Raw genomic sequence first — 55,894 nt, 5'->3', positions numbered from 1 at the left:
CCTGCTCGGCGACCTCGGGTTCGTCGTGGTCGTCGCTGACGTGGCTGATCGCGACGACGCTGCCGGGCGCGAGGGCCGCGCGGTAGTGGTCGAGCGCCTCGCGGGCGGCCGGGTCGGCGACGAAGTGCAGCACCGCGATCATGAGGAGGGCGACGGGACGGTCGAGATCGAGCAGGTCCGCGACGCCGGGCGCGCCGAGGACCGACGCCGGGTCGCGCAGGTCCGCGCGGGTGATCGTGACGGTGCGGTGCCCGGCGAGGATCTGCTCGGCGTGCGCGACCGCGACCGGCTCGAAGTCGACGTAGGCCACCCGCGCGGTCGGTTCCGAGTCGAGGGCGATCTCGTGGACGTTGCCGACGGTCGGGACCCCGGAGCCGCGATGTCCGGGGCCGCACGCGATCCTGGAGAGCACGATGTAACCCCGGGCGAAGATCCCGCGATGAGTCGTCGACACCCACGAGGGGTCACGACGAGTCGGGGGACACGATGAGCGAGCACGTGGGGCTGACCTGCCCGAACTGCGGCGGAGGGCTGCCGATCGCGGGCGTGCCGTGCCAGCGGTGCCGGGCCGCCGGGCGCCCCGTCCAGTACCCGAGCGGGCCCCAGCAGGTCCCGCCGTACTCCGCCTCCTTCGCGACGACGCCCCCTCCGGCCCCGTACGCGCCCGTGCCATACCCGACCTACGGTGCGCCCGTCGCGGCGTACGTGCCGGTCGCGTATCCGGTCCGGCCGGCGAAGTCGGCGGGCGTGGCGGTGCTGCTGTCGTTCCTGTGGCTCGGGGCCGGCCACCTCTACCTCGACCGCATCGGCACCGGGCTGACGCTCATGGCCGCGCACTTCTTCGTCGGCTTCCTGCTGTTCTTCCTCTTCTTCCCGCTCGGCTTCCTCGCCTGGCTGGCCGGGTTCATCACCTGCGCGATCGTCTGCTCGAACCTCGCCAACCAGATCAACGCCGGGACGGTGCCACCGCGCGTGACCTGGTGAGGTCGCGTGGCGGCTCGCGCGGGCGTTGCGGGACGCACACGGCGGGAGGATTTCGTCCTGGCCGACGCGGGCGTTGCGCGACGCACACAGCGGGCTGAGTTCGTCCCTGCCGATACGGGCGTTGCGTGGCGCAACGCGGAAGCGGGAGGAGACCACGTCGGCCGACCGTGTGCGGGACGCAACGCGACGGCCGAAGTAAGTCGCTCCTGCCGGCCGTGTGCGGGACGCAACGCGTGCACGCGAGCAGGTCGCTCCGGCCAGCCGTGTGCGGGACGCAACGCCCTGACCCCACCTCTCCGCACCTGGTGGATGGCGCCGGGACGGGCGTCCGGGTCACCCTGAGGTGCATGGCACACGCGGAGATCCGTCGGGAAGGCCCGGAGAGCATCGGCGACCTGGAGGCGCTGGCCGGACGCACGGTCGGGGTGCTCGGGTTCGGCAACCAGGGCGCGGCGCAGGCCGCGAACCTGCGCGACTCGGGCGTGACACCCGTCGTCGGGAACCGGGTCGACGAGTACGCGACCGCGGCCGACGAGGCCGGCTTTGCGCCCCGGTCGATCGCCGAGGCGGCCGCCGGGTCCGACGTCGTCCTGCTGCTGGTGCCCGACGAGGTGCAGCCGGAGCTGGTGCGCGACGAGGTCGCGCCGGGCCTGCGGGCCGGGGACACGCTCGTCGTCGCGAGCGGCTACAACTGGCACTTCGGGCTGCTGGAGGTGCCGGACGGGGTCGACGTCGTCATGGTCGCCCCGCGCATGATCGGCGCGGCCGTCCGCGACCGGTACGTCTCGCGGGCCGGGTTCCCGTGCCTCGTCTCGGTCGAGCGGGACGCGTCGGGGTCCGCGTGGGACACGGCGCTGGCGGTCACACGCGGGATCGGCGGCACGCTCGGCGGGGCGGTGATGTCGTCGGCGCGCGAGGAGGCGGCGCTGGACCTGTTCAGCGAGCAGGCGGTGTGGCCCATGGTGCTCGGGATGCTGCGGACCGCCCACGCCGTGCTCACCGAGGCCGGGTTCAGCGAGGAGGCGGTGCTCTCCGAGCTGTACCTCTCCGGCGAGCCCGCCGAGGTGTTCGACCACATCGCCCGGGACGGCCTGTTCGGTCAGCTCGGGCTGCACTCGCGGACCTCGCAGTACGGGCAGCTGCGGGCGCTGGCCGCCGCTGACGTCACCGCGACGTACGAACGGTTCTCCTCCGTCCTGCACGACGACATCCTCTCCGGCGCCTTCGCCCGCGAGTGGAGCCGCCCGGAGGCGGGGGAGCGGCTCGACGAGCTGCGCCGCGAGGCCGACACGTCGACGCTCGCGCACGCCGAGGCGGAGGTGCGGCAGCGCCTGCGGCACTGAGCGGGGTCAGGGCGCGCCGAGGAGGTTGGTGCGCACGTCGACCAGGTGGGCCCGCATGTGGTCGCGCGCGGCCTCGGCGTCGCGCTCCACCAGCGCCTCCACGATCTCGCCGTGGCTGCACTCGTAGCCCCGGCGCCGCTCAGGCGTGGCGGACCGGCGCTTGATGCTGCCCCAGACCGGGAGCTCGCGGGCGGCGTTCATGGTGTCGAAGAGCCGGAGCAGCAGTCCGTTGTGGGCGGCCGTCGCGATGGCCCGGTGCAGCGCGGAGTCCCACGCCTCGAACTCCTCGTAGGTGCTCGTGGCGTTCCCGCGCCGCAGGCAGTGCTGCACGTGGTCGACGTCCGCCGGCGTGGCGTGCCGGGCGGCCAGCGCCGCGACCTCCGGTTCGAGGACGAGGCGGGTCGCCATGATCTCGGCGGGGCTCGTCTGCACCGGCGACCGCGCGACGGCGGGGAGCTCCGGCCCACCCTCGAGCTCGGCCAGGAACGTGCCGCGGCCGACGTGTCGGGTGATCCGGCCCTCGCGCTCGAGCTCCGCGAGCGCCGAGCGCACGGCCGTCCGCGACGCCTGCAGCACCTCCTGCAGCGCCCGCTCGGTCGGGATCTTCGCGCCGGTGCCGAGCGTCCCCTCGGCCACGGACTCGTCGAGCAGCGCCCGCAGGCGCGTCACCACCGGGGTCATCGACTCCAACCAATACAGGACCAATGCGCGGCTTCACAAGCTGCATAACACCGTCGTACGGTCGACTGACCGCGACCACGGCGACCATATCAGCAGATTGGTCACGATTGGTCCGGCGACGGGGAGGAGCGCGCCGTGAAGCTCGTGACGTTCACCGCCGATGGCCGGGAGGGCGTCGGCCGGGTCGACGACGACGGCTCGACCGTCCTCGACCTCACGCCGGTGACGGGGGAGCGCGACCTCGTCGCGGTCATCGACCAGTGGGACGCGCTGGCGTCGCGGATCACCTCCGCCACCGGTCTGCAGGCGGTCGACGACCCCGTCCTCCGCGCGCCGATCGCCCACCCGCGACGGGACCTGTTCGCCGTCGGGAAGAACTACCGCGAGCACGTCGCCGAGTTCGGGCGCTCCGGCTACGACACCCCGCAGCGCTCCGAGGACCTCCCCGAGAAGCCGATCGTCTTCTCCAAGGCGACGACGGCGGTCACGGGTCCCTACGACGACGTCGAGGCCCACGCCGGCATCACCGGCGAGCTCGACTACGAGGCCGAGCTCGCCGTCATCGTCGGCCGGGGCGGGCGCGGCATCGCCCGCGAGGACGCCCTGGACCACGTCTGGGGCTACACGATCGTCAACGACGTCACCGCCCGGGACGTCCAGCGCGACCACAAGCAGTGGCTGCTGGGCAAGTCGCTCGACACCCACGCGCCGATGGGGCCCTGGGCGGTCAGCGCGGACGAGGTCGGCGACCTCGGCGCACTGGAGGTCTCGTCGACGGTGAACGGCGAGCCCCGGCAGAAGGCGCCCGTCGCCGACCTGATCTTCGACGTCCCCGAGCTGATCCGCGTGATCTCCGCGGGGATCACGCTGCTGCCCGGCGACGTCATCGCCACCGGCACCCCCGCCGGCGTCGGCATCGGCTTCGACCCACCCCGCTTCCTGACGGCGGGTGACGTCGTCGAGTGCGCGATCACCGGCCTCGGATCGCTCCGCAACACCATCCGCTGACGATCATCCGCTGAAGGAGGACGACCACGTGCAGGTGAACGGCAAGGAGCTGGCGGTCGAGATCACCGGGGACGGCCCGGTGGTGCTGCTGGTGCACGGTCTCGGCGGGACGTCGAACTTCTTCCAGCCGCAGGTCGCCGCGCTGGCCGAGCGCTTCGCCGTCGTGCGGCCGGACATGGAGGGCTCGGGGCGCTCGCCGGTCGCGGGCACGCTGTCGATCCAGGGCTTCGCCAACGACCTCGCCGACCTCCTGACCCGCCTCGACGCCGGGCCCGCCCGCGTGGTCGGCCACTCGATGGCCACGATCACCGTCCGCCTGCTCGCCGCGACCCGCCCGGACGCCGTGTCGCACCTGGCCCTGCTCGGCGCCGTCCCCGCGCCGCTGCCCGAGGCGGGGCAGCAGGGCCAGCACGACCGGGCGGCGAAGGCCCGCGCCGGCGAGATGCCGGCGATCGCCGACGCCGTCATGGGCAACGCGACCTCCGAGGCCACCCGCCGCGACCACCCGGGGACCGCCGCCGCCGTCCGCGAGCTCGTGCTGCGGCAGGACCCGGAGGGCTACGCCCGCTCCTGCGAGGCGCTCGCCGGCGCCCCCGACCCCGGGCCGGTCAGCCCCGACCTGCCGTTGCTCCTGCTGACCGGTGCCGACGACGGCGTCGGGAGGCCCGAGGTCAGCCAGGCCCTCGCCGAGGCGCACGGCGCGGCGACGCTCGACGTCCTCCCCGCCTGCGGCCACTGGACCGCCCTCGAGCGCCCGAACGACGTCACCGAGCACCTCCTCAAGTTCTTCTGAGAGTTCCACCGACCCCACCACCGACCCTCGACGCCGAGGAGCCCGCCATGAGCAAGGTCCTGTTCCGCAACGTCTCGATCCTCGACTCCACCGGGGCGCTGCCCTACCCCGGCGACGTGCTCGTCGAGGACGACCGCATCGCCGCCGTCGGCACCGTCGACGGCGCCCGCACCGAGGGCGCGCAGGTGGTCGAGGGCCGGGGCCGCACGCTCATGTCCGGGCTCTGCGACGCGCACACGCACTTCTCGTGGAACAACTCGGCGGACCTCGACGGGCTCGGGATGATGCCGGTCGAGGAGCACCTGCTGTTCTCCGTCGAGTCGGCCAAGAAGTACATCGACTCCGGCTACACGATGTGCCTCGGCGCGGCGTCCGCGAAGGAGCGCCTCGACGTCGTCTGCCGCGACGCGATCAACGCCGGCCGCATCCCCGGCCCGCGCTACCTCGCCAACGGCCCCGAGATCGCCGTGACCGGCGGCGCGCTGATCAAGTCGATCACGAAGTTCGCCGACGGCCCGGAGGGCATGCGCAAGGCCGTCCGCGAGCTCATCGACCTCGGTGTCGACCAGATCAAGCTCTCGATGACCGGCGAGGAGATCACCGGCACCCAGCGCGCCGAGGACACCTACTTCTCCGACGAGGAGGTCGCGGCCGCCGTCACCGAGGCACACCGCCGCGGCAAGCGCGTCTGTGCCCACGCGCGCTCCGCGGAGAGCGTGAAGATGTGCGTGCGGAACCGGGTCGACGTGATCTACCACGCCAGCTTCACCGACGCCGAGGGCATGGACATGCTCGAGGCCAACAAGGACTGGGTGTTCGTCGCGCCCGGCATCAACTGGCTGATCGCCACGCTCTACGAGGCCGAGGCGTTCGGGTTCCCGCAGGAGGCCGCGGAGGCGGTCGGCTACAAGAAGGAACTCGAGATGGCCACCGAGGGCCTGCGCGAGATGCACCGCCGCGGGATCAAGCTGCTGCCCGGCGGCGACTACGGCTTCGCCTGGACCCCGCACGGCACCTACGCCCGCGACCTCGAGCACTTCGTCGAGCGCCTCGGCTTCACGCCCATGGAGGCGATCGTCTCGGCCACCGCGTGGGGCGGCGAGATCATGCTGCGCCCCGACGAGCTCGGGAAGGTCCAGCCCGGCTACCTCGCCGACCTGATCCTGGTCGACGGCGACCCGCTCGACGACATCACCGTCCTCCAGGACCACGACAAGCTGCACGCGATCATGAAGGACGGCCGCTTCCACAAGGAGGACGCACCGCTCGTCACGCACAGCGGACTCGACGACCCGGCCGGCGGGATCAGCGACGCCACCGCCGAGTACGTCGCGGCCCGCCCCTGACGTGCCGCTGCTCGTCTGCCGGACCTGCCCCCGCGACCGCGCGGACACCGGCTCCTTCGGCGTCGCGCTCGACCGGCTCCTGACCGGTGCGGCCGAGCGCGGCGTCCGGGTCCGCCACGTGCCCTGCCTCGGCGGCTGCCCGAACGACGGCAACGTCGCCGTCGACGGCCCCGGCAAGCCCCGCGTCCGGTTCTCCCACCTCTCCGCCGATGACGCACCGTGGTTGCTCGACGCGGCCGCCGCCTTCGACGCGAGCGAGAGCGGCGTTCCCGACGGCGGGTGGGAGGTTCCGTCGGCGCTGCGAGATCGGCTCACCGCGGTGACCCCGAAGCGCGTGCTCTGAGGAGCCGCGTCACCGCGTTGCGTCGCGCACCTGGCCAGCGGAGGTCGCGTCCCGCCGTGCGGGCGTTGCGTCGCGCACACGGCCGGCGGAGGTCGTCTGTCCCCGCGTCGGCGTTGCGTGGCGCATACGGCTGGCGGAGGTCGCCTGCTCCGGCACCGGCATTGCGTCGCGCAACGCGTCTCCAGAGGTCGGAATCGTTCGGTCGTGTGCGTGGCGCAACGCCGACGCAGGGTGGGGCGGCGTCCCCTGGCCGTATGCGTGCCGCAACGCGGCGCACGGGTGGGGCCGCATCTGTTGGCCGTGTGCGTGCCGCAATGCCGACGGGCGGAGGGGCCGGACCCCGTTCGGCGCTTCCCCGACCTACACCCCGAGCTGACCGTAGGCGTTGTAGCCGCGGGCGAGGACCCGGCCGTCCGCGGTGAGCACGAGCTGGTGCTGCTGGCCGTGGGCGACCATCGCGGCGCCGGCGAACTCGGGCGCCGGCACCCAGCTCGAGGGCGGCGGACCGGTCACCCCGGCCGAGACGCCCTCGCGGTCGCGGACCAGCACCGTGCCGTCGGCGGTCCGGACGCGCAGCCCGCTCGTCCCCGTCGTCGCCATCGCGGAGCCGGGGCCGAGCTCGCGGACCGGGGTGAGCGTGCACTGCCGGCCGCAGTCGCCGTCGGGGAGGCCCGTCAGCTGCCCGGTCACCCACACCGAGCCGTCGCGGCCGACGATCGCGGTGCCGTCGCGCCCGGTGGCGACGCCGGCCACGGTGTCGGGCCCGGGGATGCGGGTCGGGGTCGCCGTCCGGCCGAGCTGGGTGGACGTGCCGGGTGCCCAGCTCCACAGGCCGCCCTCGGTGTCGATCGCCAGCGAGATCGTCCCGTGGGTGACGACGGACGTGACGGCCGGGAGTCCCGGGACGACGACGGGATCCGGGGAGCACGGGTAGTCCCGCCCGTAGGAGGGCTCGCCGGAGCAGGTCGTCGTCGACCAGGGCGCCGGCACCTCGCCCCACTGCCACACCCGTCCGTCCCGGTCGACGGCGAGCAGGTGCGACGTCCCGGCGCTCATGCCCGTCACCGGCGGGAGACCGGGGACGCGGATCGGGGCGACGTGGCAGGGCACGTCGCCCCGGCAGCGCTCCGGCGACGTGGCGTGCCGCGGGTCGTGGTCCGAGCCCCACGTCCACACCGCGCCGTCGGCGGTGAGCGCGGCCTGGTGGTCGTCGGCGGAGGAGATCGCGACGGCGGGTCCGGGCAGGGGTACGACGGCGGGGATCGGCCGGCACGGGGTGCTGCTCTCGGGGGTGCGGTCGGCGCAGTCGTCGACCGGAGCCGGTCCGCCCAGCCCGCCCTCGGTGTCACCCCAGGAGAACACCCGGCCGTCGGCGGCGAGGGCGAGCGAGTGCTGGCCCTCCGCGTCGATCGCGACGATCGGTGGCAGGCCCGGCACGACGTCGAGCGCGTCGCGCGACCTCAGGCCGCCGCTGCATCCCGCCAGCGTCAGGACGAGGCCCACGACGACGGCGAGCAGGGTCTGGATCCGCATGCGCGCCACCCTGGTCGCGCCGGCGTCGACGGTCTGCACCGTGCACGACCGTCCGTGTGTCGCCGCCACGACAGAGGGCGCTGCGACCTACCGCTCCCACCCTCCGGTGAACCGCGGCTCCCGCTTCTCCCGGAACGCCTCGAAGGCCGCGCGGGCGTCGTCGCCGGCGAGGTTCACCGACTGCGCGCGGGCCTCGTTCGCCAGCGCCTCCCGCAGCGTCGACGAGACCGCGGAGTGCAGCAGCTCCTTCGTCTGCGCCAGCGCCACCGGTGGTCCGGTGGCCAGCCGTCCCGCGAGGTCGGCGACCACGCCGTCGACCTCGTCCGGCTCCACGAGGTAGGTCACCAGCCCGAGCCGGTGCGCCTCCGTGCCGTCGACCATCTCGCCCAGCAGCGCGAGCCGCTTCGCCTGCTGCATCCCGACGATCCGGGGGAGCAGCCACGACCCGCCGAGGTCCAGCGACAGCCCCCGGCGGGCGAAGATCTGGGAGAACCGTGAACGCGGGGTCGCGACGACGAGGTCGCAGCCCAGCGCCAGGTTCCACCCCGCACCCACCGCCACGCCGTCGACCACCGCGATCGACGGCACCGCCAGCTCGTGCAGGGCGATCGGCACCTCGTTGATGCGGCGCATCCGCGGGAGCGGGTGGTCGGAGTCGTCGGCGTCGTCGGAGCCCTCGGAGTCACCCGACAGGTCCGCGCCCGCACACAGGTCCCCGCCGGTCCCACGCAGGACGAGCGCTCGGGTCCCGTCCTCCGCCGCCGACCGCAACGACGAGGCCAGCTCGGCCCAGCCGTCCACGGTCAGCGCGTTCTTCCGCCGCGGCCGGTCGATCGTCAGGGTGGTGACCCCGTCGTCCGACCGGTCGCGGAGGACGGGCTCCGGCGTGGGGCTCACACCAACGTCCTACCGGTGGTGGCCTGCACGTGCATGTCCTCGAAGGGTGCCTCGGTCGGCGGGCGGGGGCCGCTGAACCGGGTCCCGAGATAGCACCCGAGGAAGCCCAGCGGCACCGAGACCAACGTCGGGTAGGACAGCGGGAAGAGCGCCGCGTCCCCCATCACGCCCGGCCCGACCAGCACCAGGACGACCGAGCTGACCAGCCCGGCGGTGATGCCGGTGATCGCGCCCCGGGTCGTCAGGCGCGGCCAGAACAGCAGCAGCACCAGGACCGGCACGTTCGCGCTCGCCGCCACGACGACGGCCATCAGCGCCAGCAGCGCGATGTTCGTGTTCTGGGCCCCTAGGGCCAGCACGATGGACACGAGCGCAATGCCGATCGCGGCGATCCGCCCCGCGCGCACCTGCTCGGCGTCGGTGGCGCGGCCCTTGCGCCACAGCGAGCTGTAGAGGTCGTGGGCGACCGCCCCGGAACCCGCGATGACGAGGCCCGCGACCACCGCCAGGATCGTCGCGAACGCCACCGCGGCGATGACGGCGAACAGCACCGGCCCGCCGAGCAGCTCCGCGAGCTGTGGTGCGGCCAGGTTGCCGGCCGAGTTCGCGGCGCGGACCTGCACCTGCCCGACCAGCGCCGCGGCGCCGTACCCGATGAACGGCATCGCGAGGAACGCCAGCCCCAGGACCCACAGCGCGACGCTCATCGACTTCCGCGCGACCTGCGCGTCCGGCACCGTGAAGAAGCGGATGAGGATGTGCGGCAGCGCGGCGGTGCCGAGCACCTGGGCGACCGCGACCGACACCAGCTCAAGGCCCGGCAGGAGGCCGCTGGCCCGGGAGAAGAGGTCGTTCGCCGCGCTCGCCTCGACGGCGCTGAACATGGCGACCACGTCGAAGTCGAACCGGGCGAGCGTGAGCACGACGAGGAACGCCATGGCGGCGAGGAGCATGACGGCCTTGACGATCTGGATCCAGGTCGTCGCGAGCATGCCGCCGACGGTGATGTAGACGGCCATGAGCACGCCGACGACCGAGACCGCGGTCCAGTACGGGATGCCGACGAGCAGGCTGATCAGCACGCCCGCCCCGACGAGCTGCGCGATCATGTAGAAGATCGTCACGATCAGCGTGTTGACCGCCATGACCGCCCGGACCCCGCGGGAGCGGAAGCGGCTGGACAGGACGTCGGCGACGGTGAAGCGGCCCAGGTTGCGCAGGGGCTCGGCGACCAGCAGGAGCACGAGCAGGAACGCGACCAGCCCGCCCGCGAGCAGGTAGAAGCCGTACACGCCCTGGAGGGCGAGCAGGCCGGCCACGCCGAGGAAGGTCGACGCCGAGAGCAGGTCCCCGACGATCGCGAGGCCGTTCTGCCACCCGGTGATCTGCCCGCCGGCGACGTAGTGCGACGACGCCGTCCGGTTGCGGCGGCCGGCCCAGGCGGTGATCCCCAGGGTCAGGGCGATCACGGCGACGAAGATCGCGATGGTGATCGGGTCGGCGTTCACCGACGGACCTCCGGGGTCTCGCCGACGGCCTCGACCAGCGCCCGCTCGGCGAGGCGGTCCCACGTCGCGGCGCGGCGCACGTAGAGCCCGCACAGCAGCCAGACGAGCGGGAAGATCAGGGCGGTCAGGACGAAGGTCCAGCTCGCGAACCCGAAGAACGGGGCGCGCAGCGCCTCGGTGAAGCCGGAGACGACGATCAGCAGCAGGTAGGCGCCGAAGCCCACCGCGGTGGCGGTCAGCGCGAAGGACCGGCGGCCGCGGACGAGCTCGCCGAACGCCGGGGTGGCGATGACGGCGGCGGCGGACGGCGGCGGGGCATCAGGGGGAGTGGCCACGAGGTTCTCCTCGACGAGGGCGGGGCGGGGGAGGTCAGAGGAAGCCGAAGAGCTGGCCGGCGACGCGACGGATCTGCACCTCCTCCGCGCCCTCGGTGATCCGGTAGCGGCGGTGGTGCCGGTAGATGTGCTCGAACGGTTCGTGCCGCGAGTAGCCGAGCCCGCCGAACACCTGCATCGCGCGGTCGGCGGCGTCGCACACCAGCCGGTTCGCGCGGTAATTGCACATCGAGACGTGGTGGCCCACCGACACCTCGGGGCGCCCCTCGCGGTGGCACTCGTCGAGCTCGGCGGCCGTCTCGCGGACGAGGGCGCGCAGCATCGCCGCCTCGGTGTGCAGCTCCACCAGCGGCCACTGGATCGCCTGCCGGGTCGAGAGCGCCCGGCCGAAGGTCTCCCGCTCGCGGGCGTGCGCCACGGCCCGGTCGATGCAGTACTGCGCGGCGCCGAGGCTCGAGGCGGCCTGCCGGATGCGGTTGGAGTGCACGAACGTCTGGGCCACGTCCAGGGCGCGCCCCTCCTCGCCGAACAGGGCCGAGGAGGGCACGCGGACGTCGCGTAGCACGACCTCGCCGTGATCCGTCGGCATGTTCAGCGTCCACCAGTAGAACGGCACCTCGAAGCCGGGCGCATCGGTGGGCACGAGGAACGCCGACAGGCCGCGCGCACTGCCGGGCTCACCGGACGTCCGCGCGAAGACCATCTCGTGGCTCGCCCGGTGCACGCCGGTGCTCCAGCGCTTGGCGCCCTCGATCACCCAGTCGTCGCCGTCGCGCCGCGCGGTCGTCTCCATCCAGGTCGCGTCGCTGCCGTGCTCGGGCTCGGTCAGGCCGAAGGCGAGCCCGCGGCGGCCGGTGATGACGTCCTCGACGAACTCCTCGCGCTGCTCGGGCGTCCCGTAGAGGTGCAGCAGGTGCGCGAAGACGAGGTTCCCGACGACCGAGTGCTCGTTCTGCAGGTCGTTGTGCAGCCCGAGCCCGCGGTGGGCCAGGTGCTCGCGGATCGCGGCCATGGCGGATTCGCTGCCGGCCTGCCCGCCGAGCTCCGTCGGCAGGGAGTACCGGTAGAAGCCGGCGGCATCGGCACGGCGGGACGCCTCGGCGAGCAGGTCCTCCCACTCCCGGCGCGGCAGCCCGCCCGCCTCGACGTCGGTGCGGGCGAACTCGCGGCGGTGGTCGAAGAACCGCTCGTTGTCGTCCTGGGCCTGCAGCGGGACGATCTCCGCGTCGATGAACGCGTCGAGGTCCCGGAGCAGCCCGGCGATGTGGGGGTCGATCGAGCTCATCGGAACATCTCCCGCAGGACGTGCTTCTGGATCTTCCCGACGGCGGTCCGCGGGAACTGGTCGAGGAAGTGCACCCGGCGCGGGGTGTTGTAGCCGGCGAGGTGGGTCTTGACGAAGCGGGCGAGCTCGTCGGCGAGCTCGTCCGACCCGCCGTCGCGAGCCACCACGACCGCGACGACCTGCTCCTCGTACACCGGGTCGGGCGCGCCGATCACGGCCACGTCCACGACGGCGGGGTGCCGGGCCAGGCAGTCCTCGACCTCCTTGGACCACACGTTCTGCCCGCCGGAGCGGATCATGTCCTTGGTGCGGTCGACGATCGTCAGGAAGCCGTCGGCGTCGGCCACCGCCACGTCCCCGGTGTGCAGCCAGCCGCCCGCGAGCGCCGTCGCGGTCGCCTCGGGGTTGCGCCAGTAGCCGGTCATGCGGGGTCCGCGCACGCAGATCTCGCCGGGCTCGCCCGGGGCGACCTCCTCGCCGTCGGGATCGAGCAGGGCCACGTCGACGCCGGGCATCGGGCGCCCTACCGATCCCCACCGGTCGAACACGTCCTCCGGCGGGCACCACGTGACGAACGGCCCGGCCTCGGTCAGCCCGTAGGTGTGGGCGAACGCCACGCGGCCCTCGCGGGCGCCGAGGGCCTCGGCGGTGCGGTCCATGATCCCGCTGGGGTCGTAGGCGCCGTAGTAGAGGAGCCGGATGGACGACGTGTCCGTCGTCGGGAACCGCTCGTGCGTGATGAGCGCGTGCAGCATCGTCGGGACCCCGAGCACGACCGACACGCGATGGCGGGGCAGCAGGGTCAGCACGACGTCCGGGTCGAACTCGCGCAGCAGGATCACGGTGCCGCCCATCAGCAGGAACGGCTTCATGTGGTCCCAGTTCCCGACGTGGAACGGCGGGAAGTAGTTCATGAACACGTCGCGGTCGTGCGCGCGGAGCACGGTGGCCATCGCGAGGGCGTCGTCGACGGTGCGACGGTGGGAGAGGATCGCGCCCTTCGGCCGGCCCGTGGTGCCGGAGGTGTAGAGGATCATGTGCGCGTCGTCGTCGGTGACCACGGCCGGCGGCACGTCCACTGCGGCGGCGAGGAACGCGTCCCAGTCGGCGCGGTCGCCTTCCGGGCCCGGAATGCGCAGGACAGGAAGCTCCGGGTGCGCGGCGCGGGCCTCGCCCGTGACGTCGTCGTACCCGGCCTCGACGAACCACAGCGACGGCTCGGCGTCGGCGATCGTGTAGGCGTGCTCGCCGGCCCGGTGCCAGAAGTTGAGCGGGACGAGGATCGCGCCCAGGGCCGCCGTCGCGAAGTAGAGCTGGACGTACTCGAGCGAGTTCTTCGCCAGCACCGCGACGCGGTCGCCGTGGCCGATGCCGCGGGCGGCGAGCGCGCCGGCGGTGCGGTCGACGAGCTCCTGCAGCTCCCGGTAGGTGTACCGCTCCTCGCCGACGACCAGCGCGACGGCGGCGCCCCGGGCCCGGGCGTGGTGGCGGACGATGTCGTGGACCAGCATCAGGCCCTCCCGAGCAGACGGGCGGCGTTGCCGCCGAGCCAGCGGTCGATCACGGCGTCGTCGAGGGGGAGCGCGCGGACCTCCTCGATGAGGCGGGCCGGCGGCACGCCGAGCAGGGTCCACGTGGAGGCGAACAGCACGCGGTCGGCGAGCTGCCGGTTGCCCAGGCGCAGGAGCGGTCCCCACCCGGAGTCGGGGCGGGTGAAGGTGCGCGGGCGGTGCGCGGAGAGGTCGACGTACACGTGCCGGTGCCGCCAGGCGACCATCAGCATGTCCTCGACCCACGGCCACCCGGCGTGCAGCGCGACGAGCTTGAGGTCGGGGAACGCCCGCGCGACCGCATCGACGTGACGCGGATGCCCGACGTCGTAGGCGGCGTCCAGCGACCAGTTGATCCCGGTGTGCAGCAGGACCGGCACGCCGAGCGCCTCGCAGCGCCCGTAGATCCGGGTCATCCGCGGGTCCTCAGGCAGCAGCTGCTGCTTGAACGGCGAGAGGACGACCCCGGACAGCCCGCTCTCCACGGCCTCGTCCACGAGTCGCGGCGCGTCGGGCTCCCAGGGGTCGATCCCCGCGAAGCCGACGACCCGCGACGGGTGCCGGGCGACGAAGTCCGCGACCAGCCCGTTGCCGGCGGTCGGCACGCCGAGCCGGGAGCCGAACGCCTCCGTGTACACCCCGGCGAGGTCGATCCCGCCGTCGTCGAGCATCGCCAGGAACTCGGCCTCGGACGGGGCGCGCTCGACGGCGGCCTTCTTCGCGTCCGCCCAGCGGGCCGTGACCTCGTCGTGCGTGCGGGCGGGCTCGAGGTCGCCGCCGAAGTGCTCCGCGTAACCCCGCAGGCGGCCGAGGGTGACGGCCTCGGAGAGCGCGAAGGCCTCGTCGTCGGGAACCGCTCCTGCCAGCAGGTCGACGATCATGACGCGGGCCGCTGCGAGGTGAAGACCGCGCGTCGCCCTTCGAGGGCGGCCGCGGCGCCCTCGGCGAAGTCGGGGCCGCGGAAGGTCGCGAAGGCGGCGTCCTGCTCGGCGTGATCGAACCGGCGCTCGTCCGCGCCGTAGCAGCGGTGGATGCCCTGCTTGGTGAACCCGACCGCGAACGGCGGGTAGGCCGCGTACTTCGTGGCGGCCTTCGCGGCCTCGCTCTCGAGGTCGTCGGTGACGGTCGTGACGAGGCCGAGGTCGAGCGCGTCGGACGCGGCGAGCAGCTTCCCGCCGTAGAGCAGTTCCTTGGCCCGGCCGATCCCGACGAAGGCTGTGAGCCGCTGGGCGGGCGCGACGAAGCCGACGCGCATCTCCGGCAGGCCGATCCGGGCGTCGGTCGAGCAGATCCGGAAGTCGCAGGCCAGGGCGAGCTCGGTGGCGTTGCCGACGCACGGCCCGGCGATGACGGCGACCGTGATCAACGGCAGCGCCTCGACCTCGGCGAACAGCCGGTACTCGGTGGCGATGTAGTGGCGGTAGGCGTCGTCGTCGAGGGCGCCGAGGGAGGTGAGGTCGGCGCCGCCGGAGAAGACGGTCGGGGTGCCGGTGATCTCGAGGACGCGCACGGTCCGGTCGGCCTCGACCTCGCGGACCCGGGCGAGCATCGCCTCCAGGGTCTCGAGGTCCAGGACGTTCGGGTGGGGGCCGACGAAGCGCAGGGTCGCGACCCGCCCGTCGTCGGACCGGTCCAGGGAGACGGTCATCGGGTCCTCTCGTTCGTCGGGCCGTGGACGGCACCGGAGTCGAAGAGCGCGTCGACGGCGGCGTCGTCGAGGTGGAGGACGTCGTGCAGGACGGCGTCGGTGTCCGCGGCGATCGCGCCCGGCGGTGCGCCGGGCCGGACCTCCGCGCCGGAGAAGCGGAACGGCGCGGTCGGCATGAGGACCTCGCCGTGCCCGGGGAACTCGACCGGGCTCAGCGTGCCGCGCGCAATCAGGTGCGGGTCGGTGAGGTTCTCGCGCACCCCGCGGACGCGTGCCGCGGACAGGCCGTGGGCGACGAGGTGCTCGACCAGGGCGTCCGCCGTCGACCAGGTCGCGGCCCACGCCTCGATGCGGTCGTAGAGCGGGCCGGGGTCGGCGACGCGGGCCGCGACCGCGCCGTAGCGCTCGGCGAGGTCGGGCGCGTCCATCGCCGTCACGAGCCGCGCGAAGAAGACGTCGCCCGCCATGCCGTAGGCGAGGTGGGTGCCGTCGGCGCAGGTCGCGACCCCGGACGGGACCGAGGTCGTGTGCCGGTCGCCGTACTTCCCGCGCACCGCCTCGCCGTCGGTGAACGCCCCGGCGGCCGGCTGCTGGTCGATCATCGCGAACAGGGAGTCGAAGGCGGAGACGTCGGCGTGCGTGCCCTCGCCGGTCCGCTCGCGGTGGTGCAGCGCGGCGCCGATCGCGGCGAGCCCGTGGACGGCGGAGTTGACGTCGGCGAGTGCGGTGCCGAAGTGCATCGGCGGGCCGCCCTCGGAGCCCGTCAGCGACATCAGCCCGGAGTACGCCTCGGCGACCAGCCCGAAGCCGGAGAGGTGCGCGTACGGGCCCTCGGTGCCGAACGTCGACAGCGAGCAGAGGATCGTGCGCGGGTCGCGGGCGTGCAGGACGTCCCAGCCGAGGCCCAGGCGGTCGAGCGCTCCGGGTGCGAAGTTCTCGACGACGACGTCGGCCCAGTCGGCGAGCTCCAGCGCGAGCTCGCGGCCCCGCTCGTCCTTGAGGTTCAGGCCGATCGAGCGCTTGCCGCAGTTGTACTGGGCGTAGGCGCTGGAGAGGTGGTCGGCCGGGTCGCCGACCGCCACGGGCAGCGCGCGCATCAGGTCGCCGGTGGGCTGCTCGACGCGGACCACGTCGGCGCCGAGGTCGGCGAGCAGCCGCGTGCAGAACGGCCCCGCGATGACATGGCTGAGGTCGAAGACCCGCAGCCCGGCGTACGGACCCGCCACGCCCCTCACCTCCTCGTCGAACGAGCGTTCAACCACGGTAGGACGATGCTGCTCACAGCGTCAACGGCTGGTTGAACGAGCGTTCGACGGGTTAGGCTGCCGGGCATGGTGCGTGTCGAGGTCCGGCGTCGGGTGGTCCCACCGCCGACGGTGCTCACGCGTCCCGATGACGAGCCCACCGCGGCCGCGCTGCTCGCGGCGGCGGTCGAGGTGATGGCGGTGAACGGCTACCACGGCTCGTCCGTGCGCGACATCGCGTCGGCCGCCGGCACCAGCCCCGCGGTGCTCTACCACCACTACGAGTCCAAGCAGGGCCTGCTCGTGCGGCTGTGCGACCGCGGGCTCGACGTGCTGCTGCGCGCTACCGAGGACGCCCTGGACGCTGCCGGCCCGGACGCGGCCGACCGGCTGGAGGCGATCGTCGAGGCCCACGTGCGGGTGCACATGGACTCGCAGCGCGAGAGCCTGATCGGCAACAGCGAGCTGCGCGCGCTGGAGGCGCCGGGCCGCGCGCTCGTCGTCGCGAAGCGGGACGCGCAGCAGCGGATGTTCGACCGGGTCGTGCGCGACGGCGCCCGGTCCGGCGAGTTCACGACGACCCACCCCGACGACGCCGCGCGGTTCATCACCATCGCGTGCACCGGGGTCGCGACCTGGTACCGCCGCGGCGGCCCCCTGACCGACGACGACGTCGTGGTCCGGCACCGGGCGATCGCGCTGGACGCGGTGGGGTGTCGGCGGTGAGCTCTCTGGACGCCGCGCTCTCCGAGGTGCTGGGGACGTCGGTGAGCGGGCTCCGCCGCCTGACCGCCGGTGCGAGCCGCGAGACGTGGTCGTTCGACTCCGACGGCCGCGCGCTCGTGCTGCGCCGCGACCCGCCCGGGGTACCGCGGCCGGTGGAGATGCGGCGCGAGGCGGAGTGCTTCCGGGCGTGCGCAGCGGCGGGCGTGCCGATCCCGGCGCTGGTGGCCGTGGGCGACGGGAGCGACGCGGTCGGCACGCCGTACCTGGTGATGGAGCGGCTCGACGGCGAGACGCTGCCGGGGCGGTTGTTGCGCGACGAGCGGTGGGCGGCTGTACGTGCTGGTCTTCCGCGTCAGTTCGGCCGGGTGCTCGCGCGGATCCACACGCTGGCGGTGCCGTCGCTGGAGCTGGTCGAGGACCCGCTGGCCCGGCTGCGCGCCGAGCACGAGGCGTTCGGCGAGCCGCGGCCCGCGCTGGAGGTGGCGCTGCGGTGGCTCGCGGAGCACCCGCCGTCCCCGGTGGCGCCGGCCGTCGTCCACGGCGACTTCCGCAACGGGAACCTGCTGATCGACGACTCCGGGCTCGCCGCCGTCCTCGACTGGGAGCTCGCCCACCGCGGCGACCCGCGCGAGGACCTCGGCTGGGTGTGCGCGCGGGCGTGGCGGTTCGGCGCGGCGGGAGACGTCGGTGGCTTCGGTCCGCGCGAGGAGCTGTTCGCCGGCTACGCGGAGGTAGCCGGCGTCGAGCCCGATCCGGACGACGTGCGCTGGTGGGAGGTCTACGCCTGCGTGCACTGGGCGGTCATCTGCCGGATCCAGGCGGAGCGGCACCTCGGCGGGTCGGAGCGGTCGATGGAGATGGCGGTGCTGGGGCGCCGCGCAGTCGAGGCCGAGTACGACGCGCTGCTCGTGCTGGGCCTGGTGACGCGCGAGCTGCCCGAGGTGTCCGCCGACCCGCCGTCGGGAACGGAGCGCCCGACCGTCGACGAGCTGCTCGACGCGATCACCGGCGCGCTCGTCGGCGAGTTCGAGCCCGCCGACGACCGCTCCCGTTACCTCGCCCGCGTCGCGCGCACCGGCCTGAACGTCGTGCGCCGCGAGCTGTCGCTGGGGCCGGAGCTGCGCCGTCGTCACGACGAGTGCCTGTCGATGGCGGGCTGCCGTGACGACGCCGAGCTGGCCGCGGGCGTCCGCGACTCTTCCCTCGATCCCGACGACGAGGCGGTGGCGGCGGCCGTCCGCAGCTCGACCCTGTCCCGCCTCGCCGTCGCCAATCCCCGGTATGTGCCTGCGGCAGGTGAGCACTAAGTGGGCCTATGGGCCCACTTAGTGCTCACGAGGCGACGCCACACAGGAGGTAGACATGCGCGCTGTCCGAGTCACCACCCATGACGGTCCGTCGGCCCTGACGGTCGAGGACGTCCCGGAACCGGAGCCCGGCGAGGGTGAGGTCCTGATCGACGTCGCGGCCGCGGGCGTGAACTTCCCCGACCTGCTGCTGACCCAGGACAAGTACCAGTACAAGCCGGAGCTGCCGTTCACCCTGGGCGGCGAGCCGGCCGGGACGGTGCGGTGGGCGCCGGAGGGCAGCGGGTTCACGACGGGGCAGCGGGTCGCGGCGGCGAGCACCGTGGGCGCGTTCGCCGAGGTCGTCGCGGTGCGGACGGACGGCGTGTTCCCGCTGCCCGACTCCGTGCCGTTCGCCGCCGGGGCGTGCCTGCCGATGAACTACCTGACGATGTCGTTCGGGCTGGTCGCGCGCGGTGGGCTGCAGTCGGGGGAGACCGTCCTGGTGCACGGCGCCGCGGGCGGGATCGGGACGGCGAGCGTGCAGTTGGCGGTGGCCCTCGGCGCCCGCGTGATCGCCGTGACCTCGACCCCGGAGAAGGCGGAGTTCGTGCGGTCGCTCGGGGTCGAGACCGTGCCGAGCGACGGCTTCAAGGACGCCGTGCTCGAGGCGACCGGCGGGGCGGGCGTCGACATGGTGGTCGACCCGGTCGGCGGCGACCGCTTCACCGACTCCCTGCGCTGCCTGGCCCCGCTCGGGCGGCTGCTGGTCATCGGCTTCACCGCGGGCGACATCCCGACGGTGAAGGTGAACCGCCTGCTGCTGAACAACATCGACGTGCGCGGGGTCGGCTGGGGCGCCTACGCCTTGCCGCGGCCCGGGACGCAGCGCCGGGAGTGGGACCGGATCGTGCCGTTCCTGGAGTCGGGCGCCGTCGACCCGCCCGTGGGTGGCACCTTCCCGCTGGACCAGGCGCACGAGGCGGTCGCGGCGCTGGGGGAGCGGTCGGCGTTGGGCAAGCTGGTCGTCGAGGTCGGGTGAGAGGTCGGCCGGGCCGCGCTACACCGTTGGCAGCAACGCCTGCACCTCGTCGCCGCGAGTTGCTGACGAAGTGGTTGTGATCTTGGTCACTTGGTCTCACTCTGGAGAGTCCTCGCGGTACTCCTCGTATCCAGGAGGGCGGACCGGGGCGTCGAGGGGGTGGGAGTCGTGCACGACGACGTCCACCCGGAGCCGGTCCTCCCCGGTCTCCTCCGCCGTCTCGTGCTCCTCGCCGGACTGCTGGGCACGTTCCTCCTCGCCGGGCTCCTGCTCGCCGGTCCCGCCCACGCCGACTCCGATGACGGAGCCTCCTCCGGCGGGTCCGCCGGCCCCGTGAGCTCCGTGGTACATGCGGTCACCGGGAAGGCTTCCGCAAAGGAGAGCCCGGCGAAGACCTCAGCCACGTCGAAACCGGCAAAGTCGAGCCCGGCGAAGACCTCGACGAAGGCGAGCTCAGAGAAGACGTCGACGAAGGCGACCTCGACGAAGGCGACGTCGGACGAGTCGGCCCCGACGAAGGCGAGCTCGACGAAGGCGAGCTCGACGAATGCGGCGTCGGGCGGATCGGCCCCGACGAAGGCGACGTCGGCGAAGGCGCCGTTGGCGAAAGCGATCTCGCGCGCATCGACCCTGACGACGGCCGCCGTCGCGAAGGCGACCTCGACGAAGCCGACCTCGACCAAGGCGACCTCGAAGCCGACGTCGCCCGCCGCGAAACCGCGGGCCCGCCCGTCAGCGCCGTTAGCCACGGCGCTCGACACCGCGACGTCAGCCGTCACGAGCACCGCCACCTCCACCACGAGCCGTGCCGCCGACCTCCCGGCCCGGCTCGCGTCGGCTGCACCGATCACCGAGACGCTCCGGTCGACAGCGACGGGCGACACGCTCAGCCGGGCCACCCTGAACCGGACCGAGGGCCTCGTCGGCAGCACGGTCGCCGGGCTGACGGACACGGCGACGGGGCTGACCAGGACGGTTTCCGGGCTGACCGACACGACGACCGCCCTGACGGGGACCGTCGACACACTCGGCCGGACGGCGGTCGGGGGGACCGGTGAGCTCCTCGTCGGCACGGTCGCCGGGCTGAACGACACGACGACCGCCTTGACCGGGACGGTCCACGCTCTCGGCGCTGCCGATCTCGGTGGCACGGTCGCGGGGCTGACCGACACGACGACGGCGCTGACCGGGACGGTCGACACGCTCGGCCGGACCGCTCTAGGCAGCACCGGCGAGCTCCTCGTCGGCACGGTCGCTGGACTGACGAACACGACGACCGCTCTGACGGGCACGGTCGACGCCCTCGGCCGGACGGTCGTCGGCGGGACCGGGGGCCTCCTCGTCAGCACGGTCGCCGGCCTGACGGGCACCCCGACGGCGCTGACCGGCTCCCTCGGCAGGAGTGCTGTCGGACCACCGTTGGACGCGTTGACCGGATCCACCGGGCTCGCCCCTGCGCGGCCGGTGCCGAACGCTCCGGCCCTCTCGGTCCTCGAGGGCTCGTACCTAGGCGACGTCGCGACGCCGCCGACGGCATCCCACTCCTCGGCCGCGCTGCGGTCGGCGTCCGCCGCGACGACCGGCCCCGTGTCCCAGCAGGGCCCGCCCGGTGCCCCCGAGCCCGGGAACCCGGCGGCCCCCACCGGGACGGCCGGTGCCTCGTCGAGTGCCGGCGCGAGCGGCCTGACCGGCGTGCTGACCGATCCGCTCGCCGTGCCGGCGATGCTGGCCGCCCTGGTGCTGGTCGCCTGCGGGCGCCGGTGCACGTGGTGGTTCCCCGAGGTGGCCATCGGGCCCGACTGAGGCCTCGCCGTCCGCCGTCCGCGTCGTGCGGGTGGCGGCCGTCCGACGAGTCCGTCAGTTCTCCGGGACAGGCCCCTCCGGCCGCTTGCCCAGGACGTGACACCCGCCGTCGCGCTCGCCCGATCCAGGTGATCGGCGCGCGGCTCGGCGGGGCGATCGATCCGGGCGAGGGCCGCGCGCGTGAGCCTGTCTCCTCCGGACCGGTCGCCCGGCTCCGAGGTGGTGCGCCACCCGGGTCCGGTCGGCCCGGGCGATCACGCGCGGGGCCACCTCGTCGAGCACCGGCGGGCGCGAAGAGCCGTACGAGGGGGCGGCTCATCGCGTCATCCGCTGCGGATGCCGCGGGGTGTGCTCCGCGCGTGATCGTCCCCCGATCCCACCACCAGACGTTGCTCCGAAAGGCCCGCCATGCGACACGACGTCCTCGTGCGCGTTCCCGTCGTCCTCGAGCTCGTGCGCGCCGAGCGTCCGCCGGTCCCGGCGCAGGTCGAGCTCCGCTACACCAGGGCCGAGCCCTACGCGGTGCTCCTCGCGTTCCAGACCGTCCGGTCCCGCGAGGTCGTGTGGCGGTTCTCGCGCGCGCTGCTCGCCCAGGGGCTGATCGAGGCGGCCGGCGAGGGCGACGTGCGCCTCCGTCCGCTCGACACGCCTGTCACCGACGTCGAGATCGAGCTGCGGTGTCCGGGTGGGCGCGCCGTATTCCACGCGGCCCGGGAGGCTCTCCGGGACTACCTGGCCCGCACCCAGGAACTCATCGCCTTCGGTTCCGAGCACGAGTGGCTCGACCTCGACCATGCCGTCGCCATGCTCCGCCTCGCCCCACCGCGGACCGGAGGTGCCTGCGGCTCGTGAGTACTTCCGGTCGCTATAGCGACCGAAGTGCTCACGTGGCGAAGCCACCTGCTGGCAGACTCGATCGGGCGATGCAGTAGGAAATCCCTTGGTGCGATCAGTCCTCGCCGCGGCGGCGGTCCTGCTCGCGGTCGTCGCCACGACCGCGGGATGCTCCGCCGCGCCCACTCCGCTCTGCGACGCGGCCGCGACCCAGCTCGCCGCCGGACGGGTCGGGGCGGCGACGGAGCTCTCGGCGCGCGCTCAGCAGGCGGAGGAGGGCGGCTGCGCCACGGACGGCCTCACCGCCGCGAGCCAGCGCTACGCCGCGGCCTACTCCGAGGTGGCGGCCGGCTCCGCGGCGGAGGTCTCGGGTGACGAGGCCGGGGCGGCGGCGCGGTACGAGGCGGCGCAGCGGCTCGACGTCGGGAACCCCGCCGCCGCGCAGGGGCTGACGCGGTTGGGGCGGCAGGCGCAGACCACGGACACGCCGGTCGCCGTGACGCCCGCCCCGGTCGTGCAGCAGGACGGGGTCGGGTGGGGCTGGGTCGCGGGCGGCGCCGCCGTCCTCCTGCTGCTCATCGCCGCCGTCGCTGCCGAGGCCTACCGCAGGATCCGCCGTCTCGAGGCCGACGTCGACACGCTGTCCGACCGCGACGACGACACCGACGACCTCCGTCGCGACCTGAAGACCCTGACGAGGCGCACCGCGAGCGAGACCCGGACCCGCCGTCGGGACCTGGAGGAGGTCCGCGGCTACGTGGACGACCTCGGCACCGACCAGCTCCGCCTGCTGGGCCTCGTCCTCGACCGGACCGGCGCCGAACCACCACCCGACGACCGCACCCGGACCCTCCTGCAGTGGCCCGACCTCGGCGCCACCACGGAGGTCGGTGACGACGACGAGCCCCTCGACCGGCTCGACCTCGCGGTCGTCGTCGCCCGCGCCCGGGCGACCGGGGACCTGCCGCAGCTCGCCGTGCACCACTTCCGCGTCGAGGCGGAGCGGCTCGACCTCGCGCGGCTGCTGGGTGACGATGACGTCCTCGCGACCTTCACCGCCCTCGCCGACGACCCCGACGACACCGACCGGCTCGCCGAGCTGGAGTCGACGGCGGTCGACGTCCGGGGCTGGCGCAGCGTCGAGGTCCTCGGCGAGGAGCCCCTGGCGGCCCCGGGTGCGGAGCGGTCGTTCTGGGCGGCGGTGCACGGGACGGTGGTGGTGACGTGGTCGCACCGGGTCGCGACCCGCCGTCGGGACGTCGTCTGTACGGTCTCCACCCCGCAGGCCGCAGCGGCCCTCGTCGACTACCCCGCGCTCGTCACCGCGTTCCGCGAGCCCCGCAGCGAGGAGCTCACCGACCTGCTGCGGCCCGCGTTGGAGCGCTCGCTCGTGCACGCGATCTCCTCCGAGCCGCCACCGCGGGTTGCTCCGGCCGGGCCGGGCGAGCTGCTCGCCGTCGCCCTGTCGGACCTGGAGACCCGCCCGATCGACGACGTGACAAGGCGGGACGAGTAGTGGCCGCAGATGTAGCGGATCCGCGCCCTGAGCGTCCGGAACCGCTACATCTCTGGAAGGCGCCCGCTCAAGATCACCAGAACGACGAGAGTCCGAGGCCTGAGCGTCCAGATCCTCCTCGTTCCAGTGATCTTGGTGCGAACCCGGACGACTGATCACGCCGGCGCCGGGGTCCGCGGCCCCGCCAACCGCGCCAATGCCGGGGCGACGAGCAGCATGAGGATCACCCGCACGACCTGCACCGCCACCACGAACGTGACGTCCCCACCCGAGGAGATGGCCGTGGCCAGGACGGCGTAGATCCCGCCGGGGTTGGTCGCCAGGTAGCCCTCGAGCGGCGTGACCCCGGTGATCGCGGAGAGCAGCAGGCCCAGCGCCGCGCACGCGGCCATGATGAGAACGATCAGCAGCGTCGCGAGCGGCAGGACCCGCAGCACCGTCCGCACCGCCTCGCGCGTGAACCGCACGCCGGCCTGCCACCCGATGACGGCGTAGGCGAGGTCGACCAGCAGGTCCGGCGCGGAGCCGCCGAACGTCAGGCCGCTGACCGACAGCACGATCGCGACGACCATCGGCCCGAGCAGGGCACCGGCCGGGATGCGGAGCTTCTCCGCCGGCCACGCCGCCAGCGAGCACAGCACCACCAGCGCGAGCCCGACGTACCAGGGCGCCACTCCCTCCACCGACCCGCTCGAGCCGACGTGCGCGGCCCCGAACACAGCCGCCGCGACGATCGGCATCGTGGCGGTCACGAGCCCGACCCGCAGGTACTGGATCACCGAGACGACCCGCTCGTCGCCGCCGAGGTCGCGGGCGATCGCGGTCAGCCCGGAGGCGCCGCCCGCCGTCAACGCCAGCATCCCGGTCAGCGGCGACACCCCGCGCTGGACGCCCAGCAGCAGGCCCGCACCCATGCTCGCGGCGAGGGTTCCCACGCTGACGAGCAGGACCGGGAGCCACTGCGAGGCGACCGCGGTGAGCGTGTCGGGCCGGGCCAGCAACCCGATGACGACGCCGATCACGGCCTGGGCGCCACCCATGGCCGGCTTCGCGACGGTGCGCGGACCGAGGCCGAGCAGTGCCAGGACGGTCGCGACGCCGAGCCCTGCGAACAGCGCCGCCGACGGCACGTCGACGAGCTGGAGGGCGAGGGTGACGACGAGCGTCAGGGCCGCCAGGAGCCCCCATCGCATCCACGCCGTCATCGGTCTCGAGCATTCACCTCGCTGCGGCGACCCGTCGAGTACATGTGGTGCGGCGGACCTGCCGGTCGCACAGCGGCCTCAGCCTTCGAGCAGGCCGATCACGCGGTCCAGCTTGGTGTCGAGCGCGCTGACCTTGCTGTCCAGCGAGCCGACCTTGGTGTCGAGCGAGCTGACCTTGCCGTCGAGTGCGGCGACGGTGTCGCGGAGGTCGGACACCTGGCCACGGAGGTCGGTGAGGTCGGTGCCGATCTCCGCGAACCGGTTGTCGTGGCGCCGTTGCGTGCCCTCGATGCGGGCGAGCATCTCGTAGATCGCCTGAACCTCGTTGTCGAGCTGCCGGACCTTGCGCTCGACGTCGGCGGGAGAAGCGCTCATGGCCGCTGATGCTACGGCGGCCGCCTCGCCCTCGAGCGCGGTTCGGTGAGATCGCGATTCCCGACCTCGCCTACTCGTCGTCCTCGTCGTCGGCCGACGTGGTCGTCGTCGTGGTCGGCTTCTTCGAGCTCGTCGTCGGCTTCGACGTCGTCGTGCGCGGAGCCTCGGACTCCCTGACGGCGGGTGTGGTCGAGACGGTGGTGGGCGCGTCGACCAGCTGGACCGGACCCGCCGTCGTGACCGGGTCCTGCCCGGCGGGCGAGCCCGTCAGGGCCGACCCGGCGACCATGAGGCCGAGGGCGGCGAGCGCGGTGGCGAGGGCGGTCAGGACGGTGGTGCGGAGCTGCCGTCGTGATGTCGGTGCACTGTGTGCCGGCATTGCGGTGCCTCCCGGGGAGCGTCGGCCGCCATCGGCCGTCGTCAACACCGAACGAGCCGCCGGAGATCCGGAGACCGTGGACGGCTCGGATCGACCGGATCGGGTCGCACTCCTGGCTCAACGGTGTTGCACTCTTCGTGCACGGACTCGCCAACGGGGCTGCCGATCATGGCGTCGCTGGAGCATCCTCGATCGGGTGACAGCCCCTCGTTCCCACGTCGTCCGTAGTGCGGCCACCTCCCGGGTGAAGAGCGCCGCGAAGGTCGTCTCCCACTTGACCGTCTGGCCCGGCGCGCGCACGAAGTTCCTCGACGTGGCGCCCTGCCCGGTCTGCAAGGCCGCCGCCCCGCGCCTCGACAGCGGAGCCTTCCGCTGCGTGCACGGGCACACCTTCAGCCGCTGAGCCCGCCCTCAGGGTGCGTCAGGCGGCCTCGCCGCGGTGCCCGAGCGCGCGCGAGGCGGCGCCTGCTGCTCCGAACAGGGCGTTCACCTGTTCCTCGCGCTCCGTCGGAGGAAGGTGGGCGCTCAGGCCGGAGAGGCTGAGCGCCGCCACCACGGACCCGGTGTGGTCGCGCACCGGGGCGCTGAGGGCGGAGACCCCGGTCTCGACGTCGTCCTCGCTGAACGAGTAGCCGTCCTCGCGAATCCGCTCGATCTGGGCCCGGAGCCCGTCCTCCCGCAGGCCGGGGACCACCCGACGCGCGAAGCCACCTGCGAAGTAGGCCTCTCGCTGCTCGTCGGGCAGGGACGCGAGCAGCAGGCGCGGTCCGGCCCCCAGGTGCAGCGGCAGGACCCCGCCGACCCGGAGCGTGTGGGTCGCCGCGTACCGGCCGTCGAGCCTCTCGACGCAGACCGCCTCGTCGCCGTGCGGGACGAGCAGGAAGACCGTCTCGCCGGTGGCTCGGTACAGGTCCTGCATGGCGGGCAGTGCCCGCTCCCGGACCCCCATGCGACGGGCCATGGCCGCACCGATCCGGAACGCACCGACGCCCAGCCGGTACGAGCCGGGTGAGGGGCGCTCGACGAAGTCCTCGGTCGCGAGCGTGCTGAGGATGCGGTAGCAGGTGCTCTTGTTCAGCTCGAGGCGGGCGGCGATGTCACCCAACGTCATCTGTTCGCTGGACTCGGCGAGCAGGTCGAGCACGGCCATGGCCTTCACCAGGACGCGGACGGGCTCGACCGCCGTGCCCCCCGTGCGCTCGTCCACTATCCGCCCCCTGCTCGCCCGCCGGCCACCTCGGTCATCCTCACACCGCGATCGCGCCGTGGCCGTGGTCGGCCAGCAGCGCGACCGTGGAGGCCAGGTCGACGATGCCGGCGTCCGACCCGAGGCCCTGGGCGACGAGCGCGGCCGCCGCCGTCCCGAGGCGGGCCGCGTCGACGGGCGCGAGGCCGCGGTCGAGCCCGACCAGGAAGCCCGCGCAGAACGCGTCACCGCAGCCGGTCGTGTCGACGACGGGCACGTCGAGAGCCGGGACCGCGTCGACGGTACCGGCGACCAGGAGCACGCCCGCGGCTCCACAGGTCGCGATCACCGACCCCGTCCCGGCGGCGCGGACCGCACCGGCGGCCTCGACGAGGTCGTCCCGGCCGGTGAGGGCCCGCAGCTGGTCGTCGTTCGGCAGGAACCAGTCGACGTGCTCCCAGAGCGGGCCGAGCTCGGCGAACAGGCCAGGACGCCCGACGCTGAGCAGGTCCATCGACACGGTCGTCCCGTGCTCCCGCGCGTGGCGCAGGATCGTCGGCAGGTCGTGTGCCGCGAACTCGCCCAGCACGTCGGGGCCCCCGACGTGCAGGACGTCCGCCCGGGCGACCAGGTCGAGATCGACGTCCTCGGCGGCGAGTGAGGCCATGGCGCCCGGGGCATGCAGGGCCGGACGCTCGCCGTTCGGCCGGATCGGCAGGATCGTCGCGGGCGTCGCCCGGCCCGGCCGCACCGCCAGGCGGGAGGCGTCCACGCCGTGATCGGTGAGCAGGGTGTGCAACAGCCGGCCCGCGGAGTCGTCGCCCACCGCCCCGATGCTCGTCACGCGGGCGCCGAGTTTCGCCAGGTCGACGGCCGTGCCGCCGGCCGTCCCGGCCGCGGTCAGCCGGATCTCGTCGAGGACGCGCCGACCCTGTCCGGCGGGGATGTCGGTGACGGGTCGGCCGAGGACGTCGAGGATGTGGGCGCCCAGGCACACCACCTTCACGATTGCTCCCTCCGCGCGACCACGGCCGCGAGCTCGTCCTCGGTCAGGGTCCGCGGCCGTCCGAGCGGCGCCGCGGTGCTGTACAGGCGGCACAACCACTCCACGAGCCGGGCCCGGTCGTAGGCCTCCTCGAGGTGGGTCCCGTGGGCCACGGCGCCGTGGTTCTGCATCAGCGCGGCACTCCGTCCGGCCAGCGCATCCCGGACCGACGCCGCCAGCTCAGGGGTCCCGTAGGTGGCGTAGGGCGCCACGCGCGGGGCTCCGCCGAGGCGGACGACGTAGTAGTGCAGGGCGGGTAGGACGTCGTGCACCACCGACACCGCAACGCTGTGCAACCCGTGGTGGTGGACCACGGCGGCCGCGTCGGTGCTCGCGTACACGGCGAGGTGCAGGGGCGTCTCCGACGACGGCCGGTGCGGGCCGTCGCGGACGGTCCCGTCGAGGTCGACCACGCACACGTCCTCCGCGCCGACGGCGGAGTAGGGCATGCTCGCCGGTGAGACCGCGACGAGATCGCCCACCCGGACGCTGACGTTGCCCGCGGTGCCGGTGACCAACCCGTCGTCGAGCATCGCCCGCCCGGCGTCGGCCACCGCAGCCCGCGCGTCGTCGAGGTCGGTCACGCCGGCACCACGGAGTCCCGGCCGACCACGCTCCCGCCCTCGCTCACGACGACCCCGGCGGACGCCTTCCACGACACCTCGACCCGCTCGCCGGTGGCGGCCGGGGCCGCGTCGCCCGCGTCTCGCACCAGACCGGTGGTGCCGTCGTCGAACCGGACGAGGATGCGCCGGAAGGCCCCCTGGTAGACGACGTCGGTGACCGTCGCGGACAGCGTGTTCGTCCCGTCGTCGTGCCCGGCGCCGATCCGGAGCCGCTCGGGGCGCACGACCAGGCACCCGGGGCCGTCGGGTCCGTCGCAGCGCAGGAGGGTCGACCCGGTGTCGAGGAGCCCGCCACGCACGGTGCCGCTGAAGACGTTCGAGTCGCCGAGGAACGTCGCGACGAAGCGGGACGCCGGGGTCTCGTAGAGCTCGCTCGGGGTCCCCACCTGCTCGATGTGCCCGTCGCGGAACACCGCGACGCGGTCGGACAGGGCGAGCGCCTCCTCCTGGTCGTGCGTGACGAAGACGAAGGTGATGCCGAGTTCGGAGTGCAGCCGCGAGATCTCGAGCTGCAGGGACTCCCGGAGCTTCTTGTCCAGGGCACCCAGCGGCTCGTCGAGCAGGAGCGCGCGGGGGGAGAAGACGACCGCTCGGGCGAGAGCCACCCGCTGCTGCTGTCCGCCCGAGAGCTGCGACGGCAGGCGGTCCGCGTGCTCGCCGAGGTGGACGAGCTCCAGGGCCTCGGCGACCCGACGGGCGATCTCGGCCCTGCCCACCTTGCGCTGGCGCAGGGGGAACGCGACGTTCTGCGCCGCGGTCATGTGCGGGAAGAGCGCGTAGCTCTGGAACACCATGCCGAGGTTGCGGCGGTGTGCGGGCAGCCGGGCGATGTCGGTGTCGTCGAGCAGGATGCGCCCGGACGTGACGTCCTCGAACCCGGCGATCATGTTGAGGGTCGTGGTCTTGCCCGACCCACTCGGCCCGAGCAGCGTCATGAACTCCCCGGCGGCGACGTCGAGGTCGACGGTGTCGACGGCAGGGGAGCGCGCGCCGGGGAAGGTCTTGGTGAGGGCCTCGACGCGGATGGTCGCGCCGGCGGGATCGGTCATGGTGCGGACCTCCGGGTGAGTGCCACCAGCGCGAGCAGTGCGGTGGACACGACGAGGACGACGGTCGAGGCGGCGGCGATGGTGGGGTCGACCTCGTTGGTGACCGAGGTGAACATCCGCACCGGCAGGGTCTGGAGCTGCGGGGACTGGACGAACAGGGAGACGACGACCTCGTCGAACGAGGTGACGAACGCGAAGAGCGCGCCCGCCAGCACGCCGGGCCGGATGATCGGGAAGGTGACCTGGCGGAAGGTCGCCCACCCCGACGCGCCGAGTCCCGCAGCCGCCCGTCCGAGCACCGGATCGACGTTCCGCAGGGCCGCCCCGACGTTGACCACCACGAACGGCAGGGCGAGCACGGTGTGGGCGAGGACGAAGCCGGTCGGCGTCCCGATGAGGCCCCAGCCGAGGAAGGCGGCGTAGAGCGCGACCGCCACGACGATGCCGGGGACGATGAGCGGGGCCATGAACAGGCCGTCGAGGGCGCCGCGACCACGGAAGGACGTCCGGTCGAGCGCGAGCGCGGCCAGCGTCCCGAGCAGGGTGGCGACGACGGTGACGATCACCGCGAGTTGCAGCGAGACCAGCAGGGAGGTCAGCCAGCTCGACTCGGTGAAGAAGGTCGCGTAGTGGTCGACCCCCCAGCTGCGTGGCGGGAACGCGAAGCTGTCCTCGCCGGAGAAGCTGATCGGCACGACGACGAGGGTCGGTACGACCAGCCAGAGGCCGACGAGGACGCCGATGCCGACGAGCACGCGGCGCAGGGTGGTCCGCCGGGTCACGACAGGCCTCCCGCGAGCCCGGCGCCGGTGCCCGCACCGCGAGTCCTGGTCAGCAGCCGGACCCCGCCGAGCAGCATCAGCGTCACCACCAGCAGCGTGACGGCGAGCGCCCCGGCCGCACCGAAGTCGACCAGCTGGTTGACCTGCACGGAGATGAACTGCGCGAGCATCGACTGCTGCGGCGAGCCGACGAGCGAGGGCGTCACGTAGAAGCCGAGCGAGAGGACCATGACGAGCGTGGCGCCGGCGGCCACACCCGGCAGGGAGAGCGGCAGGTAGATGCGGGTGAAGGCGGTGACCGGCCGCGCCCCGAGGGAGAGCGCCGCGTCGACGAGGCGGCGGTCGATGCCGCGCATCGCGGTGTACACGGGCAGGACGACGAAGGGCAGCATCACCTGCGCCATCGCGAGCGTGACCCCGCCCGTGGTCCCGAGCAGCCGCACCGGCCCCAGACCGAGCGCGCCGAGCAGGCCGTTGACCACACCGTTGTCCTGCAGCAGCACCACCCACGCGAACGTGCGGGCCATGAGCGAGGTCCAGAACGGCACGAGCACGACGGCGAGCAGCGCCCCGCGCCAGCGCCCCGACACGATCGTCATGAGGTACGCGTACGGGTAGGCGACGAGCACGCAGACGACCGTCACCACGGCGGCCATGAACAGCGTGCGCAGCACGACCGTCGTGGTCACCTCGTCGCGGGCGAGCGAGGTGTAGTTGCCGAGCCCCGGCGCCGGGGTGGTGACCGAGAGCCAGAGCAGACGCAGGGCCGGCACCACGAAGAAGATCAGCAGGACCAGGAGTGCCGGCACGGCGAGCAGCAGCGAGACCCGGCCCACCCGGCGTCGTCGACGTCGCGACGGGGGGTCCGGTGGAGCGAGGGCGTCGGCTTCCGCCGGAGGTGACGTGACGGTCATCGGCCGAGCCTCCCGGTCCGCGGATAGCGACATGCGTTTCACGAAGTGGAATCACCGTGTCGGGCTCCTCGGGTTGCTGTCAAGCCCGTCCTGGTTCGGAAACCCGCGCGTAACAGCGATGCGCTGCTCGGTTCGTGGAGTCTTGACACCGTCACGATGGCGCCACCATGCTTTTCGATAGACGAACAGCGTTTTGCTATCTGAAATAGGAGAGGTGAGCGCCGTGCGCACTCGGAGGAGCACTCTCGTGGCCGTCGCCCTCGCCGGCGTCGTCGCGATGACGACCGCCGGCTGTTTCGGCCCCGTGGGGAACCAGGCCGCGGGCGGTGCTCCGGTGGTGTTCGCCAACACCGGCGGCGCGCTCGCCGAGGTGTTCAAGGCCAACGCCTACGCCGATCTCGCCGGCCAGGGCGTGACGGTGTCCGACGAGTCGCCGAACAACGAGGCGAAGCTGACCGCGATGGTGCAGGGCGGCAACCCCACCTGGGACGTCTTCTACTCCACGCCCTACACCGCGATGGGCAAGTGCGGGACGCTCTTCGAGAAGATCGACTGGAACCGCGTCGACCGGAGCGGGCTCGACCCCGCGCAGATGTCCGAGTGCGGCGTCCCGATCATCAACTCGTCGTTCCTGCTCGTCTACAACAAGAACAAGTTCGGGGCGAACCCGCCGACGAGCTGGGCCGACTTCTACGACACCACGCGGTTCCCGGGTACGCGCGGAATCATGAACTACGCCAAGGACGCCGGGATGGAGACGGCGCTGCTCGCCGACGGCGTCCCGGGCACCGCGCTCTACCCCCTGGACTACGACCGGGCCTTCCGCAAGCTCGACACCATCCGGGCGTCGACCCGCTTCTACGACACGGGCGCCCAGCAGACGCAGGCGCTGCAGTCCGGCGAGGTCGACATGATGCTCGCCTGGCCCGGGCGCGCCTACGACGCGGTGAAGGCCGGGGCCCCGCTCGGCGTCGTCTGGAACCAGCCGCTGAGCTACTTCGACACCGTCACCGTGGTCAAGGGCGCCCCGCACCCCGACCAGGCCTACCAGCTCATCAACGCGCTCATCGGGCAGAAGAACCAGAAGGCCGTCACCGATCGGATGCCCTACCTGCCGACCAACTCGGCCGCCGCGCCGAGCGCCGATCCGGGGATCCGCGAGTTCATCGATGGTCCGCAGTCGCAGGGCACCACCGTGGTGCGCGACAACGCCTGGTGGGCACAGAACCTCGACCAGGCCACGCAGCGCTGGACGTCGTGGGTCAACCGGTGAGGCTGCTCGCTTACGCCGACCGTCTCTCGGTGCCCGCCGGCGGGCGGGTCGCGGTGCACGTGTCGAGCGAGCACCCCGAGGTGGCGATGTCCGTGGTCCGGCTGCGCCGGGGCGGGTCGCCGCGCCACCACGTCGACCTCGTCGAGGAGCCGGTGCCCTCCGACCTGCCGGTGAGCAGCCCCGGCCGTGTGCAGCACACGACCTCGGGCTCGTTCGCCGAGGCCGAGCTGCAGCGGGGCCTTCCGGACCTCGGGTGCGCCCTCTGGTTCCGGCCGACCGCACCCACCACCGATCTGCGCCCGCTGCTCGTCGTCGGGACCCTCGGGCTCTGGTGCTCAGCCACCGCGCTGGAGCTGCGCGACGCCCGCGACGGTCACGCCGTCCTCGCCCGCCTCGAGACGGACGCGGTCCGGGGCCGCTGGGCCTTCGTCGCGGCGACCCTCGATGCCGACGGGCGGGTGCGGCTCACCCTGCACCGACCCGGTCTTCCCGACGAGGCCGTGGAGGCCGCCGGCGACGCGCGGACCGTATCGGGCCGCCTGCTCATCGGCAGCGACGGCATCGTCCGGCCCGGGCTCGGCGCGACCTTCAACGGCGCCGTCGCCCGCCCCGTCGTCGGCCGTGCGTGGGCGCCGGACGTGACCACGGCGCTGCGGGACGGTGCCGACCCGCTCGCGCTGCTCGACATCGCGACCACCGCTGCGCTCGATCTCGCCGCCGACCCCGGTGGGACGCGCGTCCCGGATCGTGGTGACCTGACCGGCAGCGCAGCCCTGCGGCACCTGCCGACGCGCGGCGTGCCCGGACCGTTCTGGACGGGGGCGGAGCGCGACTTCCGCGCTGCTCCCGCCGAGTTCGACGCGGTGCACCTGCACGACGACGACCTCGCCGACGCCGGGTGGGACGTCGACGCGACCTGGGACGTGCCCACGGATCTGCCGAGCGGTGTCTATGCCGTGAAACTGACCGCCGGCGAGGATGTCGACCGCGTGCCCGTCGTCGTGACCCCCGCCCGGCACGCGGCCCCGGTCCTGCTCGTCCTGCCGACGTGGACCTATCTGGCCTACGCGAACTGGCGGACCTACGCGGAGTTCGAGACCGAGAGGCTCGACATCTACGGCGAGGACCGCGGGCTCGACGAGCGCGACCGCTGGCTGGCGGAGCATCCCGAGCTCGGGCGCTCGCTCTACGACGTGCACTCCGACGGCAGCGGGGTCTGCCACTCCACGCGACGGCGGCCGATCGTCAACCTCCGGCCCGACTACTACACGCCGACCACCCGCGGGTTCCGGCACTACGCGCAGGACCTGCTGCTGCTCGACTGGCTCGAGCGCCGCGGCGAGGACTACGCCGTGGTCACCGACGACGAGGTGGAGCAGCAGGGCACGGCGCTGCTCGACCGCTACCGCGTCGTGCTCACCGGCGGGCACCCGGAGTACTGCTCGGCCGGGATGCTCGACTCCTACAGCGCCTACACGGCCACCGGCGGGCGTCTGATGTACCTCGGTGGTAACGGTTTCTACCAGGTCACGGCACGCCACCCCGGCGTACCGCATGCCCTGGAGATCCGCCGCGGTCACGCCGGCGTCGCCACCTGGGTGTCCGACCCGGGGGAGGAGCACCTCTCCGCGACCGGCGAGCCCGGCGGCCTGTGGCGCATGCGCGGCCGGGCACCGAACCGGCTCGTCGGAGTCGGCTTCACCGCGCAGGGCTTCGACAAGGGGCACGGCTACCGGCGCAGCGCCCGCAGCGCCGAGCCCGACGTGTCGTGGGTGTTCGACGGGGTGAAGGCAGGGGTCGGCGAGGTCGTCGGCGCCGAGGGTCCGGGGCTGGGAGGCGCAGCGGCCGACGAGTTCGACCGGGCCGACGTCGCGCTGGGGACGCCGCCCACGGCGGCGGTGCTCGGCTCGTCGGTCGGCCACTCGCACCGGATCGGGCTCGCGCCCGAGGAGATCGACCACGGCTACTCCGCGCCGCCGCCCGGTGTGCACCCGAACGTCCGCGCCGACCTCGTGCTGTTCGGCCTGCCCGGGGGCGGCGCCGTCTTCTCCGTCGGGTCGATCGGCTGGTCCACCGCGATGAGCCAGGACGAGGGCGACAACGACACCGCCCGCATCACCGGCGCCGTCCTCGACCGCTTCCGCGACCACGACGGGCCGGTGGCCCCGTGAGCACCTCCCGAGGAGGACCGATGGACCTCGCCGAACGCGCCCGCTTCGTGCGCACCGAGACCGTCCGGCTCACCCGCATCGCGGGCGCCGGGCACTACAGCGCCGTCTTCTCCTGTGCCGAGATCCTCGCCGCGCTGTACCACGCCGAGCTGCGCCTCGACCCGGCACGGCCGGACTGGCCCGACCGCGACCGCTTCGTCATGAGCAAGGGGCATGCCGCGATCGGGCTCTACCCGCTGCTCGCCGACCTCGGCTTCTTCGACCCGACGGAGCTCGACTCCTACACCCGGCTCGGCAGCGCCTTCGGCGACCATCCCGACGGCAAGCGCATCCCCGGTGTCGACTTCTCCTCCGGCTCGTTGGGCCACGGCCTGTCGGTGTGCGTCGGCATGGCGTGGGCCGGGCGGCACCGCGGCAGCGACCACCGCACGTGGTGCCTGCTGGGTGACGGCGAGCTGGCGGAGGGACAGGTGTGGGAGGCCGCGATGTCGGCCTCGCACTACGGGCTGGGGAACCTCGTGGCGGTCGTGGACGCCAACCAGCTCGGCATCGACGGGTTCGTCGCCGACGTGATGGCCGCCGAGCCGATCGAGGAGCGCTTCGCGGCCTTCGGCTGGGACACCCGCCGTGTCGACGGCCACGATCTCGACGCCCTGCTCGCGACCTTCGCCGCGTTACCCGCACGGGGCGGCACGCGGCCCCAGCTGATCGTCGCCGACACCATCAAGGGCAAGGGCGTCGCCCGGATGGAGCTGAGCCCGGACTGGCACGTCGGCAACCTCGTCGGCGCCGACTACGACGACGTGATGGCGGAGCTGAACGCATGACGAGCACGCAGGACCAGGCAGCCATCTTCAACGGGACCGCGGCGTTCAAGGACTCCCGCTCGGTGGACGGCACCGACACCCGCACCATGCCGGCGTTCGTGCTCGGGGAGGAACTCGCCGAGCTCGCCGAGGTCGACCCGCGCATCGTCGTGCTGACCGCCGACCTCGGCCGCTCGAACCGCTCCACCGACTTCGCCGCTCGGCACCCGAACCGGTTCGTGAACGTCGGTATCGCCGAGAAGAACATGATCACGGTGGCGGCCGGTATGGCGGCCGGCGGGCTCGTGCCGTTCGCCGCGACGTTCGGCTCCTTCGCGGCGCTGCTCTGCGCGGAGCAGATCCGTACCGACTGCGCGTACCCCGACCTGCCCGTCCGCGTCGTCGGGCACCACTCGGGGATGTCGATGGGGTTCTACGGTACGAGCCACCACAGCCTCGAGGACCTGGCGATGATGCGCTCGATCGCCGACCTCACCGTGGTCGCCGCGACGGACGCGAACCACCTGCGGGCGCTCCTGCGGCTCTCGCTGGAGCACCCGCACGCGATGTACCTGCGGCTCGGCCGAGGGCGTGACCCGGAGGTCTACGCGGAGGTGCCCGAGCTCGTCGTCGGGAAGGCCCTGACCCTGCGGGAGGGCACCGATCTGACGGTCATCGCGACCGGCTCCGAGGTCGCGCCCACGATGCAGGCCGCCGACGATCTCGCGGCGCGGGGGATCGAGGCTCGCGTCGTCGACATGTGGACGATCTCGCCGCTCGACCGCTCCGCGGTCCTCGCTGCAGCGCGCGAGACCGGCGCGGTGCTCACCGTCGAGGAGGCGAACGTGACCGGCGGGCTCGGGTCCGCGGTCGCAGAGTGCCTGCTCGACGCCGGGATCGCACCCCGCTTCCGCCGGCACGGGGTGCCCGACGAGCACGTGCCCGTCGGCCCGCCCGCCGCGCTCTACGCCCACTACCGGCTCGACGGCGTGGGGATCGCCGCCGTGGCCCGGGAACTTCTCGAGGGGAACCGGTCATGACGACGACGATCGAGCTGGGTCTGGGCGAGCAGGAGCTGGCCCTGCGGGAGCGCGCGGGGCGCGTGATCCCGGGCGGCATGTACGGCCACATGTCGGTGTCGTCGTTCTCCACCGCGCACCCGCAGTTCGTGGTGTCGGGGGAGGGAGCGCGGGTGTGGGACGCCGACGGCCGCGAGTACCTCGACCTCATGTGCAGCTGGGGTCCGATGATCATCGGGCACCGTCACCCCGCAGTGACGGCGGCGATCGTCGACCAGCTGGGGCGCGGCGACTGCCTCGACGGCATGACCCCGACCGCGGTGGAGTACGCCGAGCTGCTGGTCGACACGGTGGCGGCCGCGGACTGGGCGTTGTTCTGCAAGAACGGCACGGACGCGATGACCACGTGCGTGACGACGGCCCGCGCGGCGACCGGCCGGCGCAAGGTGCTGGTGGCGCGCGGCGCGTACCACGGTGCGGTGCCGGGTTTCGCGGTGCGCGGCGAGGGAGTGACGGCGGAGGACCAGGCCCATCTCGTCCGCTACGAGTACAACGATCTCGCCTCCGCGCAGGCTGCCGCGGACGAGGCCGGGTCCGATCTGGCCGCCATCCTGGTGACGCCGTTCCGACACGACATCAAGCGCGACCAGGAGATGGTCGATCCCGAGTTCGCGCGCGGCCTGCGGGCGCTCGCCGACCGCACCGGCGCGGTCCTGGTGCTCGACGACGTCCGCGCCACGCACCGGCTCGACCTCGCCGGCTCCTGGGAGCCGCTCGGCGTGCGTCCCGATCTCTCGGCCTGGTCGAAGCCGCTGGCCAACGGGCAGCCGCTCGGCGCGGTGACCGGAGTCGACGCGCTGCGCGGGGCCGTGGGCAGGATCTACGTGACGGGCTCCTTCTGGACCGGGGCGGTGCCGCTGGCGGCCGGGCTCGCGACCCTGACCGAGCTCCGCCGCGGAGAGGCGCTCCCAACCATGGAGCGGGCCGGGAGCAGGCTCCGCGCCGGCCTCGCCGCCCAGGCCGCGGCACACGGCTGCACGATCCGGCAGACCGGTCCGGTCCAGATGCCGATGCTCTCCTTCGCCGACGACCCCGACTTCCGGGTGGTCACCGCGTGGGCGGAGGCAGCCGTGCAGCGCGGGGTCTACCTGCACCCGTGGCACAACTGGTTCCTGTCGTCGGCGCACACCGACGAGGTGATCGACGCGATCCTCGAGCGCACGGACGGGGCGTTCGCCGTGGTTGCCGGGCGGTGAGGCTTCACCTGATCGAGCGCTGTCCAGCGCGGCGCGTTAACGGAGCGCCGTGGGTGGGCGAACCCCCGTCCGACGACGGAGGTCGGGGGACATCATGGGTCGGCATCACCAGCGCACGGCGAGGCCTGCACACCTCGCGCTCGGCGCGGGCGCGCTCGTGGCGATGATCGGCGGGAGCGGCACGGCCGTCGCGCTCGCGTCGGCCTCGGCGCCAGCATCGGTCTCCCCGGTCGTCGTCATGACGAGCCCGGCCCCGTCGGCCGCGCCCCGGACGGCCGCGCCCGCGACGACGAAGACGGTCGCGACGACGTCGGTCACTCCGAAGAAGGCCTCGACCAAGCCGAAGAAGGCTGCCCCGGTCTGCGACCTCTCCGGCCCGCCCGAGTTCGGCGACCCCGCGCACCCGAACGAGATCACCAACCGGAACTGCGGCTACACCGACGCGCAGGGCCGCGAGCGGTCGCGCGACCCGTGGATCGACGGCCAGCTGCTCGACGCCGCCGGGAACTGATCGCCCCTGCACACCGGCCGTCGTACCGTGGCTTCATGACGGCGTTCGGCGGGGTGTTCCGGTCTCCCAAGCTCGAGGGTGTCGAGGAGGGCGACGAGAGCGGGCAGCGCGCGCAGGTCGTCGGGCTGGACCTCGAGAGCGGGGTCGTCCGCCTCCGCGCGACGAAGCGGGAGGCCCCGGAGCCGACGCCGGACGAGGCGGACGACTGAGCCGGAGTCGGTCCGCGTCAGCGTGACGCGGACGGGTCCCCGGCCAGCAGCATCGTCGAGAACACCGGCGCCACCCACGACGGCGAGCGCGGCAGCACGACCACGAGCGGCACCGACCACGCCAGCAACGTCCCGCCGACCCACCGCGGCACCGGTTGACCCCGGCGCGCCGTCGACGCCGCGAACGCCCCGAGGGCTGCACACGGGACGCCGAAGCTGGCCAGGGTCAGCCACAGGACCTGCGAGCGGTCGAGCGCGGCGGGCTCGGACGGCCGCACCTCGGTCGTGTCCCACCACCCCTCGCGGGCGATCTGCGCCCACTCCTTCCGCGTCATGACGAGCGCGAGCACCATGTGCGTTGCCCCGAACGCGCTCGCGAGCCATCCGCCGGCCTCGACCACCCGGTTCCGTCGCATCCCGACCTCCTCGATATACGCCGCCGTACAGACACGTTAGCCGGTCTATACGGTGCCGTACAGTGCGGCACCGTGGCACGAGCACGCACTCCCCGCCAGGCATGGATCGACGCCGGCCTGCGACTGCTGGGGGAGCGGGGCCCGGAGGCGGTGCGCGTGGAGGTCCTGGCGCGGGAGCTCGGCGTCACGAAGGGCGGGTTCTACGGGTACTTCGGCGACCGGCCGGCCCTGCTGGCCGAGGTCCTCGACGAGTGGGAGCGACGCAGCACGACCGCGGTGATCGACCGGGCCGAGGCCGAGGGCGGCGACCCCCTGACGAAGGCCCGCCGCGCGGCGAGTCTGACCTTCGCCGACGACCTCGTCCCGATCGACCTGGCTGTGCGTGAGTGGGCTCGTCGCGACGACGAGGTCGCCGCACGGCTCCGGCGGGTCGACAACGAGCGAATGGAGTACCTGCGCGCGACCTTCCGCGACCGCTTTCCGGACCCGCACGATCTCGAGGCCCGCTGTCTGCTCGCGTTCGCGGGCGCCATCGCGGGATCGTTGATCGTCGCCGACCACCCGGGGCAGACCCGGGCGCAGGTCCTGGAGCGGGCCGCGTCTTTGGTGCTCGGCGGATCGGTGGCCGGGCCGGCGCCAGGCGGAGCATGACTTGTGTGGCGACGCGCCCACGAGGAAGGGCGACACGCCACACAGGTTCCTCGTGACCTCCGCGCGAACGCAGCGTCAGCGCTCGAGCAGGCCGATCACACGGTCCAACTTGGTGTCGAGTCCCGCGACCTTGCTGTCGAGCGAGGTGACCTTGGTGTCGAGTCCGGTGACCTTGTCGTCGAGTGCGGCGACCCTGTCGTCGAGTGCAGCGACCCTGTCGTCGAGTGCGACGACCTTGGTGTCGAGCCCGTCGATCTTGGTGCCCATCGCGGTGGCGTCCTCGCGGAGGTCGGACATCTGTCCCCGGAGCTCGGTGAGGTCGGTGCCGATCTCCGCGAACCGGTTGTCGTGGCGCCGCTGAGTGCCCTCGATGCGCGCGAGCATCTCGTAGATCGCCTGGACCTCGTTGTCGAGCTGGCGGATCTTGCGATCCACGTCGGCAGGAGAGGCGCTCACGAGCGCTGATGCTACGGCGGCCGCTTCCCGTGCGGGTCCGGAATCCGCGAGTTGCTGATCCCGGGAGGAGCCGGCCGGCTGGGAACGCATCTCCGTCCGCGTCGTCGTGACGCGGACCGAACGCAGTCGAGCGCGCTCACACCCCGAGGTGCACGAACGGCGCCCAGGCGGTCGGCCGCAACGGGAAGGACGACGACGCCGATCTCCGCCGCCCGCCGTCGTGACCAGGTTCCACCCCGGCCCGGGCGCACAGGTCCGCGTACCGGTCGCGCGCCTCCTCCCGTGTCAGAGCACGGACACCGCGCTGCGCGTGGGTGAGGGCCTCGGCCACTCCGAGCTTCCCGCGGGCGAGGTGGTCGGTGAAGTCGGCCATCGTCAGGCAGGTCGCGGCGTCCTCGACGTCCCAGAGCGAGGTCACCGCATGCCGGACCCCTGCCGCGAGCAGCCCCCGGCTCAACCCGACCACGTCGCCGGCCCGCGTGATTCGACCGCGTCCCGAGCTGCATGCCGAGAGCACGGCCAGGTCGACGTCGAGTCCGATCCCGACGAGTTCCGCCACCGTCAGTCGTTCCTCCCCGGCGAGACGGAGCGCCGAGAGGTCCGGGGCGTCCGGGTGCACCGTGCCGTGGCAGGCGAGGTGCGCGACCGGGGTCCGCGTCGCGAGCTCGTCCCGCACCCGCTGCTCGGTGGCGGCCGCGCCGACGAGCGTCCGCCCACCGAGGGACCGGCCGACGAGTACGGCCTCGGCCTCGGCGCCCGGGAGGTCCCTGAAGCCGACGGACGGCGGGTTCCCGACGGTGAGGCACGGTGCGTCGAAGACCGGCCGCGGGCGCCCGGCGAGCCGGGGGACGAGGGACGCCGCCGGGAGCTGCGACACGACGGCCTGCTCGAGCGGGCACGTCCCGGCGAAGGGCAGCGCCGCGAACGGGAGCCCCAGCGCGGGGGCACACGGGACGACGAGAACACGCCGGTCGCCGCCGAGCAGATCGGCCACCGGGCCCACGAGCAGGGTCCCGAGGTCGTCGGCCAGACCGCGGACCGCGCCCGGTAAGGACCACGCCGCAGACAGCCGCGTGCACAGCCCGGACACGGTCGAGGCCTCGACGTCGCGCAGGCGGAGGTCCACGCCCCCGCGGGTCACGACGGCGATGACGAGTTGGTGCTCGGTCAGCGTGTAGTGCAGCAGCACTGCCTCGTGGTCGAGGGCCTCGGCGACCGCCGCGACGTCGACCGGTGCCGGCTCACGCCGAGCGCGGACCGTCTCGCGTGGCAGTTCCTCGGCGGCCTCCTCGACGCGGCGCTCGGCTGTCTCCAGGGCGGCGGCCGTCCGCGCGAGCTCCACCGGTTCGGGCTCGCGCCACGCCTGGCGGCGCTCGTCGACCGCGCCGTTCCACTCCGCGCGGGCCTGCCGCCACCGGCGCGTCTCCGGGGTCACCGGGTCACCGAACAGCGCACCGAGGGCGAGGGACCGCAGGTGGTCGGCCGCGCGGAACGCCCCCTCGCTGTCCCCGATCCGGGTACGGGCCAGCACCAGCACCTCCGCGAGGCGCGCGGTGCTCACGTCGTCGAGCGCCGAGATGCGGAAGGTGTCGCTGGTCAGGGCGGCGAACCAGGCGTCGAGCCGACGCGTCCCGGCCTCCGCCGCGCTCCGCGCCTCGTCGTCGTGACCCCGCGCGAGCGCGACCCGTGCCCGCAACTCGTCCTCGGCCCAGGTCGGCTCCCAGACCGGGTCGGAGATCGGCGCCATCGCCGTGTCGAGCACCGCCTGCGCGCGGTCGTGCTCGCCGACCAGGTGCCACAGTTCCGCAACGAGTCCCACCCCGATGTCCGACCTTCGATCGATGTATGCCTGCGCCCTCGCCCGGGCGCTGTAAACACGGCCGAGCAGGACCAGGGCACGCACCACCAGGTCGTCCCGCCCCTCCAGCGCGGCGACGCGGCGGAGCGGACTGCCGGCCGTCGAGGCGCGCCCTCCTGCGATCGCCGCCTCGGCTCGGAGCAGGTCGGCGACCGCCGGGAGCCCGACGACCAGGTCGGAGAGCGATCGGGCCGCGGACAGGACGGCGTCCTCACCGACCGGTGCGGGAGCCCCGATCCGATCGAGGACGTCGGACGACGGCACGAGATCGCGTCCCCCGTCCGGGCCCCGGGCTAGCAGAGCCCGCGCACGCCCCGCCACCGAGTCCAGTCCGGCAACGTCGCCGGCCATCCGCATCGCGGCGGCCATCGCGACGAGCGACGTCGAGACCCACGCCCACGGCTCGACGTCGAACGCACCCTCCGCCGGGAACGCGGCGTAGCTCTCCTCCCACGTGGTCGCGGCAAGCCCGTGGCTGCGCAGCCGCAGCAGCAGCGGGACCCGCCCGGTGGAGACGTGCAGGTCGTCCAGGCCCGACGCGTCGAGCAGCTGCTGGGCGAAGGCGTAGGTCGAGAGCGCCCGTTCGACCTCGCCCCGGTCGGTCGCGCGGTCGGCGGCGGCGAGCACCACCCGCGCGCACCCCTGGACCCACGTGGGGCTCCCGGCCTCGGCCACCCACGCCGCGATGCGGGCGCTCGGGTCGTTCCGGTGCGTGGCCTCGCCGACGGCCAGGCGGAGCAGCTGCCGGTGGACGAGTGCGAGCACGCCGGTGGCGCGGTCGTCCGCCCGCCAGGCCCGCGCCGTCGCGGAGTCGAGCAGCTGCGCCGCCATGTCGAGCTGACCGCGCAGCCGCGCGACGAACGCGAGCCGTACCTCGGCCGTCGCCACCCCGGACTCCCGCCCACCTCCACGAAACGCCGCCCGCGCCTCGTCGTAGCGGCGTTCCGCCTCGTCCAGCCCCTCGGGTCGCACCACGGTGAGGTCGAGCGGGCGGACGAGGGTCGAGCCGAGCGTCTCCGGGGAGGAGATCGGCGTGAGCGCCAGGTCGCCCAGGAGCAGGGCCCGCGCGGCGGCGGCCCCGGGGAGCGCGTCGGCGTCGACCGTCACCGCCTCCACGAGGACGGTCGCGGCCCCCGGATCTCCCTGCCGCCGGAGTTCGTCCGCGCGCACGAGGCCGACGTGCACGAGCCCGGCCGGGTCCCCGGCCTCACGAGCGGCCGCCGTCCACCGGTCGTCCTCGGTCGGCGCTCCGTCGGAGTCCCCGCTCGATGTCGCCCACGCCGCCTGGGTCCGCCGGATCAGCGCCCGGGTCACGACCTCGCCCCACCACAGCATGTCGGCGTCCGCAGGTTCGCCGGGCTCCCACCGCACCCCGCCGTAGACCCCGGGACCGGCACCGCCCGGCCAGCAGCACTCCTCGGCCAGGTAGATCAGCTGCTCCAGGACGGTCACGGTTGCTGGTGCGAGCCCCACCGCCGTCGCCAGCGCGCTCCGGGCGCGCTTCGGCTCCAGGGCGCGCACCGCCCGCAGCACCGGGGTCAGGGCGTCGCGCGGCCCGTCGTCGGGAAAGAGCTCGCGCACTCCGCGGTCGATCACCTCAGAGCCGCCGCAGGCCGAAGGGGAGGGGACCGGCGCCGCTCTCCGCGTAGCGTCCGAGCGCGACCGCGGCGTCGGTCCACGGCGTCCACCCCAGCCGGCCTGCGAGGTCGGCGGCGACCTTGAACGACTGCCGCGCCGCCTCGCCATCGCCCGCGGCCAGCAGCGCGAGGCCCTGGAAGGTCGCGACCGGCCCGAGGATCGCCGCGCCGATCCCGACGACCACGACCGCACCCGGGTCCGGCGGCAGCCCCGCGAGCACGGTCCGGGCCACCTCGACGTCGCCGAGCGCGAACGCCGCCACCGCGGCGCAGCACAGGCCGGGGCGGTCGAACATGCGGAACGGACGGCCTTCCCGACGGCGGGTCCACTCGGCCAGGTGCGCGGCGGCAGCCGTCGCGTCGCCCGCCTGGGCCGCGTCCGCCGCCGCCACGGCGGCCCAGGCGGCGACGTGCGGGTAGAACGCCGCGGCACCGGCCGGGAGCCCATCGAGGGACGGCAGGGTTCCGGCGAGCAGGTGCCGTGCGGCGAGCTGGACGCCGTAGGCGCCGAAGGCGTCCGGGATGCCGAGGTCGATGCCGCGGTCGCGGGCGAGGTCCGCGCCGGCGACGGCGGCGTCGGTCTCACCCCGCGCGAGCTGCAGGGACGCGTCGACGAGCAGGCACGCCCAGATCGACCGGGCGTGCCGACGCCGATCGGCCGCGACCCGCAGACCGGCCCGCAACGCCTCCGCGTCGTCCACCCGCCCCGCCGCTAGCAGGGCGGCGACGAGCAGCTCCTCGGCCTCCAGGCGTAGTTCCCGGTCCCCGGTGCGCACCGCGAGCCCGTGGGCGCGCTCGGCGTGGCGGATCCGCTCCCGGACCGTCACGGGCTCGTCGTTGAGCTGGTTGCCGCGCAGCAGGGCGACCTCGGCCTGCAGCCGGGCGTCGTCCGGGACCGCCTCGGCCAGGGCGAGCAGCTCGGGCATCGCGTCCGCCTCGGCATCACCGAGGAACTGCTCCTGCTCGACGATGAGCGCGCGCAGCACCCGTACCCGATCCCCACGATCGAGCGGGAGCCGGCGCACCCGTTGCAGCCGGGCCAGCCGTCGGGGGCGTCCCGCCACGGAGATGCCCGTGGCGTCCGCGCCCACGGCGGCGTCGACGAGGGCCGGGACCGGCGCGGACGGATCGGCGAGGACGGCGTCGAGCAGATCGTCGGACTCGTCGCCCTGCCCCAGCGCCTGCAGGACGAGGCCGTGGGCCACGCGGGCGGCGTGCGGGTCGGAGGCGTCGGCCGTGCTCTCGAGCAGCGCGAGCGCCTCGACGAGGGCACCGCGCTCCTTCGCGGCCGCCGCCGCGGCGACCCGGGCGTCCGCCACGACGTGCGGCGACACCATCGGCACCGCGCCGACCGCGTGCCGGAGCCGCTCGAACGGCTCGGCGTCGTCGGGCAGGTGAGCGAGCCGGGTGCGGTGCAGGTGGGCCCGCTCGGGCTCGGGCACCGGCTCCCGGGCGGCCGCCGCGGTGAGCTCGTGACGGAACGCGTAGCCGGCCCCGTCGGGCACGACGAGGCCCAGGTCGGCGGCCGGGCGCAGGGACTGCAGCAACCGTCGCGAGTCCTGCCCGAGGACCTCGCCGAGCGCGTCGACGGACACCGGCTCGAGGACGGCGAGGGCCTCGAGCACCTCGCGGCAGTCCGCGGGGAGGCGGGCGAGCTGGTAGGCGAGCAGCGGCCGGAGGCGGTCGGGGACCCCGGGCTCGTCGACGTCGAGGGTGTCCAGCAGCGCCGCGAGGTGCAGCGGGTGCCCGGCCGAGCGCCGCCACAGGGCGGCCGCGGCCTCGTCGTCGGGAACGTGTCCGCGCAGTTCGAGCAGCTCCGCGACCGCCGCCCGACCGAGCTCGCGGACCGTCAGCTCGTCCACCCCGGGCAGCCGGACGAGGTCCGCGCGGGTCTCCTCCCAGCGCGGGTGGGCGACGGCGTCGGGCTCGCGGGCGGCGACGATGACGACGACGCCGGACGGCAGACCGCGCCGGGCGAGGGTGAGCAGCGAGCCGAGCGAGGCCGAGTCGGCGCGGTGGGCGTCGTCGAGGGTGAGGAGCAGGGGCGCGTCGCCGGCCCGCAGGTGGAGGACCCGGCGGACGGTCCGGGCGAACTCGGGGTCGCGGGCGGGGACGGGGGCGCCGAGGTCGCGCAGGCCCTCGACCCACGCCGTCAGCGGGGTGTCGGCCTCGTTCCACGCGCCGTAGCCCGTCGAGGCCCCGCGCACCCGGGCCTCCTCCCGCGACGCGCGCAGCAGCGACGTCTTCCCGATCCCGGCCTCCCCGACGACGAGCACGACCCCGCCGCGATCGGGGTCGTCGAGCCGCTGTCGCACCGCGGCGAGCAGGTCCTCCCGCCCGACGACGGCGTCCTGGCGGCTCGGGGCGGGCCGGCGCGGCGAGGCGAGCAGGGCCGCCTCGAGCTCGCGCAGGGCCGGGCCCGGGTCGACGCCGTGGTCGACGCGCAGCGCCCGGCGGGTCTCGGCGAACGCGGCGAGGGCCTCGACGGTCCGCCCGAGCCGGTGCAGGGCCCGCATCCCGGCGGCGACGAGCCGTTCCCGGTCCCGGTGGCCGGGCAGGTGGGGGAGGACGGCCTCGGCGGCCGCCTCCGCGTCGCCGGGGGCGTCGCGTTCGAGGCGGGCGTCGGCGAGGCGTTCGAGGACGCGCAGGAAGCGCTCCCGGGCCTGCACGGCTGCCGTCTCGAGCCGCTCCGAGGGCAGGCACCCGGCGAAGGGCTCGCCCCACAGCTCGAGGGCACGCTCGGCCGCGTCGATCGCCTGGTCGGTGGCGTTCGGGTCCAGCGCGTCCGCGGCAGCGCGCAGGAAGCGGACGAGGTCGACGTCGTCGTCGTCGAGCCGCAGGACGTAGCCGCCGGCCGAGGAGACGAGCGGGGTGGTCGGGTCGGAGAACCGTTTGCGCAGGCGGGTCATCAGGACCTGGAGCGCCGCGGACGGCCGACGTGGCAGCTCGGTGCCCCAGCACCCGTCGACGAGGGTGCCGCCGGGCACCGCCCGGCCCGGGGTCAGGGCCAGGTGCGCCAGGAGCGTCCGCAGCCGCATGCTACCGACGGTGACTCCGTCGATCTCGACCGTGCCGAGCAGTAACACTCGTGGACGAGTGCGTGCGGCTTTCTCGGCCATTCTTCCCCCGGTCTCTTCACACTGAGTGAGACTCGACTGAAGATACGCACATGACGATCCGGGTAGAAGACGTCGAGCGTGGAGACATCCTGCTCGTGACCCAGAAGTCGGGGGACGCCCTGGCCGAGATGATCATCGACTACGACCGGTCGCCGTCGTGCTTCTCCCACAGCGGCATCGCCGGCGGCGACGGGACGATCATCAGTTCCTACCCCGACAGCCTGGACGGCCTGCGCCCGGTCGACGTGGGCGGGCTGCACCACGACGACTTCTCGCACTTCTGGAAGCTCGAGCAGAAGATCCACCGCCTGGTCCTGCCCGACGACGTCGACCGGGAGGCGGCGCTGAAGCGTCTCGACGACTATCCGAAGTCCCGGTCGACGCGGTTCGGCCTCGCCTCGATCGTCGTTGTGGCGGGTGCCCTCCACGCTCTGAACCACGAGGGCAGGATCGGGCAGGAGGGCACGGCCGAGATCGTCTGGGCCGCCATCACGGCCGCCGAGGCCTGGGCGTCGCCGGACGAGTTCTTCTGCGCCGAGTTCTCCGCGACGATCTACGACCTGACCTCGGTCCCGTTCACCGTCGGAGACCTGCGACCCCCGGAGGAACTGGTTCGCAGTGCGCAGGACATGGCGCGCCGTGTCCTGATCCAGCTCGGGCTCAAGGGCCTGCTGTTCGGCCGCTCGGACGAGGAGCAGGAGACCCTGATCGACTTCGTGGCCGCCGTCGAGCAGTACGACCCGGAGTTCTTCGACGAGGGCGTCAAGGTGCTGTTCGAGGCGGTCCTCGACGGCCTCGGCGTCCGCCGGAGCCGTGGCCTCGAACTGCCCGACTCCACCCCGGTCCCCGCCGCGCTGATCACTCCGCGCATGCTCGAAGCCTGGTGCGGCGGCGTGACGGAGGAGATCCAGCAGCCGGCGAAGACCTGACTGTCACGGGTGCGGCGTCACGGCGACGACGGTCAGTCCCAAGAGGTCCGCGAAGTCGTCGGGGTTCGCCGTGTGGAGCGGCAGGGCCCGCGCAACGGCGACGGCAGCGATCATGGCGTCGTAGCTGCGGGCCTGCGGCTTCCGCTTGACCTGTCGGAGTGCCGCTGCCACGCGTCCGAATGCCCGGGCGGCGGCCGCATCGAAGGGCAGCGGGTCGAAGTCGGCCTCGGCCTGCTGCAGCACGGCCTGACGAGCAGCGCGTTCGTCGTCCGAGCGGGCCACGAGCGGGCCGACGGACAGTTCGGCGAGCGTGACGGTGCAGATGAACGGGGTGGCCGGTAGCTGACTCGCGTCGGTGAGTGTCGGTAGAGCGATGACCACGCTGGTGTCGAGGAGACCTTCTTCGATCACAGGTGGCTGTCGATCACGTCGTCCAGATCGGCGCGGAATGCGTCGGCGTCGATCAGGGGCACACCCCGCCAGCGGGACAGCAGTGCTTCCCGGGTGAGCCGCGGGCGGGGAACCGGGACCAACTGGCCGACCGGACGTCCGTCACGGGTCACGGTGAGGGACTCGCCGTTCTCGACGCGGGCCAGGACGTCGCCCCCTGCGTTCCGCAGGTCTCGCATCGACACCTCGTCCACGCGAGCGACCGTATCACGCGTGATACACGCTTGAGTCCGGCACCGCGGCACGTGTCGTGGCTGCGAGGGCCGGGCGCCACCCGCCGTGACGGGGCAGGCGCCCGGCGCGACGTCACTGCAGCGTGCGGCAGTACTTGTTGTCGACGGCCGTGGCCTCGGCCGTCGTCCAGAGCTCGGCGTGGTCGGTGACCTTCAGACAGCTGCCGCGCTCCACGGCGTCCTCGGTGGCGTTCTTGACGTCGTTGAACATGACGGACGCCGAGACCCCGAGCACCTCGCACGCCAGGCTCTTGATCGAGGCGCACAGGGCGAAGGAGCCGATTCCGGTCTGGCTGTCGAGGTTGCGGTGCCCGTCGAGCCAGGAGTCGAACTGCCTCGTCGCCGCCGGGCTGAAGTAGTAGCTGTTCGAGACGTTCCCGAAGTTCGTCGTGAACCACGCCTTGTTCGAGCCGGCGTCGGTGCACCCGTGGACGTACTGGTCGACGGCCCAGTCCTCCTCCGCGCGGGCGCCCTCGGAGGGGTCCGGCCGCGGCACCGAGCACTCCGGTCGCCGCCCGTCGGAGGCCGAATCGTCGGTCGAGGAGGTCGGAGTGGGATCCGACGAGGTCGTCTCCTCCGGCACGAGGTCGGCGAGGAGGTCGGCCGTCTCGGCGCCGACGTTGCCGTCGGCGGGCAGGTCGTGGCGGCCCTGGAAGTCCAACACCGCCGTGCGGGTGGCGGGCCCGAAGAGCGTCGTACCGGGGAGGTCGTACTCGGGGTGCTCCGCGGTCAGGTCCCGCTGGAGGCGGGCGACGCACTCGTGGCGCTGCCCCTCGAGCAGGAGCGGGCACCCCGGGTAGCTCCGGTCCTGGTCGGGTGCGACCTGGACGGGGACCGGCCCGGGCGCGGCGACGGCGTCCGGTGCCGCCGTGAGTGTCCAGATCGCGAGCAGGAGCATGGTCAGCCCCGCGAGGGGACGGAGGTGTCGACGTGAGATCGCCGGCCTGATCATGGTGCGTTGCTTCCGTTCGTCTGCTGCCGGCCCCGTCCGGCGGTGGAGACCCGCGCCGGAGGAGCGCGAGCCGTGGTGTCGCGAGGAGGCCCCCCGCTCTCCTCGCGACGAGTCGATCAAGCCACAGACCAGCGTCGGAGAGGGCGATCCCGGACGGTCTTGGACGGTCCTGGACGCTCTCCGACGTCTGCCGGGCACCGAAGTGGAGTGATCGGGCAAGATCGTCACCCGTCCAGGGGGTGTGGACAAGCCCTCCCCGCCGGAACGATCCGCCGGAGCGAGTAGATGGTCTCTCCCGACGAGGTCCGCGACCGCGAGTCGTTCGGTGCTGCGATCCGCGCCCTCCTCGATCGCCGTGCACTCGCGGGTGACGACCTGGCGGCGGTGACGGCAGAGGCGCGACAGCGCAAGTACGTCGTCGAGGAGCACCGCCGCTCCACGGTCTACTCCTGGGCCGGCGGCACGTTGCCGCAGAAGAGCGACGGTCCCTACCTCGGCTTCCTGCTCGCCCGTCGTGTGCCCGTCGACGCCCTGCCGGCCTGGGTCGACGCCCTCGATCGGGCGCGTGCGCGTCCCGCGGCCGGAGGTCCTCCCGTCGTCGCCGAGCCGAGCGTGCCGGATCACGAACTGTCGGCCGGCGACGGCCGGCCGGAGCCGGAGCCGGAGCCGGAGCCAAGAGCCGAGGTCGAGCCCGGGCGGACGGGTGCCCGATCGCAGTGGTGGTTGGTCGGCGCGACAGCAGTCGTCCTGGTGTTGGCCGGTGCGCTCCTCGCGGTGTGGGTGGTCGGAGAGGAGGCGCCGGGTGCTTCACCCCTGCCCTCGACCGTCGCGGAACCCTTCCTCAGGGAGGACTTCGACGGCACCGAGCTCGCCACGGCGACCTGGGTGCCGCCGTCCGACCCGGCCCACGTGTTCGCGGCGGACCGCCGGCTCAATCTCGTCGGCGCGCTCGACGGCGAGGGGCGGGTGATCGATTCCGACCTCGCTCCCCGCAACCCGCAGGACTACCGCGAGATCGACTTCGTCGCGAGCGTCCCGGACATCACGGTCCCCGGCGCCGGCGGGGCGAGCCTGGTGATCGCAGAGCAGAGCGGCCGTACCCACATGCTCGTCTTCGGCCCGAGCGGCGGTTCCCCGCCTGCTCGTATCGCGGCTGCCCTGGTGTGTACCCGGCCCTCGTGCCGGAGTTACGACGACTACGAGCCACCGCCCCCGACCCGGCCCTTCGAGTACCTCACCGGCGATGAGGTGGTCCCGTTCCGGGTGGTGGCGATCGACGGGCGCCTGACCTTCTTCATGCGCGGCCAGATGATGGCGCAGACGCCGCTCGACGGGCCGCTGCGCTCATTCCGGTTCAACGCCTACTCCGGACCGGACGAGCGCTGGCGGGCGACGGTCGACGCGGTGCGGGTCTATCGCTGAGGTAGGCGGAGATGGTCCTGGGCTCGCCTCCTGGCCCCCGCCGTCGTGTACATCTTCGCTGATTCGGCGCTATAGTCGATCCGTGAACGAGATGAGCCTCAGCGACGCGCGCGCCCGGCTGGCGGACGTGGTCGACACCGCTCGTGTCGAGCACGAGCCGGTGTTCATCACCCGGCGGGGGCGCCGGGTGGCGGCCGTCATCGCGGCCGAGGAGCTGGATCGTCTGATCGCGGCCGCCGAGGACCTCGCCGACCTGCGAGCGGCCCGCGAGGCCCGAGAGGAGATGTCGGCCGGAGCGGCCCCCGTGCCCTGGGACGAGGTCAAGCGAGAGCTCGGGCTGGCGTGAGCTACCGCGTCGAGATCGCACCGGCCGCGCTCCGGCAGCTCCGCAAGCTCGATCACGTCGCGCGCCGTCGGGTGCAGGCCGCTGTCGAGCTGCTCGCCGACGATCCTCGGCCCCCCGGGGCGGTGAAGCTCAGTGGCGGCGACGGAGAGTGGCGGGTTCGGACGGGCGACTACCGCGTCGTCTACGAGATCCAGGACGGTGCCCTGCTCGTCCTCGTCGTGGCGGTCGGGCACCGACGGGACATCTACCGGCAGACCTGACCTTCTGGAGTCGGCCCGTGACACCTCCGCGATAACACCGTGACCCGTCCGAGCGATGACCGGGCCGGGGGAGCGCGGGGTGACCGCGCGAGGAGGGGGTCACGTGCGGGTCGTCCTGTCGCTGCCCGAGCGCGACGCGGTCGTGCGGTGCGAGCCGGACGACCCGGTGGGCGCGATCACCGAGGCGGCCCTCGGGTCCGGGGCGCCCGCCCTGTTCCTCGACAGCCGGCCGCTCGATCCCCGGGAGCCCGCCGCGGTCTTGACCGACGGCGCCACCCTCTCGCCCGGCCGACCGCACCTCGCCGGCACGAACCCGGCGCCGGGCTCGCTCGTCGCGCAGGTGGTCACCGGTCCCGCCGCCGGCACGGTCGTCGCGCTCGCCCCGGGCCGCACCACCGTGGGCCGGGTGCCACCGTTCGGTCTCGCCGACCCCGACGTGTCCCGCGAGCACCTCCACCTCGACCTCGACGAGCGAGGCACCGTCACCGCGGTCGACGCCGGCTCGACCAACGGCTCCAGCCTCGACGGGGTCCCGCTCACCTCACCCGCCCCGGTGCCGCTGGGTGCCGTCCTCTGGGTCGGCGGCTCCGCCCTCACCGTCCGCGCCGTCCCGCGCCCCGACGCGGCCGTCCGCCCCGACGGCGAGGGCGGCCTCCTCTACAACCGCCCACCCCGGCTCGCGCCGCCCCGGCGCACCCGCCGCATCGCCGTCCCGACCCCGCCTGCCGCGCCCGACAAGCGCGATTGGCCCGTCGTCATGGTGATCGCGCCGCTGGCGATCGGCGTCGTCATGGCGTTCGTGACGAAGCAGCCCATGTTCCTGCTGTTCGTGCTGCTCAGTCCCGTGATGCTGTTGTCGACCGCGATCACCGAGCGCCGCAGGGGCGCGAAGGGCCACCGCGCGGCGCTGCGCACCTACCGCGAGGAGAAGGAGCGGGCCGAGGCAGACCTGGCGGCGGCACTCGCCGAGGAGGTCGAGCACCGTCGGCGGGACGCGCCGGACGCCGCCGAACTCCTCGTCGCCGCCCGCAGCCCCGCGTCCTCGATCTGGCACCGCCACCGCGCTGACGCCGACTTCCTCGATCTCCGCCTCGGCCTCGGCGACGTCCCACCGGACACCGAGGTGAAGAGCGGCGTCGACGTCGAGCGCGCCGACACCCAGCTCTTCAGCGTCCCGATCTCGATCCGCCTGCCCGACGTCGGCGCGCTCGGTCTCGCCGGTCCGTCCGCCACCGTGCTGCGGCTCGCGCGCTGGTGCGTGGCGCAGGCCGCGCTCCTGCACAGCCCGCAGGAGCTGCAGATCTGCCTGCTCACCACCCCCGCCGCGCAGAGCACCTGGCACTGGGTGCGGTGGCTGCCCCACCTTCGGATTCCCGACGGCGGGTCCTGGGCGCGGGTGGGCAACGACGAGGAGACGGCCCGCTCCCGCATCGCCGAGCTCACCGATCTCGTGGAACGCCGCCGCGAGCTCGTCCGGGGGCTCAGCGCCGGCGCGGTGCTCGACCGCCTCCCCGCCGTCCTCGTCGTGCTCGACGGCGCGCGGACGTTGCGCAACCTCGCCGGCATGGGACCGCTGCTGCAGGACGGGCCGGCCCTCGGCGTGCACTTCCTGTGCCTCGACGAGGCGGAGGCGATGCTGCCCCGCGAGTGCGGTGCGGTCGCCCTGCTCGACCGCGACCGGCCGGGTCACCTCGTCCTCCGGACGCGCGGTGACGACGACGGCCGCGAGGCGGTGACCGACCAGGTCGGCGCCCGCTGGGCGGAGACCGTCGGCCGTGCCCTGGCGCCGTTGCGGGACGCCGACCCGACGCTGGCCGAGGGGGCGCTGCCGACCGAGGCGCGCTTCACCCGGCTCGCCGGACTCTCACCCGCCCGGCCCGAGGAGCTCCTGCGGCGCTGGAGCGCCATACCGCGCTCCACGGTCGCCCTGCTCGGCGCGAGCACCGAGGGCGATTTCCGCCTCGACATGGCCGACGGTCCGCACGCGCTGATCGCCGGCACCACCGGTGCGGGCAAGTCCGGCCTGCTCCAGACCCTGGTCGCGGCGCTCGCCGTCGCGAACCGGCCGGACGCGATGAACTTCCTGCTCGTCGACTACAAGGGTGGCGCCGCCTTCCGCGACTGCGCGCGCCTCCCGCACTGCGTCGGTGTCGTCACCGACCTGGACGCCGGGGCGACGAGTCGTGCCCTCACGTCGCTGCGCGCCGAGCTGAAGCGCCGCGAGCACGTGCTCGACCGCGCGGGGAGCGCGGACATCGCGGCCTACTGGTCGACCCGGCAGCCGACCGCGGATCCGCTGCCCCGGCTCGTGATCGTCATCGACGAGTTCGCCCAGCTCGTCACCGAGATGCCCGACTTCGTCGCCGGCCTGGTCGACGTCGCGGCGCGCGGGCGGTCGCTGGGGATCCACCTGGTGCTCGCCACCCAGCAGCCGCAGGGCGTCGTCAACACCCAGATCCGCTCCAATACGACCATCCGCATCTCGCTGCGCGTCGCCGACGAGACCTCCAGCACGGACATCATCGGCATTCCCGACGCCGGGCGGCTGCCGCGCATCCCGGGCCGCGCGTTCGTCAAGGTCGGCGCCGAGGCGCCGGTCGCCATCCAGACCGCCCGGACCGACACCGCCGGCCCGGGCGCGCAGGCCCGCCGTCGCCGTCCGACCGCCACGACCCTGCGCTGGGAGTGGCTCGGCCACGCCGTCGCCGAACCGCCGGAACCCCCACCGCCGCCCGGGCAACGCACCGACCTCTCCGAGATCGTCGACGCGGTCACCGAGGCCACCCGCCGGCTCGGCATCCCGCCGCAGCGCTCGCCCTGGCAGCCGCCGCTCCCGGTCCACGTGCGGGCCGAGGCGCTGCGCGCCACCGGGCTCGTCGTGCCGTTCGGGCTCGAGGACGTGCCCGAGACGCAACGCCAGTTCCCGGCCGTGCTCGACCTGCCGTCGGGAAGCCATCTCGCGGTGGTCGGCGCGCCGCGCTCCGGGCGTTCCACCGCGCTGCGCACGCTCGGCGCCGGACTCGCCGGACGGCTCTCGCCGGACGACGTGCACCTCTACGCGATCGACGGTGCCGGGTCCGCGATGCGCGGGTTGGCGGCGCTGCCGCACTGCGGGGCGGTCGTGGGCGTCGGGGAGTCCGACCGGGTCGCGCGCCTGGTCACGCGGCTGCTCGACGAGGTCGGTCGCCGGCAACGGCTCTTCGCGACGGCGGGTGTGTCCGATCTGGCGGAGTACCGCGACCTCGGCGAGGTCCTGCCCTACCTGGTGCTGCTCGTGGACGGGTACGAGGGCGTGACCGGGGCGTTCTCCGACGTCGACGGCGGCCGGGTGGTCTCCGACCTGCAGCGGCTGCTGCGCGACGGGGTCGCGGCCGGGGTCCGGGCCGTGGTGGCGGGCGACCGGAGCGTCCTCGTCGGTGCCGCGGGCTCGCTGCTGGGGGAGCGGCTGGTGCTGCGGCTCGCCAACGACACGGACTACGGCTACGCGGGCATCTCGGCGCGCGAGGTGCCGGACGATCTGCCCGTCGGGCGGGCCACCCGGGCCGGGACCGGCACGCAGGTGCAGATCGCGGTCCTCGGCGACGACCCGTCGGGTCGGGCCCAGGCCACCGCGGTGGCCGCACTCGCGAGCCGGTGCCGGCCGGGCCGGACCCGCCCCTTCGGCATCGACGTCCTGCCCGAGACCATCACCCGGGTCGAGGCGGGCGGACTGCCGCGCGGCGCGGGCCTCCTCGTCGGCGTCGGCGGCGACGACCTGTCCGGGATCACCTGGGACCCGACGACCGACGGCAATGCGGTGCTCGTCCACGGTCCTCGCCGATCCGGGCGGACGACCGCTCTCGTCTCGGTCGCCCTCGACGCCCGGGCTCAGGGATGGCGGGTGGTCGGCTGGACGCCGAGGCCGTCGGCGCTCGGTGAGGTCGCCGGAGACTTGAGCGGCACGGAGGCGACCGAGGAGGAGCTGGCGGCCGCCCTCGCACACGGTCCGGCGCTGCTGCTCGTGGACGACGTCGAGACCGTCGCCGCCACGTCGGCCGGGAGGGCGCTCGGGCGGTTGATCGCCGGCGGGGAGCAGGCCGTGGTGGTCGCAGGGCTGACCGAGTCGGTGTCCTCCGCGATGAGCGGCCCGGCGCTGGAGGCGGGTCGCGGCGGGATCGGGCTCCTGCTCTGCCCGAACCAGCCGATCGCCGGCGCCGTGTTCAGCGCCGCTCCGCGCATTCCGCGCAGCCTGATCGGCACGTCCACGCCCGGCCGTGGCCTGTTCCTGCGGGCCGGCGAGCTGACCCCGGTGCAGGTGCCGTCGTGATGCTGAGCCGCGGGCGGGGACGCTCGGCGCCGTTGTGGCGCGCACACGTCGGCCGAGGCAGCTGGCTGTCCGGTCTGTCCGCGTCACGCCGACGCGGACACATCCGGTCGCTTGGCACCTCGATCCCAGGATGCGCCCCGCAACGACCCCGCTGGTCGGGCCCGCCGAACGAGCCCGACCCCGCGGCGTCAGTACGCCGTGACGGAGCTCCGGACAGCGTCCTCGGCCTGCTGGTAGGTGCTCGCGGCGTGGGTGAGCGTCGTGCTGATGCTGTCCAGCGCCTCACGCAGGCGTGCGGCGGACTGCGCCCACTGCTCCCACGACATCTGGAACTGCGCGGAGGCCGCG

General features: G+C 73.8%; 55 protein-coding genes (2 of these 55 cut by a window edge). 26 read left to right on the top strand and 29 right to left on the bottom strand.

Features of this window, described 5'->3' with window-relative positions; translation table 11 throughout:
- Positions 1 to 412 carry the 5' portion of an SAM-dependent methyltransferase gene (locus tag WCD74_RS01845; RefSeq protein ID WP_337693111.1) on the bottom strand. Its footprint begins 191 nt before the window's first position, so 412 of the gene's 603 nt are visible here — the first part of the coding sequence; it begins with the start codon at positions 410 to 412; the stop codon falls past the left edge of the window.
- A 74-nt stretch (positions 413 to 486) separates the two neighbouring features.
- Between WCD74_RS01845 and WCD74_RS01840 the strand changes: the two genes are divergently transcribed.
- Positions 487 to 984, top strand: a complete 498-nt coding sequence (locus WCD74_RS01840; RefSeq protein ID WP_337693110.1) for a hypothetical protein — start codon at positions 487 to 489, stop codon at positions 982 to 984.
- A 347-nt stretch (positions 985 to 1,331) separates the two neighbouring features.
- Positions 1,332 to 2,327 (top strand): NAD(P)-binding domain-containing protein, encoded by a 996-nt coding sequence (locus WCD74_RS01835; RefSeq protein ID WP_337693109.1) that lies wholly within the window; start codon positions 1,332 to 1,334, stop codon positions 2,325 to 2,327.
- Positions 2,328 to 2,333: 6 nt separating this feature from the next.
- On the opposite strand, the gene WCD74_RS01830 is transcribed toward WCD74_RS01835, so the two are convergent.
- Positions 2,334 to 3,008: a FadR/GntR family transcriptional regulator gene (locus tag WCD74_RS01830; RefSeq protein ID WP_337693108.1), complete on the bottom strand. Its 675-nt coding sequence runs from the start codon at positions 3,006 to 3,008 to the stop codon at positions 2,334 to 2,336.
- A 135-nt stretch (positions 3,009 to 3,143) separates the two neighbouring features.
- On the opposite strand from WCD74_RS01830, the gene WCD74_RS01825 reads away from it, so the two are divergent.
- Genes WCD74_RS01825 through WCD74_RS01810 form a run of 4 tightly spaced genes read left to right on the top strand, consistent with a single transcriptional unit; the run spans position 3,144 to position 6,498 of the window.
- Complete coding sequence (locus WCD74_RS01825) at positions 3,144 to 4,016, top strand: fumarylacetoacetate hydrolase family protein (RefSeq protein ID WP_337693107.1); 873 nt, start codon at positions 3,144 to 3,146, stop codon at positions 4,014 to 4,016.
- Between the two features lie 28 nt (positions 4,017 to 4,044).
- A complete protein-coding gene (locus WCD74_RS01820) occupies positions 4,045 to 4,809 on the top strand; it encodes an alpha/beta fold hydrolase (RefSeq protein ID WP_337693106.1) in 765 nt (254 codons plus the stop codon).
- Positions 4,810 to 4,856: 47 nt separating this feature from the next.
- A complete protein-coding gene (locus WCD74_RS01815) occupies positions 4,857 to 6,155 on the top strand; it encodes a metal-dependent hydrolase family protein (protein ID WP_337693105.1) in 1,299 nt (432 codons plus the stop codon).
- 1 nt (position 6,156) lies between these two features.
- On the top strand, positions 6,157 to 6,498 hold the full coding sequence (locus tag WCD74_RS01810; protein ID WP_337693104.1) for a DUF1636 family protein: 342 nt from the start codon (positions 6,157 to 6,159) through the stop codon (positions 6,496 to 6,498).
- A gap of 360 nt (positions 6,499 to 6,858) precedes the next feature.
- On the opposite strand, the gene WCD74_RS01805 is transcribed toward WCD74_RS01810, so the two are convergent.
- From WCD74_RS01805 to WCD74_RS01765, 9 genes are read right to left on the bottom strand one after another with little or no spacing between them, the layout of a single operon-like run.
- Entirely contained in the window at positions 6,859 to 8,070 is a 1,212-nt protein-coding gene (locus WCD74_RS01805; protein ID WP_337693103.1) for an RCC1 domain-containing protein, read from the bottom strand.
- A gap of 48 nt (positions 8,071 to 8,118) precedes the next feature.
- The gene (locus WCD74_RS01800) at positions 8,119 to 8,928 is read right to left on the bottom strand and encodes an enoyl-CoA hydratase/isomerase family protein (protein WP_337693102.1); all 810 of its coding nucleotides are present in this window, start codon (positions 8,926 to 8,928) and stop codon (positions 8,119 to 8,121) included.
- Entirely contained in the window at positions 8,925 to 10,436 is a 1,512-nt protein-coding gene (locus tag WCD74_RS01795) for a solute symporter family protein (RefSeq protein WP_337693101.1), read from the bottom strand. Before WCD74_RS01795 ends, WCD74_RS01800 begins: the two co-directional genes overlap by 4 nt.
- Complete coding sequence (locus WCD74_RS01790) at positions 10,433 to 10,771, bottom strand: DUF485 domain-containing protein (RefSeq protein ID WP_337693100.1); 339 nt, start codon at positions 10,769 to 10,771, stop codon at positions 10,433 to 10,435. The genes WCD74_RS01795 and WCD74_RS01790 overlap by 4 nt, the downstream gene beginning before the upstream one ends.
- Positions 10,772 to 10,805: 34 nt before the next feature.
- Positions 10,806 to 12,056: an acyl-CoA dehydrogenase family protein gene (locus tag WCD74_RS01785; RefSeq protein ID WP_337693099.1), complete on the bottom strand. Its 1,251-nt coding sequence runs from the start codon at positions 12,054 to 12,056 to the stop codon at positions 10,806 to 10,808.
- Positions 12,053 to 13,567, bottom strand: a complete 1,515-nt coding sequence (locus tag WCD74_RS01780; protein WP_337693098.1) for a class I adenylate-forming enzyme family protein — start codon at positions 13,565 to 13,567, stop codon at positions 12,053 to 12,055. The genes WCD74_RS01785 and WCD74_RS01780 overlap by 4 nt, the downstream gene beginning before the upstream one ends.
- A complete protein-coding gene (locus WCD74_RS01775) occupies positions 13,567 to 14,487 on the bottom strand; it encodes an amidohydrolase family protein (RefSeq protein WP_337693097.1) in 921 nt (306 codons plus the stop codon). Before WCD74_RS01775 ends, WCD74_RS01780 begins: the two co-directional genes overlap by 1 nt.
- The gene (locus WCD74_RS01770) at positions 14,484 to 15,254 is read right to left on the bottom strand and encodes an enoyl-CoA hydratase/isomerase family protein (protein WP_337693096.1); all 771 of its coding nucleotides are present in this window, start codon (positions 15,252 to 15,254) and stop codon (positions 14,484 to 14,486) included. Before WCD74_RS01770 ends, WCD74_RS01775 begins: the two co-directional genes overlap by 4 nt.
- A complete protein-coding gene (locus tag WCD74_RS01765; protein ID WP_337693095.1) occupies positions 15,251 to 16,480 on the bottom strand; it encodes a CaiB/BaiF CoA transferase family protein in 1,230 nt (409 codons plus the stop codon). Before WCD74_RS01765 ends, WCD74_RS01770 begins: the two co-directional genes overlap by 4 nt.
- Before the next feature lie 105 nt (positions 16,481 to 16,585).
- Between WCD74_RS01765 and WCD74_RS01760 the strand changes: the two genes are divergently transcribed.
- From WCD74_RS01760 to WCD74_RS01750, 3 genes are read left to right on the top strand one after another with little or no spacing between them, the layout of a single operon-like run.
- Positions 16,586 to 17,224 carry a TetR-type transcription factor C-terminal domain-containing protein gene (locus WCD74_RS01760; protein ID WP_337693094.1) on the top strand — a complete coding sequence of 213 codons (639 nt, stop codon included), beginning with the start codon at positions 16,586 to 16,588 and terminating at the stop codon, positions 17,222 to 17,224.
- A complete protein-coding gene (locus WCD74_RS01755) occupies positions 17,221 to 18,531 on the top strand; it encodes a phosphotransferase family protein (protein ID WP_337693093.1) in 1,311 nt (436 codons plus the stop codon). Before WCD74_RS01760 ends, WCD74_RS01755 begins: the two co-directional genes overlap by 4 nt.
- A 55-nt stretch (positions 18,532 to 18,586) precedes the next feature.
- The gene (locus WCD74_RS01750; protein ID WP_337693092.1) at positions 18,587 to 19,552 is read left to right on the top strand and encodes an NADPH:quinone oxidoreductase family protein; all 966 of its coding nucleotides are present in this window, start codon (positions 18,587 to 18,589) and stop codon (positions 19,550 to 19,552) included.
- Positions 19,553 to 19,638: 86 nt separating this feature from the next.
- Here the strand turns inward: WCD74_RS01750 and WCD74_RS01745 are convergent, their stop codons facing one another.
- Positions 19,639 to 20,577, bottom strand: coding sequence for a hypothetical protein (locus tag WCD74_RS01745; RefSeq protein ID WP_337693091.1), 939 nt, complete (start codon positions 20,575 to 20,577; stop codon positions 19,639 to 19,641).
- 79 nt (positions 20,578 to 20,656) lie between these two features.
- Between WCD74_RS01745 and WCD74_RS01740 the strand changes: the two genes are divergently transcribed.
- The 3 genes from WCD74_RS01740 (at position 20,657) to WCD74_RS01730 (ending at position 23,705) form a co-directional block, all read left to right on the top strand.
- Positions 20,657 to 21,355 (top strand): hypothetical protein, encoded by a 699-nt coding sequence (locus WCD74_RS01740; protein ID WP_337693090.1) that lies wholly within the window; start codon positions 20,657 to 20,659, stop codon positions 21,353 to 21,355.
- 426 nt (positions 21,356 to 21,781) lie between these two features.
- A complete protein-coding gene (locus WCD74_RS01735; RefSeq protein WP_337693089.1) occupies positions 21,782 to 22,207 on the top strand; it encodes an SsgA family sporulation/cell division regulator in 426 nt (141 codons plus the stop codon).
- 91 nt (positions 22,208 to 22,298) lie between these two features.
- Positions 22,299 to 23,705, top strand: coding sequence for a hypothetical protein (locus WCD74_RS01730; protein ID WP_337693088.1), 1,407 nt, complete (start codon positions 22,299 to 22,301; stop codon positions 23,703 to 23,705).
- A gap of 155 nt (positions 23,706 to 23,860) precedes the next feature.
- On the opposite strand, the gene WCD74_RS01725 is transcribed toward WCD74_RS01730, so the two are convergent.
- The 3 genes from WCD74_RS01725 to WCD74_RS01715 form a co-directional block, all read right to left on the bottom strand.
- Positions 23,861 to 24,910 (bottom strand): AbrB family transcriptional regulator, encoded by a 1,050-nt coding sequence (locus tag WCD74_RS01725; RefSeq protein WP_337693087.1) that lies wholly within the window; start codon positions 24,908 to 24,910, stop codon positions 23,861 to 23,863.
- Between the two features lie 78 nt (positions 24,911 to 24,988).
- On the bottom strand, positions 24,989 to 25,285 hold the full coding sequence (locus tag WCD74_RS01720; protein ID WP_337693086.1) for a hypothetical protein: 297 nt from the start codon (positions 25,283 to 25,285) through the stop codon (positions 24,989 to 24,991).
- 70 nt (positions 25,286 to 25,355) lie between these two features.
- A complete protein-coding gene (locus WCD74_RS01715; RefSeq protein WP_337693085.1) occupies positions 25,356 to 25,664 on the bottom strand; it encodes a hypothetical protein in 309 nt (102 codons plus the stop codon).
- A gap of 274 nt (positions 25,665 to 25,938) precedes the next feature.
- Between WCD74_RS01715 and WCD74_RS01710 the strand changes: the two genes are divergently transcribed.
- Positions 25,939 to 26,067: a hypothetical protein gene (locus tag WCD74_RS01710; RefSeq protein WP_337693084.1), complete on the top strand. Its 129-nt coding sequence runs from the start codon at positions 25,939 to 25,941 to the stop codon at positions 26,065 to 26,067.
- Between the two features lie 18 nt (positions 26,068 to 26,085).
- On the opposite strand, the gene WCD74_RS01705 is transcribed toward WCD74_RS01710, so the two are convergent.
- Genes WCD74_RS01705 through WCD74_RS01680 form a run of 6 tightly spaced genes read right to left on the bottom strand, consistent with a single transcriptional unit; the run spans position 26,086 to position 31,188 of the window.
- Positions 26,086 to 26,871 carry an IclR family transcriptional regulator gene (locus WCD74_RS01705; RefSeq protein WP_337693083.1) on the bottom strand — a complete coding sequence of 262 codons (786 nt, stop codon included), beginning with the start codon at positions 26,869 to 26,871 and terminating at the stop codon, positions 26,086 to 26,088.
- A 40-nt stretch (positions 26,872 to 26,911) separates the two neighbouring features.
- Positions 26,912 to 27,856: a carbohydrate kinase family protein gene (locus tag WCD74_RS01700; RefSeq protein ID WP_337693082.1), complete on the bottom strand. Its 945-nt coding sequence runs from the start codon at positions 27,854 to 27,856 to the stop codon at positions 26,912 to 26,914.
- On the bottom strand, positions 27,853 to 28,479 hold the full coding sequence (locus WCD74_RS01695; RefSeq protein WP_337693081.1) for a class II aldolase/adducin family protein: 627 nt from the start codon (positions 28,477 to 28,479) through the stop codon (positions 27,853 to 27,855). Before WCD74_RS01695 ends, WCD74_RS01700 begins: the two co-directional genes overlap by 4 nt.
- Positions 28,476 to 29,570 (bottom strand): ABC transporter ATP-binding protein, encoded by a 1,095-nt coding sequence (locus tag WCD74_RS01690; RefSeq protein ID WP_337693080.1) that lies wholly within the window; start codon positions 29,568 to 29,570, stop codon positions 28,476 to 28,478. The genes WCD74_RS01695 and WCD74_RS01690 overlap by 4 nt, the downstream gene beginning before the upstream one ends.
- Complete coding sequence (locus tag WCD74_RS01685) at positions 29,567 to 30,352, bottom strand: ABC transporter permease (RefSeq protein ID WP_337693079.1); 786 nt, start codon at positions 30,350 to 30,352, stop codon at positions 29,567 to 29,569. Before WCD74_RS01685 ends, WCD74_RS01690 begins: the two co-directional genes overlap by 4 nt.
- Positions 30,349 to 31,188: an ABC transporter permease gene (locus WCD74_RS01680; RefSeq protein ID WP_337693078.1), complete on the bottom strand. Its 840-nt coding sequence runs from the start codon at positions 31,186 to 31,188 to the stop codon at positions 30,349 to 30,351. The genes WCD74_RS01685 and WCD74_RS01680 overlap by 4 nt, the downstream gene beginning before the upstream one ends.
- 325 nt (positions 31,189 to 31,513) lie before the next feature.
- On the opposite strand from WCD74_RS01680, the gene WCD74_RS01675 reads away from it, so the two are divergent.
- From WCD74_RS01675 to WCD74_RS01645, 7 genes are all read left to right on the top strand, one after another.
- Entirely contained in the window at positions 31,514 to 32,539 is a 1,026-nt protein-coding gene (locus WCD74_RS01675; RefSeq protein WP_337693077.1) for an extracellular solute-binding protein, read from the top strand.
- Positions 32,536 to 34,710, top strand: coding sequence for a N,N-dimethylformamidase beta subunit family domain-containing protein (locus WCD74_RS01670; RefSeq protein ID WP_337693076.1), 2,175 nt, complete (start codon positions 32,536 to 32,538; stop codon positions 34,708 to 34,710). The genes WCD74_RS01675 and WCD74_RS01670 overlap by 4 nt, the downstream gene beginning before the upstream one ends.
- A 20-nt stretch (positions 34,711 to 34,730) precedes the next feature.
- Positions 34,731 to 35,537 (top strand): transketolase, encoded by an 807-nt coding sequence (locus tag WCD74_RS01665; protein WP_337693075.1) that lies wholly within the window; start codon positions 34,731 to 34,733, stop codon positions 35,535 to 35,537.
- Positions 35,534 to 36,556 (top strand): transketolase family protein, encoded by a 1,023-nt coding sequence (locus tag WCD74_RS01660; RefSeq protein WP_337693074.1) that lies wholly within the window; start codon positions 35,534 to 35,536, stop codon positions 36,554 to 36,556. The genes WCD74_RS01665 and WCD74_RS01660 overlap by 4 nt, the downstream gene beginning before the upstream one ends.
- Positions 36,553 to 37,791 (top strand): aminotransferase class III-fold pyridoxal phosphate-dependent enzyme, encoded by a 1,239-nt coding sequence (locus WCD74_RS01655; RefSeq protein WP_337693073.1) that lies wholly within the window; start codon positions 36,553 to 36,555, stop codon positions 37,789 to 37,791. The genes WCD74_RS01660 and WCD74_RS01655 overlap by 4 nt, the downstream gene beginning before the upstream one ends.
- Before the next feature lie 94 nt (positions 37,792 to 37,885).
- On the top strand, positions 37,886 to 38,302 hold the full coding sequence (locus tag WCD74_RS01650) for a hypothetical protein (RefSeq protein WP_337693072.1): 417 nt from the start codon (positions 37,886 to 37,888) through the stop codon (positions 38,300 to 38,302).
- Between the two features lie 35 nt (positions 38,303 to 38,337).
- The gene (locus tag WCD74_RS01645) at positions 38,338 to 38,511 is read left to right on the top strand and encodes a hypothetical protein (RefSeq protein ID WP_337693071.1); all 174 of its coding nucleotides are present in this window, start codon (positions 38,338 to 38,340) and stop codon (positions 38,509 to 38,511) included.
- Between the two features lie 17 nt (positions 38,512 to 38,528).
- Here WCD74_RS01645 and WCD74_RS01640 read toward each other — a convergent pair whose 3' ends face one another.
- The gene (locus WCD74_RS01640) at positions 38,529 to 38,927 is read right to left on the bottom strand and encodes a DUF6463 family protein (RefSeq protein ID WP_337693070.1); all 399 of its coding nucleotides are present in this window, start codon (positions 38,925 to 38,927) and stop codon (positions 38,529 to 38,531) included.
- A gap of 72 nt (positions 38,928 to 38,999) precedes the next feature.
- On the opposite strand from WCD74_RS01640, the gene WCD74_RS01635 reads away from it, so the two are divergent.
- The gene (locus WCD74_RS01635) at positions 39,000 to 39,578 is read left to right on the top strand and encodes a TetR/AcrR family transcriptional regulator (protein WP_337693069.1); all 579 of its coding nucleotides are present in this window, start codon (positions 39,000 to 39,002) and stop codon (positions 39,576 to 39,578) included.
- Between the two features lie 75 nt (positions 39,579 to 39,653).
- Here the strand turns inward: WCD74_RS01635 and WCD74_RS01630 are convergent, their stop codons facing one another.
- Genes WCD74_RS01630 through WCD74_RS01620 form a run of 3 tightly spaced genes read right to left on the bottom strand, consistent with a single transcriptional unit; the run spans position 39,654 to position 46,567 of the window.
- Complete coding sequence (locus WCD74_RS01630) at positions 39,654 to 40,124, bottom strand: hypothetical protein (protein ID WP_337693068.1); 471 nt, start codon at positions 40,122 to 40,124, stop codon at positions 39,654 to 39,656.
- A gap of 46 nt (positions 40,125 to 40,170) precedes the next feature.
- On the bottom strand, positions 40,171 to 43,473 hold the full coding sequence (locus tag WCD74_RS01625; protein ID WP_337693067.1) for a CHAT domain-containing protein: 3,303 nt from the start codon (positions 43,471 to 43,473) through the stop codon (positions 40,171 to 40,173).
- Between the two features lie 16 nt (positions 43,474 to 43,489).
- Positions 43,490 to 46,567, bottom strand: a complete 3,078-nt coding sequence (locus tag WCD74_RS01620) for an ATP-binding protein (protein ID WP_337693066.1) — start codon at positions 46,565 to 46,567, stop codon at positions 43,490 to 43,492.
- Positions 46,568 to 46,698: 131 nt separating this feature from the next.
- On the opposite strand from WCD74_RS01620, the gene WCD74_RS01615 reads away from it, so the two are divergent.
- Positions 46,699 to 47,577 (top strand): hypothetical protein, encoded by an 879-nt coding sequence (locus WCD74_RS01615; protein WP_337693065.1) that lies wholly within the window; start codon positions 46,699 to 46,701, stop codon positions 47,575 to 47,577.
- A 3-nt stretch (positions 47,578 to 47,580) separates the two neighbouring features.
- Here the strand turns inward: WCD74_RS01615 and WCD74_RS01610 are convergent, their stop codons facing one another.
- The 3 genes from WCD74_RS01610 to WCD74_RS01600 all read right to left on the bottom strand — a co-directional run bounded on the left by WCD74_RS01610 (position 47,581) and on the right by WCD74_RS01600 (position 49,158).
- Positions 47,581 to 47,988 carry a type II toxin-antitoxin system VapC family toxin gene (locus tag WCD74_RS01610; RefSeq protein WP_337693064.1) on the bottom strand — a complete coding sequence of 136 codons (408 nt, stop codon included), beginning with the start codon at positions 47,986 to 47,988 and terminating at the stop codon, positions 47,581 to 47,583.
- On the bottom strand, positions 47,985 to 48,221 hold the full coding sequence (locus WCD74_RS01605) for a type II toxin-antitoxin system Phd/YefM family antitoxin (protein WP_337693063.1): 237 nt from the start codon (positions 48,219 to 48,221) through the stop codon (positions 47,985 to 47,987). Before WCD74_RS01605 ends, WCD74_RS01610 begins: the two co-directional genes overlap by 4 nt.
- A gap of 112 nt (positions 48,222 to 48,333) precedes the next feature.
- Complete coding sequence (locus WCD74_RS01600; RefSeq protein ID WP_337693062.1) at positions 48,334 to 49,158, bottom strand: peptidoglycan-binding domain-containing protein; 825 nt, start codon at positions 49,156 to 49,158, stop codon at positions 48,334 to 48,336.
- 339 nt (positions 49,159 to 49,497) lie between these two features.
- On the opposite strand from WCD74_RS01600, the gene WCD74_RS01595 reads away from it, so the two are divergent.
- The 4 genes from WCD74_RS01595 (at position 49,498) to WCD74_RS01580 (ending at position 55,546) form a co-directional block, all read left to right on the top strand.
- The gene (locus WCD74_RS01595; RefSeq protein ID WP_337693061.1) at positions 49,498 to 50,634 is read left to right on the top strand and encodes a hypothetical protein; all 1,137 of its coding nucleotides are present in this window, start codon (positions 49,498 to 49,500) and stop codon (positions 50,632 to 50,634) included.
- Positions 50,635 to 50,725: 91 nt separating this feature from the next.
- The gene (locus tag WCD74_RS01590; protein ID WP_337693628.1) at positions 50,726 to 50,980 is read left to right on the top strand and encodes a type II toxin-antitoxin system Phd/YefM family antitoxin; all 255 of its coding nucleotides are present in this window, start codon (positions 50,726 to 50,728) and stop codon (positions 50,978 to 50,980) included.
- Positions 50,977 to 51,240, top strand: a complete 264-nt coding sequence (locus tag WCD74_RS01585; protein WP_337693060.1) for a type II toxin-antitoxin system RelE family toxin — start codon at positions 50,977 to 50,979, stop codon at positions 51,238 to 51,240. Before WCD74_RS01590 ends, WCD74_RS01585 begins: the two co-directional genes overlap by 4 nt.
- A gap of 103 nt (positions 51,241 to 51,343) precedes the next feature.
- Positions 51,344 to 55,546 carry an FtsK/SpoIIIE domain-containing protein gene (locus WCD74_RS01580; RefSeq protein WP_337693059.1) on the top strand — a complete coding sequence of 1,401 codons (4,203 nt, stop codon included), beginning with the start codon at positions 51,344 to 51,346 and terminating at the stop codon, positions 55,544 to 55,546.
- A gap of 188 nt (positions 55,547 to 55,734) precedes the next feature.
- Here WCD74_RS01580 and WCD74_RS01575 read toward each other — a convergent pair whose 3' ends face one another.
- Positions 55,735 to 55,894, bottom strand: the 3' portion of a protein-coding gene (locus tag WCD74_RS01575) for a WXG100 family type VII secretion target (protein ID WP_337693058.1). 137 nt of this gene lie beyond the right edge of the window; the window shows 160 of its 297 coding nt (coding positions 138–297); its start codon lies beyond the right edge, outside the window; it ends in the stop codon at positions 55,735 to 55,737.

The organism is Actinomycetospora aurantiaca (genome assembly GCF_037401875.1).
Lineage (GTDB): Bacteria > Actinomycetota > Actinomycetes > Mycobacteriales > Pseudonocardiaceae > Actinomycetospora > Actinomycetospora aurantiaca.
The sequence above is the reverse complement of the archived record's forward strand: the minus strand, read 5'-3'. Positions and strand labels throughout refer to the sequence as shown.

What these genes read in the sequence shown, in the direction of transcription:
- WCD74_RS01840 (WP_337693110.1), top strand. Translation starts at nt 487, where the DNA reads ATGAGCGAGCACGTGGGGCTGACCTGCCCGAACTGCGGCGGAGGGCTG.
- WCD74_RS01835 (WP_337693109.1), top strand. Translation starts at nt 1,332, where the DNA reads ATGGCACACGCGGAGATCCGTCGGGAAGGCCCGGAGAGCATCGGCGAC.
- WCD74_RS01830 (WP_337693108.1), bottom strand. Translation starts at nt 3,008, where the DNA reads ATGACCCCGGTGGTGACGCGCCTGCGGGCGCTGCTCGACGAGTCCGTG.
- WCD74_RS01815 (WP_337693105.1), top strand. Translation starts at nt 4,857, where the DNA reads ATGAGCAAGGTCCTGTTCCGCAACGTCTCGATCCTCGACTCCACCGGG.
- WCD74_RS01785 (WP_337693099.1), bottom strand. Translation starts at nt 12,056, where the DNA reads ATGAGCTCGATCGACCCCCACATCGCCGGGCTGCTCCGGGACCTCGAC.
- WCD74_RS01780 (WP_337693098.1), bottom strand. Translation starts at nt 13,567, where the DNA reads ATGCTGGTCCACGACATCGTCCGCCACCACGCCCGGGCCCGGGGCGCC.
- WCD74_RS01775 (WP_337693097.1), bottom strand. Translation starts at nt 14,487, where the DNA reads ATGATCGTCGACCTGCTGGCAGGAGCGGTTCCCGACGACGAGGCCTTC.
- WCD74_RS01770 (WP_337693096.1), bottom strand. Translation starts at nt 15,254, where the DNA reads ATGACCGTCTCCCTGGACCGGTCCGACGACGGGCGGGTCGCGACCCTG.
- WCD74_RS01760 (WP_337693094.1), top strand. Translation starts at nt 16,586, where the DNA reads ATGGTGCGTGTCGAGGTCCGGCGTCGGGTGGTCCCACCGCCGACGGTG.
- WCD74_RS01750 (WP_337693092.1), top strand. Translation starts at nt 18,587, where the DNA reads ATGCGCGCTGTCCGAGTCACCACCCATGACGGTCCGTCGGCCCTGACG.
- WCD74_RS01725 (WP_337693087.1), bottom strand. Translation starts at nt 24,910, where the DNA reads ATGACGGCGTGGATGCGATGGGGGCTCCTGGCGGCCCTGACGCTCGTC.
- WCD74_RS01720 (WP_337693086.1), bottom strand. Translation starts at nt 25,285, where the DNA reads ATGAGCGCTTCTCCCGCCGACGTCGAGCGCAAGGTCCGGCAGCTCGAC.
- WCD74_RS01715 (WP_337693085.1), bottom strand. Translation starts at nt 25,664, where the DNA reads ATGCCGGCACACAGTGCACCGACATCACGACGGCAGCTCCGCACCACC.
- WCD74_RS01690 (WP_337693080.1), bottom strand. Translation starts at nt 29,570, where the DNA reads ATGACCGATCCCGCCGGCGCGACCATCCGCGTCGAGGCCCTCACCAAG.
- WCD74_RS01665 (WP_337693075.1), top strand. Translation starts at nt 34,731, where the DNA reads ATGGACCTCGCCGAACGCGCCCGCTTCGTGCGCACCGAGACCGTCCGG.
- WCD74_RS01660 (WP_337693074.1), top strand. Translation starts at nt 35,534, where the DNA reads ATGACGAGCACGCAGGACCAGGCAGCCATCTTCAACGGGACCGCGGCG.
- WCD74_RS01655 (WP_337693073.1), top strand. Translation starts at nt 36,553, where the DNA reads ATGACGACGACGATCGAGCTGGGTCTGGGCGAGCAGGAGCTGGCCCTG.
- WCD74_RS01650 (WP_337693072.1), top strand. Translation starts at nt 37,886, where the DNA reads ATGGGTCGGCATCACCAGCGCACGGCGAGGCCTGCACACCTCGCGCTC.
- WCD74_RS01645 (WP_337693071.1), top strand. Translation starts at nt 38,338, where the DNA reads ATGACGGCGTTCGGCGGGGTGTTCCGGTCTCCCAAGCTCGAGGGTGTC.
- WCD74_RS01640 (WP_337693070.1), bottom strand. Translation starts at nt 38,927, where the DNA reads ATGCGACGGAACCGGGTGGTCGAGGCCGGCGGATGGCTCGCGAGCGCG.
- WCD74_RS01630 (WP_337693068.1), bottom strand. Translation starts at nt 40,124, where the DNA reads ATGCGTTCCCAGCCGGCCGGCTCCTCCCGGGATCAGCAACTCGCGGAT.
- WCD74_RS01620 (WP_337693066.1), bottom strand. Translation starts at nt 46,567, where the DNA reads ATGCGGCTGCGGACGCTCCTGGCGCACCTGGCCCTGACCCCGGGCCGG.
- WCD74_RS01615 (WP_337693065.1), top strand. Translation starts at nt 46,699, where the DNA reads ATGACGATCCGGGTAGAAGACGTCGAGCGTGGAGACATCCTGCTCGTG.
- WCD74_RS01600 (WP_337693062.1), bottom strand. Translation starts at nt 49,158, where the DNA reads ATGCTCCTGCTCGCGATCTGGACACTCACGGCGGCACCGGACGCCGTC.
- WCD74_RS01595 (WP_337693061.1), top strand. Translation starts at nt 49,498, where the DNA reads ATGGTCTCTCCCGACGAGGTCCGCGACCGCGAGTCGTTCGGTGCTGCG.
- WCD74_RS01590 (WP_337693628.1), top strand. Translation starts at nt 50,726, where the DNA reads ATGAGCCTCAGCGACGCGCGCGCCCGGCTGGCGGACGTGGTCGACACC.